At 64.4% G+C, this 56,466-nt stretch carries 49 protein-coding genes, 3 tRNA genes and 2 pseudogenes (1 of these 54 only partly in view); 30 read left to right on the forward strand and 24 right to left on the reverse strand.

Going from position 1 to position 56,466, the window contains the following annotated elements:
• Positions 1-177 precede the first annotated feature (177 nt).
• The 5 genes from MXC11_RS07630 to MXC11_RS12205 all read right to left on the reverse strand — a co-directional run bounded on the left by MXC11_RS07630 (position 178) and on the right by MXC11_RS12205 (position 5,038).
• Positions 178-558 (reverse strand): rhodanese-like domain-containing protein, encoded by a 381-nt coding sequence (locus MXC11_RS07630; protein WP_250007248.1) that lies wholly within the window; start codon positions 556-558, stop codon positions 178-180.
• A 9-nt stretch (positions 559-567) separates the two neighbouring features.
• On the reverse strand, positions 568-756 hold the full coding sequence (locus tag MXC11_RS07635; protein WP_250007250.1) for a YgaP family membrane protein: 189 nt from the start codon (positions 754-756) through the stop codon (positions 568-570).
• A 42-nt stretch (positions 757-798) separates the two neighbouring features.
• On the reverse strand, positions 799-1,338 hold the full coding sequence (locus tag MXC11_RS07640; RefSeq protein WP_250007253.1) for a rhodanese-like domain-containing protein: 540 nt from the start codon (positions 1,336-1,338) through the stop codon (positions 799-801).
• Between the two features lie 224 nt (positions 1,339-1,562).
• Positions 1,563-4,241: a cation-translocating P-type ATPase gene (locus tag MXC11_RS07645; RefSeq protein WP_250007254.1), complete on the reverse strand. Its 2,679-nt coding sequence runs from the start codon at positions 4,239-4,241 to the stop codon at positions 1,563-1,565.
• A 32-nt stretch (positions 4,242-4,273) separates the two neighbouring features.
• Positions 4,274-5,038, reverse strand: coding sequence for a 4-hydroxy-tetrahydrodipicolinate reductase (locus MXC11_RS12205; protein ID WP_250007256.1), 765 nt, complete (start codon positions 5,036-5,038; stop codon positions 4,274-4,276).
• A 548-nt stretch (positions 5,039-5,586) separates the two neighbouring features.
• Here MXC11_RS12205 and MXC11_RS07655 point away from each other — a divergent pair.
• A complete protein-coding gene (locus MXC11_RS07655) occupies positions 5,587-6,969 on the forward strand; it encodes an MltF family protein (RefSeq protein ID WP_250007258.1) in 1,383 nt (460 codons plus the stop codon).
• Between the two features lie 31 nt (positions 6,970-7,000).
• Here the strand turns inward: MXC11_RS07655 and greB are convergent, their stop codons facing one another.
• From greB to MXC11_RS07670, 3 genes are read right to left on the reverse strand one after another with little or no spacing between them, the layout of a single operon-like run.
• Positions 7,001-7,498 (reverse strand): transcription elongation factor GreB, encoded by a 498-nt coding sequence (greB, locus tag MXC11_RS07660; protein ID WP_250007260.1) that lies wholly within the window; start codon positions 7,496-7,498, stop codon positions 7,001-7,003.
• 18 nt (positions 7,499-7,516) lie between these two features.
• A complete protein-coding gene (locus tag MXC11_RS07665; RefSeq protein WP_250007262.1) occupies positions 7,517-10,039 on the reverse strand; it encodes an ABC transporter permease in 2,523 nt (840 codons plus the stop codon).
• Positions 10,036-10,713, reverse strand: a complete 678-nt coding sequence (locus MXC11_RS07670) for an ABC transporter ATP-binding protein (RefSeq protein ID WP_250007264.1) — start codon at positions 10,711-10,713, stop codon at positions 10,036-10,038. The genes MXC11_RS07665 and MXC11_RS07670 overlap by 4 nt, the downstream gene beginning before the upstream one ends.
• A gap of 10 nt (positions 10,714-10,723) precedes the next feature.
• On the opposite strand from MXC11_RS07670, the gene MXC11_RS07675 reads away from it, so the two are divergent.
• The 3 genes from MXC11_RS07675 to MXC11_RS07685 all read left to right on the forward strand — a co-directional run bounded on the left by MXC11_RS07675 (position 10,724) and on the right by MXC11_RS07685 (position 12,707).
• Entirely contained in the window at positions 10,724-11,329 is a 606-nt protein-coding gene (locus MXC11_RS07675) for an arylesterase (protein WP_250007266.1), read from the forward strand.
• Positions 11,330-11,391: 62 nt separating this feature from the next.
• Complete coding sequence (locus MXC11_RS07680) at positions 11,392-11,673, forward strand: hypothetical protein (RefSeq protein WP_250007269.1); 282 nt, start codon at positions 11,392-11,394, stop codon at positions 11,671-11,673.
• A gap of 74 nt (positions 11,674-11,747) precedes the next feature.
• A complete protein-coding gene (locus MXC11_RS07685; protein ID WP_250007271.1) occupies positions 11,748-12,707 on the forward strand; it encodes a L,D-transpeptidase family protein in 960 nt (319 codons plus the stop codon).
• Between the two features lie 113 nt (positions 12,708-12,820).
• Here MXC11_RS07685 and MXC11_RS07690 read toward each other — a convergent pair whose 3' ends face one another.
• The gene (locus MXC11_RS07690; RefSeq protein ID WP_250007273.1) at positions 12,821-13,072 is read right to left on the reverse strand and encodes an Lpp/OprI family alanine-zipper lipoprotein; all 252 of its coding nucleotides are present in this window, start codon (positions 13,070-13,072) and stop codon (positions 12,821-12,823) included.
• Positions 13,073-13,313: 241 nt separating this feature from the next.
• Here MXC11_RS07690 and MXC11_RS07695 point away from each other — a divergent pair, with 241 nt between their 5' ends.
• The gene (locus MXC11_RS07695; protein ID WP_250007275.1) at positions 13,314-13,607 is read left to right on the forward strand and encodes a GNAT family N-acetyltransferase; all 294 of its coding nucleotides are present in this window, start codon (positions 13,314-13,316) and stop codon (positions 13,605-13,607) included.
• 61 nt (positions 13,608-13,668) lie between these two features.
• On the opposite strand, the gene MXC11_RS07700 is transcribed toward MXC11_RS07695, so the two are convergent.
• The gene (locus MXC11_RS07700) at positions 13,669-14,745 is read right to left on the reverse strand and encodes a 3-deoxy-7-phosphoheptulonate synthase (RefSeq protein WP_250007277.1); all 1,077 of its coding nucleotides are present in this window, start codon (positions 14,743-14,745) and stop codon (positions 13,669-13,671) included.
• Between the two features lie 247 nt (positions 14,746-14,992).
• On the opposite strand from MXC11_RS07700, the pseudogene MXC11_RS07705 reads away from it, so the two are divergent.
• Together MXC11_RS07705 and cysB are read left to right on the forward strand one after the other, a co-directional pair.
• Positions 14,993-15,947: pseudogene (locus MXC11_RS07705) on the forward strand (putative 2-dehydropantoate 2-reductase).
• 116 nt (positions 15,948-16,063) lie between these two features.
• Positions 16,064-17,038: an HTH-type transcriptional regulator CysB gene (gene cysB / locus MXC11_RS07710; RefSeq protein WP_250007285.1), complete on the forward strand. Its 975-nt coding sequence runs from the start codon at positions 16,064-16,066 to the stop codon at positions 17,036-17,038.
• A gap of 68 nt (positions 17,039-17,106) precedes the next feature.
• Here the strand turns inward: cysB and MXC11_RS07715 are convergent, their stop codons facing one another.
• Complete coding sequence (locus MXC11_RS07715; RefSeq protein WP_250007287.1) at positions 17,107-17,841, reverse strand: phosphoadenylyl-sulfate reductase; 735 nt, start codon at positions 17,839-17,841, stop codon at positions 17,107-17,109.
• A 228-nt stretch (positions 17,842-18,069) separates the two neighbouring features.
• On the opposite strand from MXC11_RS07715, the gene thrH reads away from it, so the two are divergent.
• A complete protein-coding gene (gene thrH, locus MXC11_RS07720; RefSeq protein ID WP_250007289.1) occupies positions 18,070-18,687 on the forward strand; it encodes a bifunctional phosphoserine phosphatase/homoserine phosphotransferase ThrH in 618 nt (205 codons plus the stop codon).
• Positions 18,688-18,810: 123 nt separating this feature from the next.
• Here the strand turns inward: thrH and MXC11_RS07725 are convergent, their stop codons facing one another.
• The 9 genes from MXC11_RS07725 to MXC11_RS07765 form a co-directional block, all read right to left on the reverse strand.
• Entirely contained in the window at positions 18,811-19,626 is an 816-nt protein-coding gene (locus tag MXC11_RS07725) for an alpha/beta fold hydrolase (protein ID WP_250007291.1), read from the reverse strand.
• 66 nt (positions 19,627-19,692) lie between these two features.
• Positions 19,693-20,517, reverse strand: coding sequence for a DUF7281 domain-containing protein (locus MXC11_RS07730; RefSeq protein WP_250007293.1), 825 nt, complete (start codon positions 20,515-20,517; stop codon positions 19,693-19,695).
• Complete coding sequence (locus MXC11_RS07735; protein ID WP_250007295.1) at positions 20,514-21,734, reverse strand: phosphoenolpyruvate carboxylase; 1,221 nt, start codon at positions 21,732-21,734, stop codon at positions 20,514-20,516. Before MXC11_RS07735 ends, MXC11_RS07730 begins: the two co-directional genes overlap by 4 nt.
• A complete protein-coding gene (locus MXC11_RS07740; protein WP_250007297.1) occupies positions 21,731-22,372 on the reverse strand; it encodes a hypothetical protein in 642 nt (213 codons plus the stop codon). The genes MXC11_RS07735 and MXC11_RS07740 overlap by 4 nt, the downstream gene beginning before the upstream one ends.
• A 1-nt stretch (position 22,373) precedes the next feature.
• Positions 22,374-26,048, reverse strand: a complete 3,675-nt coding sequence (locus tag MXC11_RS07745) for an ATP-binding protein (protein WP_250007299.1) — start codon at positions 26,046-26,048, stop codon at positions 22,374-22,376.
• Positions 26,049-26,135: 87 nt separating this feature from the next.
• A complete protein-coding gene (gene pabB, locus MXC11_RS07750) occupies positions 26,136-27,485 on the reverse strand; it encodes an aminodeoxychorismate synthase component I (protein WP_250007301.1) in 1,350 nt (449 codons plus the stop codon).
• Positions 27,486-27,577: 92 nt separating this feature from the next.
• The gene (locus tag MXC11_RS07755; protein ID WP_250007303.1) at positions 27,578-28,564 is read right to left on the reverse strand and encodes an alpha-L-glutamate ligase-like protein; all 987 of its coding nucleotides are present in this window, start codon (positions 28,562-28,564) and stop codon (positions 27,578-27,580) included.
• Between the two features lie 4 nt (positions 28,565-28,568).
• Positions 28,569-30,095 carry an osmotic stress tolerance membrane protein RloB gene (rloB, locus tag MXC11_RS07760; RefSeq protein WP_250007305.1) on the reverse strand — a complete coding sequence of 509 codons (1,527 nt, stop codon included), beginning with the start codon at positions 30,093-30,095 and terminating at the stop codon, positions 28,569-28,571.
• Between the two features lie 5 nt (positions 30,096-30,100).
• Complete coding sequence (locus MXC11_RS07765) at positions 30,101-30,637, reverse strand: ATP-dependent zinc protease family protein (protein ID WP_250007307.1); 537 nt, start codon at positions 30,635-30,637, stop codon at positions 30,101-30,103.
• A gap of 247 nt (positions 30,638-30,884) precedes the next feature.
• On the opposite strand from MXC11_RS07765, the gene MXC11_RS07770 reads away from it, so the two are divergent.
• The 5 genes from MXC11_RS07770 (at position 30,885) to prpF (ending at position 37,680) form a co-directional block, all read left to right on the forward strand.
• Positions 30,885-31,607 (forward strand): GntR family transcriptional regulator, encoded by a 723-nt coding sequence (locus MXC11_RS07770; protein WP_250007310.1) that lies wholly within the window; start codon positions 30,885-30,887, stop codon positions 31,605-31,607.
• Complete coding sequence (gene prpB / locus MXC11_RS07775; RefSeq protein ID WP_250007312.1) at positions 31,604-32,494, forward strand: methylisocitrate lyase; 891 nt, start codon at positions 31,604-31,606, stop codon at positions 32,492-32,494. The genes MXC11_RS07770 and prpB overlap by 4 nt, the downstream gene beginning before the upstream one ends.
• 79 nt (positions 32,495-32,573) lie before the next feature.
• On the forward strand, positions 32,574-33,701 hold the full coding sequence (gene prpC / locus MXC11_RS07780; protein ID WP_250007315.1) for a bifunctional 2-methylcitrate synthase/citrate synthase: 1,128 nt from the start codon (positions 32,574-32,576) through the stop codon (positions 33,699-33,701).
• 90 nt (positions 33,702-33,791) lie between these two features.
• Positions 33,792-36,395, forward strand: coding sequence for a Fe/S-dependent 2-methylisocitrate dehydratase AcnD (acnD, locus tag MXC11_RS07785; protein ID WP_250007323.1), 2,604 nt, complete (start codon positions 33,792-33,794; stop codon positions 36,393-36,395).
• A gap of 106 nt (positions 36,396-36,501) precedes the next feature.
• A complete protein-coding gene (gene prpF, locus MXC11_RS07790; RefSeq protein WP_250007325.1) occupies positions 36,502-37,680 on the forward strand; it encodes a 2-methylaconitate cis-trans isomerase PrpF in 1,179 nt (392 codons plus the stop codon).
• A gap of 180 nt (positions 37,681-37,860) precedes the next feature.
• Here prpF and folD read toward each other — a convergent pair whose 3' ends face one another.
• Positions 37,861-38,715 (reverse strand): bifunctional methylenetetrahydrofolate dehydrogenase/methenyltetrahydrofolate cyclohydrolase FolD, encoded by an 855-nt coding sequence (gene folD / locus MXC11_RS07795; RefSeq protein WP_250007328.1) that lies wholly within the window; start codon positions 38,713-38,715, stop codon positions 37,861-37,863.
• Between the two features lie 267 nt (positions 38,716-38,982).
• Here folD and MXC11_RS07800 point away from each other — a divergent pair.
• From MXC11_RS07800 to MXC11_RS07870, 15 genes and pseudogenes are all read left to right on the forward strand, one after another.
• Positions 38,983-39,059: transfer RNA gene (locus MXC11_RS07800), tRNA-Arg, on the forward strand.
• A 32-nt stretch (positions 39,060-39,091) separates the two neighbouring features.
• Positions 39,092-39,167, forward strand: a tRNA-His gene (locus tag MXC11_RS07805).
• Between the two features lie 55 nt (positions 39,168-39,222).
• Positions 39,223-39,307 (forward strand) — tRNA-Leu (locus MXC11_RS07810).
• 209 nt (positions 39,308-39,516) lie between these two features.
• Positions 39,517-40,815: a trigger factor gene (gene tig / locus MXC11_RS07815; protein WP_250007339.1), complete on the forward strand. Its 1,299-nt coding sequence runs from the start codon at positions 39,517-39,519 to the stop codon at positions 40,813-40,815.
• A gap of 91 nt (positions 40,816-40,906) precedes the next feature.
• Positions 40,907-41,545 carry an ATP-dependent Clp endopeptidase proteolytic subunit ClpP gene (clpP, locus tag MXC11_RS07820; RefSeq protein ID WP_250007341.1) on the forward strand — a complete coding sequence of 213 codons (639 nt, stop codon included), beginning with the start codon at positions 40,907-40,909 and terminating at the stop codon, positions 41,543-41,545.
• A 103-nt stretch (positions 41,546-41,648) separates the two neighbouring features.
• Positions 41,649-42,929, forward strand: coding sequence for an ATP-dependent Clp protease ATP-binding subunit ClpX (gene clpX / locus MXC11_RS07825; protein WP_250007343.1), 1,281 nt, complete (start codon positions 41,649-41,651; stop codon positions 42,927-42,929).
• 134 nt (positions 42,930-43,063) lie between these two features.
• Positions 43,064-43,129: pseudogene (locus MXC11_RS07830) on the forward strand (helix-turn-helix domain-containing protein); the annotation flags it as partial.
• Between the two features lie 41 nt (positions 43,130-43,170).
• A complete protein-coding gene (locus MXC11_RS07835) occupies positions 43,171-44,196 on the forward strand; it encodes an RNA-guided endonuclease InsQ/TnpB family protein (protein WP_250007423.1) in 1,026 nt (341 codons plus the stop codon).
• 154 nt (positions 44,197-44,350) lie between these two features.
• A complete protein-coding gene (gene lon / locus MXC11_RS07840; RefSeq protein ID WP_250007345.1) occupies positions 44,351-46,747 on the forward strand; it encodes an endopeptidase La in 2,397 nt (798 codons plus the stop codon).
• 134 nt (positions 46,748-46,881) lie between these two features.
• On the forward strand, positions 46,882-47,154 hold the full coding sequence (locus MXC11_RS07845) for an HU family DNA-binding protein (RefSeq protein WP_250007347.1): 273 nt from the start codon (positions 46,882-46,884) through the stop codon (positions 47,152-47,154).
• A 208-nt stretch (positions 47,155-47,362) separates the two neighbouring features.
• Positions 47,363-49,225, forward strand: a complete 1,863-nt coding sequence (locus MXC11_RS07850) for a SurA N-terminal domain-containing protein (RefSeq protein ID WP_250007349.1) — start codon at positions 47,363-47,365, stop codon at positions 49,223-49,225.
• A 107-nt stretch (positions 49,226-49,332) separates the two neighbouring features.
• Complete coding sequence (gene rnd / locus MXC11_RS07855; RefSeq protein ID WP_250007351.1) at positions 49,333-50,457, forward strand: ribonuclease D; 1,125 nt, start codon at positions 49,333-49,335, stop codon at positions 50,455-50,457.
• 3 nt (positions 50,458-50,460) lie between these two features.
• Positions 50,461-50,754, forward strand: a complete 294-nt coding sequence (locus MXC11_RS07860; protein ID WP_250007353.1) for a YcgL domain-containing protein — start codon at positions 50,461-50,463, stop codon at positions 50,752-50,754.
• A 9-nt stretch (positions 50,755-50,763) separates the two neighbouring features.
• Positions 50,764-51,213, forward strand: a complete 450-nt coding sequence (locus tag MXC11_RS07865) for a YcgN family cysteine cluster protein (protein WP_250007355.1) — start codon at positions 50,764-50,766, stop codon at positions 51,211-51,213.
• 65 nt (positions 51,214-51,278) lie between these two features.
• Positions 51,279-52,502 (forward strand): M61 metallopeptidase family protein, encoded by a 1,224-nt coding sequence (locus MXC11_RS07870; protein WP_250007357.1) that lies wholly within the window; start codon positions 51,279-51,281, stop codon positions 52,500-52,502.
• Here the strand turns inward: MXC11_RS07870 and MXC11_RS07875 are convergent.
• Positions 52,495-54,567 (reverse strand): S9 family peptidase, encoded by a 2,073-nt coding sequence (locus MXC11_RS07875; RefSeq protein WP_250007359.1) that lies wholly within the window; start codon positions 54,565-54,567, stop codon positions 52,495-52,497. The genes MXC11_RS07870 and MXC11_RS07875 overlap by 8 nt on opposite strands.
• Before the next feature lie 83 nt (positions 54,568-54,650).
• Here MXC11_RS07875 and MXC11_RS07880 point away from each other — a divergent pair, with 83 nt between their 5' ends.
• Both MXC11_RS07880 and MXC11_RS07885 read left to right on the forward strand, forming a co-directional pair.
• The gene (locus MXC11_RS07880; RefSeq protein ID WP_250007361.1) at positions 54,651-55,085 is read left to right on the forward strand and encodes an MFS transporter; all 435 of its coding nucleotides are present in this window, start codon (positions 54,651-54,653) and stop codon (positions 55,083-55,085) included.
• Positions 55,086-55,097: 12 nt separating this feature from the next.
• Positions 55,098-55,880, forward strand: coding sequence for a class II glutamine amidotransferase (locus MXC11_RS07885; protein ID WP_250007363.1), 783 nt, complete (start codon positions 55,098-55,100; stop codon positions 55,878-55,880).
• Positions 55,881-55,983: 103 nt separating this feature from the next.
• On the opposite strand, the gene MXC11_RS07890 is transcribed toward MXC11_RS07885, so the two are convergent.
• On the reverse strand, positions 55,984-56,190 hold the full coding sequence (locus tag MXC11_RS07890) for a cold-shock protein (RefSeq protein WP_090348816.1): 207 nt from the start codon (positions 56,188-56,190) through the stop codon (positions 55,984-55,986).
• Between the two features lie 216 nt (positions 56,191-56,406).
• On the reverse strand, positions 56,407-56,466 hold the final stretch of the coding sequence (gene cysK / locus MXC11_RS07895) for a cysteine synthase A (RefSeq protein WP_250007365.1). The gene runs 915 nt beyond the window's last position; 60 of the gene's 975 nt are visible here — the last part of the coding sequence; the start codon falls outside the window, past its right edge — the gene reads right to left on this strand; it ends in the stop codon at positions 56,407-56,409.

Raw genomic sequence — 56,466 nt, forward strand, 5'->3', positions numbered from 1 at the left:
AAGGGCAGTGGCGCGCTTTTCGCGCTGTTCCAGGGGGCTGAGGCTGCGTGCATCGTTGGTCATTTTGAAAATACTGATTATGCTCTATCTTATTGCCGGATTAATATGTATAAAACTTTTAGCTATTAAGGCGATTAGGTGCAGGTATGGCCCCAAGGGGTCGGGGCCATCCCGCAATCACTCAAAGCTGGGCAGTTGCGGTTTGACCAACGGCTTGCCGGCAGCTTCCCAGGCATCGACACCGCCGCTGATCGAGCGCACCTGCAGGTAGCCCATCTCCAGCAGGCTGCAAGCGGCCAGAGCGGCGCGGCCGCTGGTCTTGCAGTAGAGGATGATCGACAGGTCGCGGGCGCTGAGCTCCGGCATGTTGCTCAGGCGAAACTCCAGCAAGCCGCGCGGGATATTGATTGCACCCGCCAGGTGGCCCGCCTGAAACTCGTCGGCTTCCCGCACATCGATCAGCACATCGGCCTGGCGGATCGCCTCGTCAGCCTCTTCCAGCGCGATTTCCGTGATACGGCTCTTGGCTGCTACAACCAGATCATGGGCATTTTTCATGATCGCCTCTCAGCGCTTGAGCTTGCAGGTCTTGAAGCCGAACAGGGTATAGGCCGGGCACCAGCCGAGTAGGCCGGTGGCCAGCGGCATGACGCCGATCCAGGCCCAGACCGGGCCGCCAGCCAATGCCCAGATGATCAGCACAAGGCCAATCAGGACGCGCGCGATCTTGTCGATACCACCAACATTCTTTTGCATGACGCTCTACCTCTATCGGGTGGACGGTGCAGTGCATGCCCTTCAGGGGCGATACATCTTCTGCGGATTCATTTTCGGGCTCCACGGCAAGTCGCTGTTCTGCCAGCCGTTTTGCAGACGCATGCCGGCCTGCGGCCCTTCCTTGAGGGCGGCGCCCTGGAAGCCGGCGATCACATAGCGGGCATTGGGGAAGCCATTGGCGCGCAGAAAGGCCGCGCTCGGCTCGCCACGCTCACTGCCGGAGCGGCACAGGGTGATGATTTCGGTGTTTTCATCCAGATCGCGCTTGTTCAGCTCGGCGCGGATCTCGTCAAGAAAGCGTGGATTCTGGTTGACCTGGTAAGTGCCGCGCTGCTCATCCCAGGCCCGGCGATCGACCAGCAGATAGGGCACATTGGTATGCACGGCATCGGTGAAGCCGACGAACATGATTTCGACCGGATCGCGCACATCAACGAACAGCACATTGCTGTCCTGCTGCGTGATGCGTGTGTGGACTTCCTCGGCGGTGACGGCAATCTCCACGGCCTGCGCCGTAAGGCTGCAGAGGCTCAGGGTGGCGGCGAGTAGCAGATGTTTCACGGCGAACGCTCCTTGCGGTGATCAAAGGCTGCCGGGCTCGGTCTGGATCGAGGCGGGGCATGCGCAGCCTTTATACGGGTGGGGGTATTTTCGCGCGTCTAGCCTATTGCGATTTTTGGAATATGTATAGACCAATTATTAATAAGAGGTGACGGCTAACCCCCATCGCCACCTCCTCCCGGTACAGGATAGGCGCTGCGGGGCATCAGGCGGTGTTCGGTGTGTCAGCGCTGGGCAGCGCGACTCAGCAGGCGCTTTTCCAGCTCGCCCAGCACCAACACCAGCAACCCGCAACCGGCGACCCAGCTCCAGCCCAGAAGATCCAGCGCCTGGGTGTTAAAGAGCGCCTGCAGCGGTGCCCAGTGGGTGAAGGCCAGTTGCAGGCACAGCACCAGCACGACCATACCCCAGACCAGCGGGTTGTCGCGCAGGCCAAAGGCGGCCGGAGCATTCAGACGCCTTGCACAGAACAGATAGCCGATCTCACCAGCGACCAGGGCATTGACTGCCAGGGTGCGGCACAACTCCAGCGGCAGGCCCTGGGCCTCGGCATACAGGAACAGGCCAAGGCTGACCGCCGTCAGCAGCAGTGAGACGAACAGGACCCGCCACAGCACCCAGGACGACAGCAGGGGGGCTGCTGGATCGCGGGGAGGCTGGCGCATCAGATCGCCTTCGGCCGGCTCGAAGGCCAGCGCCAGCGACAGGGTTACCGCCGTGAGCATGTTGACCCAGAGAATCTGCAGCGGGCTGATCGGCAGGGTCAGGCCCAGGGCAATGGCCATCAGCAGCACCAGCGCCTCACCGCCGTTGGTGGGCAGGATGAACAGAATCGATTTCTTCAGGTTGTCGTAGACCGCACGCCCCTCGGCCACGGCATGGGCGAGGGTGGCGAAGTTGTCGTCGGCCAGCACCATCTGCGCAGCTTCCTTGGCGGCTTCCGTGCCCTTGATGCCCATGGCGATGCCAATATCGGCGCGCTTGAGGGCCGGGGCATCATTGACCCCATCGCCGGTCATCGCCACCCGTGCGCCGCTAGCCTGCAGGCGTTCGACCAGGCGTAGCTTGTGCGCCGGACTGGTGCGGGCAAAGACCGAGGTGCTGGCCAGGCGGCTATCCAGTTCGGCATCACTCAGACGATCAAGGTCAGCACCGGTCAGCGCTGTACCAGCGGCTAACTCCAGGCGCTCGGCGATCACCTGGGCCGTGGCGGCATGGTCGCCCGTGATCATTTTTACGGCGATGCCCGCGCGGCGGCAGTCGCTAATCGCGCGGATCGCCTCCTCGCGCGGCGGGTCGAGCATGCCGACCAGACCGAGCAGGATGAAATCCCCCTGAAGGTCCGCGTAGTCGAGCAGGTTCTGCGGCGCTGCGAGGGGGCGCATTGCAACCCCGATCATGCGCAGGCCGTCACGGGCACCTTCCTCCAGCCGGCGGTGCCAGTGGCGCAGATCCAGCGGTTTGGCATGGCTATCCTCCCACTGGCGATTACACAGCTCGAGCAGTCGCTCCGGCGCACCAAACAGATAGATCAGCCCGTGCCCGGCGTGGTCGTGATGCAGGCTGGCCGTGAGGCGCAGCTCGGGGCTGAAGGGGATGGCATCCAGGCGCGGCAGGCGGGCCTGCTCATGGGCGGTATCAAAGCCGAGCTTGCCGGCCAGGGTCAGCAGTGCGGCTTCGGTCGGATCGCCACTGATCTGCCAGCCCTCGCTGCCCGGCAGCAGGCTGGCGTGGTTGGCCAGCAGTCCGGCGCGCGCCAGCTCCAACAGATCGGGATGCTGCTGCGGATCACACGCCGCTCCGTTCAGGCGCAGCGTGCCGCACGGTGCGTAACCGACGCCCTCAACGTGGTAATCGCCGTGGGTCGTGAAGACCCGCTGCACGGTCATCTCGTTGCGGGTCAGGGTGCCGGTCTTGTCCGAGCAGATCACCGTCACCGCCCCTAGGCTTTCCACCGCAGGCAGGCGCCGGATGATGGCGCGATGCCGGGCCATGCGCTGCGCGCCCAGTGCCAGCACGATGGTCAGCACCGCGGGCAGCCCCTCGGGAATCGCCGCCACGGCAAGGCCAACCGCGGCCATCAGCATCTCGTCCGGCGAGTAGCCGCGCCACAGCACGCCAACGGCGAAGGTCAAGAGGGCGAGGCCCAGAATGATCAGAGTCAACTGGCGGGCGAAGCGCTGCATGTCGGCCAGCAGCGGTGTCAGCAGGCTTTCCACCTGCCCAAGCAGGTGGCTGATTCGCCCGAGTTCAGTGGCGCTGCCGGTGGCTACCACCACGCCCGTGCCGCTGCCGGCACTGACCAGGGTGCCGGAATAGGCCATGCAGAGCCGGTCACCCAGGCTGGCCTCGGCCGGCACCGCGGCGCAGGATTTGCCGGCGGGCAGGGATTCGCCGGTCAGCATCGCCTCATCGATCCGCAGCTCGCGACACTCCAAAAGGCGCAGATCCGCTGGCACCCGATCGCCCGCTTCCAGCAGGATGATGTCCCCCGGCACCAGAGCTTCAGCCGGCAGGTTCTGCAGCAGGCCGTTACGACGCACCCGGCATTCGAGGCTGAGCAGACGCCGAATCGAGCGCATGGCCTGCTCGGCCTTGCCCTCTTGGATGAAGCCCACCCCGGCATTGATCAGCACCACGCCAAGGATCACCGCGCTGTCCAGCCATTCGCCGAGGGCGGCAACCAGTACCGCGCAGCCCAGCAGGACATAGATCAGCAGGTTATGGAACTGCAGCAGCAAGCGTTGCAGCCAGCCCTTGCCGGGCGCCTCGGGCAGACGATTGGCGCCGTGCTGTTGCAGGCGCTGCTCGGCCTGCTCGGCGCTGAGGCCACTGTAGTCGCTATCCAGTTGCGTCAGACAGTGCTGCGCCGCATGGGCATGCCAGGGGGTAGGGGTGGACATCCGGACACGACTCCGTGTGCCGAGCGAGGTGGCTACCCTGCGACGCTGCGCTCGAAGAAGTAGGGCTCCAGCAGATCCTGCATGCTGTAGAAACCATGGTCCTTTTGTAGCAGGTTTTGCGCCGCGAACAGCACGCCGTTGCCGAAGGCCTCACGGGCGATCGACTCATGGCTCAGGCGTACCGTCTGGTTGGGGAAGCCGAAGAGGATTTCGTGGCGCCCGACGATCCCGCCGGCGCGAATCGACTTGATTTCATCGCATGGCTTGTCGAGCGATTCGGCAATGACCTTGGCGGTGCCGGAGGTTTCCGGCTTGTTGGCAAAGTGTTCCTCGATAATTTCGATGTCCGCATCCGGGGCGATCTGCTTGAGGATCTTGGCCGCCAGGATCAGGAAGTTGATCCCCAGGGTGATGTTCGGGGACCAGAGAATACGGGTGTGTGCACCCAGGGCCTGTAGCTGCGCGATCCGCTCCTCGGGGTATTGGGAGATGGCGCTGATGATGGCGATGCCGCGCCGGGCGGCTTCCTCGGCATACAGCTCCAGTCCATCGCAGCAGGAGAAGTCGATGATCACATCGACCGGGTGGCGATCCAGCAGTTGTGTCATCGAAAGGTCGTGACGACCGAAGATGCGTGCCGGGTTGTTCGAGACGATGCCAAGGCATTCGGCGGCGGTTTTTTGCTCGGGGTTGGCTGAGCCGCGGATCACCCATTCCAGACGGGTGTCGCTGCTTTCGAGCAGGACGGAGGCGACCGATTTGCCGGTGCGCCCGAAGCCAATGAGTCCAACGTTCACTTTGTTACCCTCGGAGTTCTGGTTGTTGTAGTCCGAATGTGCAGGTTCTCCCGAATGGATGCAGGTGGCCGGGCGCTACCAGGATGGCCTGGCTTTGCCGGATGTTGCCTGCTTTATGTCGGTGGATGCCCTCCGGATCGCTCATCGGGCACAACACTCGCGGAGCGAACTTAACCCAGTGTTGATGACAGCGTCCATGCAGCAGGCGGCGGGTGTCCCCTTCTTTTAGTACCCCCTGGGGTACTGTGGAGAGGTCTCCAGCGCCCGTGAGCCGGGCGCTGTGGCGCTCTGAGCGGTCGGTAATATCCAGCAACAAAACCGATGCCGCGTACCGGCTGTACGCGGTGATTCACGGCCTTGCCGGTGACACAGACACGGGGTTTGCCGTGGTCAACTGGGCCACACAATCGCGTGGCCTCCATTGACGGGGCGAGGGGTGGGCTGCAAGGTAGCCGCCTTGTCGATCCCCCTGCGAGCGCTGGCCCCGGTACTGCATGCTGATTTTTTCCGCTCTTTTTCGCCGCCGATCACTGCTGAATCTTGCTGATATGCGGCGGTGCGGCCTTGTGCTGCTGGGGTTGTGGCTGGGCGTTCTGGCGGCGCCGCTGGAGGCCCGGTTGGCCGGGCCTTTGGAGGTGCGTCAGGCGGCAGCCGGGCGCGATCTGGCGGCGATTCGCGCCAGTGGCCAGCTGCGGGTGCTGATCAACCAGAGCCGCCACAGCGCCGGCGTGACCCGCGAGGGCATGCTGGGCAGCGAGTACCCCCGCCTGCGGGCGCTGGTGCAGCAGCTCAACCGTCAGTCCGCCGATGATCGGCAGATCCGTCTGGTGCTGGTGCCAAGACCCAAGGAGCAGTTGCTGGCGGCGCTGCTGCGGGGCGAAGGTGATCTGGTGGCCCCGGGAGAATTGCTGGCGGTGCGCCGCGATCAGCAGGTTGCCACCAGTCGGCCCGTGGAGCGCGAGGTGCCGCTGGTGATCGTCACCCGCCGGGGCGCACCGCGTCTGGCGCATCTGGAGCAACTGGCCGGCCGCAGCCTGGCCCTGCCCGCCGGCAGCGCGGCGCGCGGTGCGCTGCAGACACTCAACGCCACGCTGAAGCGCCCGCTGGTTGCCGACTGGCAGGACCCAAGCCTAGCGGTCGAGGATGTGCTGGAGCTGGTGCAGGCGGGTGTGCTGTCGATGACCGCCGTAGAGCTGCCGATTGCCCGGCGCTTTGCGCGCGTCTGGCCGCGCCTGCGCATCGACGAGCATCTGCGCCTGAGCGAGGGACAGGATCTCTACTGGTTCATGCACCGCAAGGCGCCGGCCCTGCGTGCGGCGGTCGATCAGTTTTTGCGCGGCTACCGGGCGAGTGCCGATCAGGAGGCAACGTTTTTGCGCACCTATCGGCGTCTGTACAAGGTGCATAACCCGCTGGGCCGCACCGAGCTGCAGCGTCTGCAGCGGGTGCGCGCCACGCTGCTACGCCACGCCAAGGCGCAGCAGCTGGACTGGCTGTGGCTGGCAGCGCTGGCCTACAAGGAATCGACCCTCAATCCGGCGGCCCGTGGCCGGGGTGGTGTCACCGGGCTGATGCAGGTCAGTCCGGCCACGGCGCGCAGCGTCGGGGTGAGTCATCCGGCCAGCCTTGAGGGCAATGTGCTGGCCGCCAGTCGCTATCTGGTCAGACTGCGCGAGCGCTTTTTCTCCGGCAGCCAGTTCAACGAGCGCGAGCGCATGGCTTTTATGCTGGCAGCCTACAACCTGGGGCCGCAGCGGGTGCAGCAGTTGCGCGCCGAGGCGCGTCGGCGCGGGCTTAACCCGTATCAGTGGTTCTTTCAGGTCGAGCGGGTGGCGGCGGAGCGGCACGGGATGGGGGTGGTCAGCTACGTCAGCAGCATCAACAAGTACCAGCTGATCTACAGCCGCGAGCGCTACCGTCTGGAGCCCTGACGCCGGCGCGCCCAGTACCGACGCGTGGGCGTCAGGGATACTCGATGGCGGTCAGGTACCAGAGCCGCTCACCGGCCGGCGTCTGCACCCGGACCTCGGCATCCAGCGGTTTGCCGAGCAGCGCGCGAGCCAGCGGGGAGTCGATGCTGATCAGGCCAGTCTTGAGATCCAGCTCATCGGTGCCGACCAGCCGGTAGCGCGCCTCCTCACCCTGTTCATCCTCCAGCGTGACCCAGGCGCCAAAGTAGACCCGCTGCGTATCGGCGGGGCGCTCATGCACCACCTTGAGCTGTTCAAGGCGCTTGCGCAGAAAGCGCACCCGGCTGTCGATTTCTCGCAGCATCTTCTTGCCGTAGGTGTACTCCGCATTCTCCGAGCGATCGCCCTGGGCTGCTGCTTCACTGACCGCCTGGGTCACCTGCGGGCGGCGCACCTGCCACAGCTCGCGCAGCTCGGCGCGCAGGCGGGCCTCGCCTTCGGGGGTGATCAGGGCGGTGCCGGCGGTGCGGGGTGGACGGTAGCGACTCATGCGCAGGATTCCTTGCACTCAGGATTCACGTAAGACACTCAGCGGACTGCTGCGCAGCACGCGGCGGGTGCCAAACAGCCCGGCCGCACCGACCAGCAGGGCGCCCAAAGGCAGCAGCAGGAGCAGTTCGGGGTGCGGTTGCCAGGGCAGATCCAGCACCCGGCGATAGAGCAGTGCGGTGACCAGCTCGCAGCCCAGCGCTGCCAGCAAGCCGCTGCTGGCGCCGAGCACGGTAAATTCACCGAGCCGCGCTTGCTGCAGCAGCCGGCGCTCTGCCCCCAGCGCGCGCAGCAGGGCGCCCTGACGCAGGCGCTCATCCAGGGTGGCCTGTAGCGCCGCGAACAGGACGGCCAGCCCGGCTGCCAGCACGAACAGCAGCACATACTCCACCGCCAGGCTCACTTGCGCCAGAATGCTGCGCAGCTGCTCCAGCAGCGCGCCAATCGGCAGCAGGGTGACGGTCGGGAACTGACGGGCCAGTGCCACCAGTGCGGCATCCTGGCCCTCGGGCAGGTGGAAGCTGGTCAGCCAGGTGACCGCAATTTCCTCGCGGCTGGCCGGGTTGAGGATCATGAAGAAGTTGGGCTGCAGGCTGTTCCAGTCGACGCTGCGCAGGCTGCTGACCCGCGCTTCCAGGCGCTGGCCGCCGATATCAAAGCCCAGCCGATCGCCGATCCCAACCCCGAGACTCGCCGCCAGCCCAGCCTCGACCGAGACCGCCGGGCCGTATCCGGCAGGCAGGGCCTCCCACCACTGACCCTCGATCACCCGGCTGGCGCTGCCCGGCTCTGCGCTCCAGGTCAGGTTGAGGTCACGGCGCAGCGCGCGCTGGCCACGAGAATCACCGGGCTCAACCGGGTCGTCAGGTTGGACATCGGCACCGTTGATGCTGATCAGGCGCCCCGGTGCCACCGGGTACAGCGGCGCACGGCTCACGCCAAGGGCCACCAGTTGTGTAGTGAAGGCCTCACGCTCGTCGCTGGCGATATTGAGGGCGAAGTGATTGGGCGCATCGCTGGCCAGCTGGGCCTGCCAGTCGTCCAGCAGCTCACTGCGCAGCAGCAGTACCACCGCCATGGCCAGCAGGATCAGGCCAAAGGCCAGCGACTGCCCAGCGGCGGCCAGCGGATGGCGCAGCAACTGGCCAAGACCCAGTCGCCAGGCCAGCCCGGCACCGGCCAGCAGCCGCCGCAGGCTGCGCAGCACTAAAAGCCACAGCCCGCCCAGCAGCAGCGCCGCCAGCAGGCCGCCGCCGAGCAGCGCCAGGGTCAGGGTCAGATCCAGACTCAGCCACCACATGATCGCCCCCAGCGCCAGCAGGGCAGCGCCCTGCACCAAGAGGCTGGAGAGAGGCAGCGGGGCCAGATCCCGACGCAGCACCCGCAGCGGGGAGACCCGCCCCAGCGCGGCGAGCGGCGGCAGGGCAAAGCCGCTCAGCGCCACCAGACCGACCGCGACGCCCAGCAGCGCCGGCCGCCAGCCCGGGGCGGGCAATTCGGCGGGCAACAGCTCGCCCAGCAGAGCGAACAGTCCCCACTGCGCCAGACCACCGAGCAGCACGCCGCTCAGGCTGGCCAGCAGGGCCAGCAGCAGGATCTGCAGGGTGAACAGTTGCAGCGCTGCACGGCGACTCAGGCCAAAGCAGCGCAGCATCGCGGCCAGATCGTAGCGCCGGGTGGCGAAGCGGTTGGCGGACAGCGCCACCGCCACCCCGGCCAGCAGCACGGCCGCCAGGCTGGCCAGGCCCAGATAGCGCTCGGCGCGCTGCAGGGCACCGCCGACCTGCTGATTGTCCTCCCGGGCATCGAGCAGGCGCTGCTGCGGGGCGAGCTGGTCACGCAGGGCCGCGCGATGGGCCGCCAGGGCGTTGCTGTCGCCGCGCCACAGGTCACGCCAGGTGACCCGGCTGCCCGGCTGCACCACGGCGGTGGCGGCCAGATCGTCGTAATGGATCAAAAGGCGCGGCGTGAAGCTGGCCAGGTTGCCGGCGCGGTCTGGCTCATAGGTCAGTACACGGGTCAGGCGGACACGGTGGCGGCCGACTTCCACCTGATCACCGATCGCAAGATTCAGGGCGATCAGCAGGCGGGCTTCGGCCCAGGCTTCACCGGGGGCCGGGCGCCCGCCGGGCTGTTCCTCGGCAAAGGGCGCGGCGGCGCTGCGCAGTTGTCCGCGCAGCGGGTAGGCGTCGTCGACGGCCTTGACGCTGGCCAGCTGCAGGCCGCTGTCGCTGGCGATCACGCTGGAGAACTCGACGCTGCGGGCATGCTGCAGGCCAAGGCGTTCGGCACTCTCCAGCTGTTCGGCCCGCGCCGGGGTGCTGCCGCGCAGCACCAGATCAGCAGCCAGAAACTCGCCGGCGCGCAGCAGCATCGCGCCGTTGAGGCGCTCGGTGAAATGCGCAATGGCGCTGCTGGCGGCCACCGCGATCAGCAGCGCGAAGAACAGGACCCGCAGCTCACCGGCGCGCGCCTCGCGGCGCAGCTGCCGCCCGGCCAGCGCCAGCAGCGCCCAGGCGGATAACCCCCGGCGCCCGTTCATGCCTCCACCACCCGGCGGCCCGATTCCAGACGCAGCTGTTGTGCGCAGCGCGCGGCCAGTCGGGCGTCATGGGTCACCAGCACCAGGGTGGTGCCTTGCTCGCGGTTGAGGCTGAACAGCAGTTCGGTGATGCGCTCGCCGGTCTGGCTGTCCAGGTTACCGGTCGGCTCGTCGGCAAACAGCAGCTGTGGCTCGCCGGCAAACGCCCGGGCGATGGCCACCCGCTGCTGCTCGCCACCGGAGAGCTGGCGCGGGTAGTGCCCGGTGCGCTGGCCCAAGCCGACCCGCTCCAGCAGCTCCTTGGCGCGTTGCCGGGCGTCACGCCGGCCCTCAAGCTCCAGCGGCAGCATGACGTTTTCCAGCGCGGTCAGGCTGTCGAGTAGTTGAAAGGACTGAAAGACAAAGCCGACCTGCTCGGCGCGCAGCCTGGCACGTTGATCCTCGTCCAGCCTCTCCAGCGCCTGGCCGGCCAGCTCGACCGAGCCACTGCTCGGGCTATCGAGCCCGGCCAAGAGGCCCAGCAGGGTGGATTTGCCCGAACCAGAGCGGCCGACGATGGCCAATGACTCGCCTTGCTGCAGTTCCAGGGACAGATCGTCAAGAATGGTCAGGGCGCCTTCCGGGGCCGGGACCACTTTGCTAAGGTTGCGCGCAACGAGAATGCTGGCTGGCATGGAGAATCCGATGGCTGTGAAGTGGCTGATGGCCGGACTGCTGTGGCTGCTGCTGGTGCCGCAGGCGCTGGCCGGGACCTTGCTGGTTGTCGGCGATAGTATCAGCGCGGCTTTCGGCCTGGAAACGCGCCAGGGCTGGGTGCATCTCCTTGAGCAGCGCCTGCGCGAACAGGCGCCGCACTGGCAGGTGGTGAATGCCTCGCGCAGCGGCGAGACCAGTGGTGGCGGGCGTTCGCGGCTGCCGGGGCTGCTCACGCGCCACGCCCCGCAGCTGGTGCTGATCGAGCTAGGCGGCAACGATGGCCTGCGTGGACAGCCGCTTGAGCAATTGCAACGAAATCTTGCCGGCATGGTGGAACAGGCGCGCACCGCGGGCGCGCAGGTGGTGCTGCTCGGCATGCAGTTGCCGCCCAATTACGGTCAGCGCTACACAGCGGGATTTGCCGCAGTGTTTGCCGAGGTGGCCCGCGCGCAGCAGGTGCCGCTGGTGCCGTTTTTCCTCGAGGGCGTGGGGGGGAATCCGGCCCTGATGCAGGCCGATGGCATCCATCCCAACGCCGCCGCCCAGCCTTACCTGCTGGAAAATGCCTGGCCGGTGCTGGCGCCGCTGCTGTGAGGCTTTTCCGCTTCGGGGCTTTCGGCTAAGGTTGCGCGCCGCTGCTCCGGAGCCCCTCCCTGATGTCTCGCCATGCCTGGTCGCTTTATGCCTATCGCCTGCTGATGCCCGGTGAGCAGCTGGATCTGTTCGCCTGTCAGGAGGTGCGCCTGCATCTGGTGGCCCGTCAGTTGGAGCTGGAGGATGCGGGCGATCATACGCTGTGCGGCAGTCTGCTCCCGGCGCGTCCTCACTGGCGCGATCTCGACCGGCAAATCCTCAAGGATCATCGCCTGTGTTCGGTGTGCCTGCAGCGTCTGCGCGCCGAGCGGCACGGCCTGCCGCGTGACTGGCCATTGCGCTGAGTCGCAGCGGCTGACCGCAGCTCGGCCGGCGGTGTACACTTTCTGACCAATTTCGACCCCCACAGGATGCCCTGATGCTACCGCGCACCTTTGTCGTTCGACCTTTGCTGGCCACCCTGGCTGCCCTGTCGCTGGCGGCGCCGGCGGCTGCGCTTACCCTGCCGCTGCCGCCACCGGGCGAGGATGTGGTGGGTGAGGTACGGGTGATCACGGCCAAGTACGAGGACACCTTTGCCGATATCGCCAGCGCCAACGATATGGGCTATCTGGAAATGGTGGCGGCCAATCCCGGTATCGATCCGTGGCTGCCGGGGGAGGGAGTGGAGATCACCTTGCCGACCCGCTACATCCTGCCGCCGGGGCCGCGCGAGGGCATCGTCATCAATCTGGCCGAGTACCGGCTCTATTACTTCCCGCCTGGGGAGAATGTGGTGCACACCTTCCCGCTGGGGATCGGCCGGGAGGGCTGGAACTCGCCGATTGCCAACACCACCATCACCGGCAAGTTCCCAAATCCGACCTGGACGCCGCCTAAGTCGATCCGCGAGGAGCACGCTGCTGAGGGCGATATCCTGCCGGCGGTCTTCCCGCCGGGCCCGGATAATCCGCTCGGGCCGTTCAAGTTTTCGCTGGGCACGCCGGGTTACCTGATCCACGGCTCCAACAAGAAGTTTGGCATCGGTATGCGCGTCAGCCACGGCTGCTTCCGCATGCTCAACCACAATGTGCTGGAGCTGGCGCGTCTGGCGCCGGTGGGTACCAAGGTGCGGATCATCAATGAGCCGTACAAGTTCGGGATCAGTCAGGGCAGCCTCTATTTCGAGGCCCATGCACCGCTGAGCGATACCGGCGAGCTGTCGATCGTCGATCGGCATGCCCAGGTGGTCAACACGCTGCTCAAGCATCAAGCGCTGCAGGAGCAGACGCTGCAACTGGACTGGGATGTGGTGCGCGAGGCGGCCGCCGCCGAATACGGCATGCCGGTGGAGATTGCCCAGCCGCGAGAGCTGGTAGCGGACGCCATACAGCCCTGAGCCGTTGGCGTGCGCAGCAACAGCCGGTCTGAAACACTGGCTGGCCAGAGTAGAGGCACAAAAAAACCGGCTCCCAAGGGAGCCGGTTTCGCAAATGCCAGATACGAGATCTGTTACTTGCGGCTGGCTTTTTCCAGCATGCGCAGGGCGCGCTCGTTGGCTTCGTCAGCGGTCTGCTGAGCCTTCTGGGCAGCAGTCAGCGCTTCGTCAGCCTTGCGGTAGGCTTCGTCAGCACGAGCCTGGGCGCGGGCAGCGGCGTCTTCGGTCGCGGTCAGGCGAGCTTCGGTTTCCTTGGAAACGCTGGAGCAGCCGACAGCCAGCAGGGCAGCCAGGGTCAGGGCGGAGGCTTTCAGGACAGTATTCATCGGATTCCCCTTTAAGGTCATTGATCCATTGCGGCAATCTCCCGAGTCGGGAAACTGACTGGCGCACATGGTACCTATAACTCTAGCCAAGTAAATCTGCCCAAGGTGGCAGAAGTGGGTTTTTTTGCAGATCGAGGCCGTTCTGCCCGCTGCCACGTGATTTTGGACAGGGCGGGGCCGGCTCTGTTAGCTTTCTGGACGACAGGCCCGCTGGGGCGGGTGCCAGTTTTTTAGGGGAGTGATGAAAGTGACCGCAGTCAGTGAAGTCCAGCACGATCCTGCGACCAAGCAGTTCACGCGGGTGGTCGATGGCCACCAGGCGTGTCTGTCGTATATGGATCTGGGGCGTCAGACCATCGATATCTACCGCACCTTTGTACCTGAAGCGCTGCGCGGGCGGGGCGTGGCGGCTGAGCTGGCTGAGGCGGCGCTGCTGTTTGCCGAGGCGCAGGGCTACACGGTGCTGGCCTCCTGCTCTTACGTCGAGCGCTACATGGAGCGTCGAGCGCGTCGCCCGGCCGCGCCTGCGCAGTAAGCGCTGCACACGAAAAGGCCGGGCAAATGGCTCGGCCTTCTTGTATCTGCGCGCTGTTGACTCAGCCGCGCTGGCGACGCGGCAGCACATCCTTGAGCTTGTCGCGCATGCCGCGGATCGACTTCTCGGTCGTCGCCCAGTCGATGCAGGCATCGGTGACCGACACGCCGTACTGCAGATCGCACAGGTTGCCCGGAATCGGCTGATTGCCCCAGTTCAGGTGGCTTTCCACCATCAGACCGATGATCGAGGTATTGCCTTCGAGGATCTGGTTGGCGACGTTATCCATCACCAGCGGCTGCAGGGCCGGATCCTTGTTGGAGTTGGCGTGGCTGCAGTCGACCATGATGTTGGCGGGGATCTTGGCCTTGGCCAGTTCCTGCTCGCACAGTGCCACGCTGACCGAATCATAGTTGGGCTTGCCGTTGCCGCCGCGCAGCACCACATGACCGTACTGGTTGCCTTTGGTGGTGACGATCGACACCTGGCCCAGCTGGTTGATGCCAAGGAAGCGGTGCGGACTGGATACCGACTGCAGCGCATTGATCGCCACGGTCAGGCTACCGTCGGTGCCATTCTTGAAGCCGACCGCCGAGGACAGGCCCGAGGCCATTTCGCGGTGGGTCTGGGATTCGGTGGTGCGCGCGCCGATCGCCGACCAGCTGATCAGATCCTGCAGGTACTGCGGGGAAATCGGGTCCAGCGCCTCGGTGGCGGTCGGCAGGCCCATCTCGGCCAGATCGCAGAGCAGCTGGCGGCCGATATGCAGGCCATCCTGGATCTTGAAGGAGTCATCCATGTACGGATCGTTGATCAGGCCTTTCCAGCCCACCGTGGTGCGCGGCTTCTCGAAGTACACACGCATCACCAGGAACAGCGTATCGGCGACTTCGGCCGCCAGCACCTTGAGGCGCTCGGCGTACTCGTGGGCTGCCTTGATGTCGTGAATCGAGCAGGGACCGATCACCACGAACAGGCGGTGATCCTTGCCGTCGAGGATGTCGCGTACCACCTGGCGACCATGACTGACCGTGTGCATGGCCGACTCGGTGAGCGGCATTTCCTGTTTCAGCTGCTCGGGCGTGATCAGCGCCTCGTTGGAGGCAATGTTGAGATCATTGATCGGTAAATCAGCCATCGTGTTACTCGCAGTTCCTTGAAGCCGGCCGCCAATCGGGCCCGTGGCGGTGCGCGGCAGGGGGATAACGGGATGGCGGAACCTTACCCTTTCCGCCTTGCCCTTCACAATAAAGACTTTCGATCACGGCCTTAGCCGACCGGTATCGGGTTGTTGTGCGATCAACGCACGCCGTGGCGGAGCAGTGCTTGCCGTTGCCCGGTCTGCGGTCGATAGTGCGCGCTGATTCATGACAGGAGCAGGTTGAATGAATTCTTCCTATCGTCCGCGCATCGGTGTCATCGGCACCGGCGCCATTGGTGGCTACTACGGTCTGATGCTGGCGCGTGCCGGTTTTGAGGTGCATTTTTTGCTGCGCAGCGAGTACGCCGCGGTGCGTGAGCAGGGCCTGACGGTGCGGCATGCTGAGCTCGGTGAGCTGCACCTGCCCAGCGTGCAGGCCTGGCAGGATGTGGCCGAGATGCCGCCCTGCGACTGGCTGCTGGTCGGTGCCAAGAGCACCTCCAACAGCGAGCTGGCTCCGCTGATCGTGCAGGCCGCTGCTCCGGGGGCCAAGGTGGTGCTACTGCAGAACGGGCTGGGAGTGGAGGATACGCTGCGCCCGCTGCTGCCGGAGAGTCTGCATCTTTTGGGGGGGGCTGTGCTTCATCTGCGCCCATCGCGAGGCACCGGGGGTAGTGGTGCACCAGTCCCAGGGTGTCTGCAACCTGGGTTATCACAGTGGCCCGGCCAGTGCGGCCGAGCGGCAGGCGCTGCTGGAGCAGGGCGTTGGCTGGCTGCGTGAGGCGGGCATCGACTCCAGTGTCCTCAACGACCTGAGCGCGGCGCGCTGGCAGAAGTTGGTGTGGAACATCCCCTACAACGGCGTCTCGGTTCTGCTCAATGCCAGCACCCGGCCGCTGATGCAGCAGGCCGAGAGCCGTGCCCTGCTGGAAGCGCTGATGGAAGAGGTGATCGTCGCTGCCCGGCAAGCCGGTGCCCGCCTGCCCGAGCATTATGCGCAGAAGCTGCTGGCCTACACCGACCGCATGCCCGACTACCTGCCCAGCATGTACCACGACTTTGCCCAGGGGCGGCCGGCGGAGCTGGAGTCCATCTACGCGGCACCGTTGGCGGCGGTCAGCGCGCTGGGCTGCGACATGCCGCGGGTGCGTCAGCTGTATCAGGCCCTGTGCTTCCTGCAGGCGCGCGGCGCTGCCTGAGATCCAGGGTTCGGCTTGGCGGTATTTATGGTCTAAGATGCGGGTGTGCTGCATTTTTCTGGTTATAAGTGACGCCGCTGCCACGGCGGGTCCGTGCGTCCGTCTTGAGGTGATCGATGAAACTTCAGCAACTGCGTTACATCTGGGAAGTGGCCCACCACGACCTCAACGTCTCGGCCACGGCGCAAAGTCTCTATACCTCGCAGCCTGGGATCAGCAAGCAGATCCGCCTGCTGGAGGATGAGCTGGGTGTCGAGGTCTTTGCCCGCAGTGGCAAGCACCTGACCCGTATCACGCCGGCCGGTGAGCGGATCATCCATACCGCCGGGGACATCCTGCGCAAGGTCGAGAGCATCAAGCAGATCGCCCAGGAGTTCTCCAACGAGAAAAAGGGCACCCTGTCGATCGCCACCACCCACACCCAGGCCCGCTACGCCTTGCCGCAGGTGATCGGTGACTTCATTCAGCAATACCCCGATGTGGCGCTGCACATGCATCAGGGGACACCGACCCAGATTGCCGAGATGGCCGCCGATGGCACCGTGGACTTTGCGATTGCTACCGAAGCCCTGGAGCGCCATGGTGATCTGGTGATGATGCCCTGCTATCGCTGGAATCGCTGCGTTGTGGTGCCGCAAGGTCATCCGCTGGCGCAGTTGCCCAAGCTCACGCTGGCGGCGCTGGCCGAGTATCCGATCGTCACCTATGTGTTCGGCTTTACCGGGCGCTCCAAACTCGATGAAGCCTTCGGGGAGCACGGGCTGGAGCCGCGGGTGGTGTTCACGGCCGCTGATGCCGACGTGATCAAGACCTATGTGCGCCTGGGGCTTGGGGTCGGGATAGTGGCGCGCATGGCGGTCGATGCGGAGCAGGACAAGGATCTGGTGGTGCTCGATGCCAGCGAGCTGTTCGAGTCGAGCGTCACGCGCATTGGTTTTCGGCGTGGCACCTTCCTGCGTGGCTTCATGCTCGATTTCATCGAGCGCTTCGCCCCGCACCTGACCCGCGAGCGGGTTCTCGATGCCGTGCAGTGTCGCAACAAGGCGGAGCTGGATGAGCTGTTTGCGGATGTCGAGCTGCCCGTCTGCTGAGGGCTGGCTGAGCGTTTGAGCGCACAAGGCCCGGCGATCATGCCGGGCTTTGTGCTTTACGGGGGTGGTCAGTTGCGGGCAATCAGGTTGCCGGCATGCAGGCCACACTCCTTGTGGGTGGCTTCCTCCCACCACCAGCGGCCCTCGCGCTCGTGCTGATTGGGCAGCACCGGGCGCGTGCAGGGCTCGCAGCCGATGCTGATATAGCCCTGCTCATGCAGCGGGTTGTAGGGGATCTCCAGCATGCGGATGTAGCCCCAGACTTCCGCGCTGCTCATGTTGGCCAGCGGGTTGAACTTGTACAGCGGCTTGTCGGGCGTCGAGAAGGCGCCGTCCAGCTCCAGCACCGCCACCTGGCTGCGCGTGCCGGGGCTCTGGTCGCGGCGCTGGCCGGTGGCCCAGGCGCTCACGGTGGCCAGCTTGCGCTTGAGCGGCTCGATCTTGCGGATGCCGCAGCATTCGCCGTGGCCGTCCTTGTAGAAGCTGAACAGGCCCTTCTCGCGCACCAGAGGCTCCAGCAGGCGCGAATCCGGCGACAGCACCTCGATGGCGATACCGTAGTGCTCGCGGACCTGCTCGATGAAGCGGTAGGTCTGCGCGTGCAGGCGGCCGGTGTCGAGGCTGAACACCCGGACGTTCTTGTTCAGCTTCCAGGCCATGTCCACCAGCACCACATCCTCGGCGCCGCTGAAGGAGATCCACAGGTCGTCGCCGAAGTGCTCGAAGGCGAGCTTGAGCACCTCCTGCGGGGACTTGTCGGCGTAGGCGGCCGCCAGGGCGGCAACATCGAAGGTCTGGGTCATCGGCAATTCCACAGGGTCAGGGCGGTGCCGTGATGGTAGCAGCAAGGCATTTATGCGTTGAAATAACGAAGTAGGCTCCCAAGGCACACATTCGGTTATATGGCCTGACCAGCGACTGGCAAGGCTCCGGTGCTTTTTCAGCCGCCACGCCACGCGCTGCGTTGCGCCCCGGCAGGCAAGCGGCTAGAGTGCCGCCTCGAATTTCGTCTGCTCATCGAGGAGTTTGCTGTGGAAATCGCCTGCCTTGATCTTGAAGGTGTACTGGTCCCGGAGATCTGGATTGCCTTCGCTGAAAAAACCGGGATCGACGCGCTCAAGGCGACCACCCGCGACATTCCCGACTATGACGTACTGATGAAGCAGCGCCTGCGCATCCTTGACGAGCACGGCCTCAAGCTCAAGGACATCCAGGACGTGATCGCCACCCTCAAGCCGCTGGATGGCGCGGTGGAGTTCATCGACTGGCTGCGCGAGCGCTTCCAGGTGGTGATCCTCTCCGACACCTTCTATGAGTTCTCCCAGCCGCTGATGCGCCAGCTCGGCTTCCCGACCCTGCTGTGCCACAAGCTGATCACCGACGAAACCGATCGCGTGATCGACTATCAGCTGCGCCAGAAGGATCCCAAGCGTCAGTCGGTGATCGCGCTGAAGAGCCTGTACTACCGCGTGATTGCCGCCGGTGACTCCTATAACGACACCACCATGCTCAGCGAGGCCCACGCCGGCATCCTGTTCCACGCGCCGGATAATGTGATTGCTGAGTTCCCGCAGTTCCCGGCGGTGCATACCTTCCAGGACCTCAAGCACGAGTTCCTCAAGGCATCGCTGCGCGATCTGCGCCCCTGATCGCTCGCGGCGTAAGCCGCCCGCACGCCTTGCAAAGCCCCTGCCGATTGGCCGGGGCTTTTTTGTATCGGTGGGCGGCAGGTTAGCGGGCAGTGTCAGGCGGCCGGTAAGGTCAGCCGCCTTTCAGGCCACCGGCGCGCCCGGCGGAGCCAGAAACACCCTGATGGCTTCCAGTACCTGCTCGGGATGCTCACGATGCGGGAAGTGCCCGCAGTCTGGCAGGATCAGGGTCTGACTGGCTGGGCCGGGCAGGGCGCTCAGGCGCTCGGCATGCCGGGGGGTGCCGTACTCGTCCTCGGCGCCATGCACGGCCAGCAGCGGGCAGGCCAGCGCCGCGGCCTGCTGCTCGATGCTCCAGTCGGCAAATGTGCTGTCCAGCCAGGTGTCGATCCAGGCGGCGAGCGTCCACGGGGCCTTGTCCGCGTGGTAGCGCTGCAGGCGCTCCTGCTGCGCCGCGTGCTGGAAGAACTGCTGCGCCTCACGTACCCCGGTCAGGGTCTGCGCTTCGACAAAGGTAATGGCTGAGAGGGTCACCAGCGCTTCGCAGCGCTCGTGATGCTGCGCCGCACAGGTAACGGCCATCGCCCCGCCGACGCTGTGGCCGATCACGACGAAGCGCTCGATCGCCAGCGCCTGGCACAGCAGCGGGAAGTAGCGCTCGATCTCCTCCTGCATGAAGTGCCGTGACCAGCCGCCAGGATGCGGGCAGGAGCGACCAAACCCCAGGCGGTCATAGGCAATCACCGCCCGCCCGGTGGCTGCGCACAGCCGCTCAGGGAAATCCCGCCATAACTCCACGCAGCCCAGCGAATCGTGAAACAGCACGATCGGTGCCGGCGCCAGCCGCTCGGCTGTTGTGTGCGGCTGCCAGTGCCGCACGAACAGACGCCCCTGCCCGCTGTCGAGCCAGTGATCGGTATGGACAATGCTCGAAGTCATGGAGATACCTCGCGAAGTGAACAGCTCTTTGAGATAGCAGGTCCGCGAGCAGACGTCGAGGCAGGATCAGCGCGTCAGCAGGCGTAACGGGCTGTGCAGGGCCAGCATGTGCTGCTGTTTGATGCTGACTTGGTGTGCCTTCATCGCGTCCCAGCCTGGTTGCCAGCCGCCCAGATCGAGATTGTCCAGATGCGCCGCTTGCCTCGACTGGCGAAGAAAATGCGCGCGGCTGCCCTGGGCCAGCAGCGGCTCGTCCAGCTCCGGCAGCAGCCACTGGCGGGCACCTAGCGCCGCAGCGATCGCCAGACCGGCAGGGTCGTAGTCGACAAAGGCTGTAATCAGCGTGCTGGCCGGCAGCGCGGTGAGTAGGCGCCGCGTGCCGCGGGCCAGACCGCTGTGACCGCGGTACAACACCAGGCCGCCGGAAAGCTCGACCGGGGCGGCGTAGTGCTGCCAGTCATCGAAGCTGTCGAGGTTCTCGATCACCAGCACCTGCTCGATAGCCGCGAGATTCAGGCTGGCCAGCGGCACGCGCAGGCTCAGTTCGGAGCTGAGGGTCGGCAGCGGCGTGGGCAGCTGGCCCTTAACCAGCACGAAGCCATCATCCGGGCGCTGAGGTGCGACCTTTTCGTCAATGAAGCCCTGCCGTGCCGCCTCAAGACGGCTGCCGCGCGGGCCGTCGGCCAGCAAGTCACGGCTGCCGCTGGCGCGCTCGGCCTCCTGGCGCAGGATGCGCAGCATCGTGTCGCTGAAGTAAAGGTGCTTGCCGCGGGGCTCGCCCACCTCCAGCTCTGCATGGATCTGCCGCCAGACTGGGCCGAGCGCCACGCTGTTATCGCGCTGACGCAGCAGGTTGTGGATCGCCTGCCAGTGGCGTGCGCCGAGCTTCACGCCAGTCCCAGGCGCACATCGCGGACGATGAAGTTGCCGGAGTACACCGGGTCCGGCGCACCGAGCGGGTCCAGCTCGAAGCAGCGCTTGTGCTCCTCGGGCAGGCCCTCATAGCCGCCGATTACCTGGTACAGCCAGCTTTCCGCATCCCAGGGCAGATTCTGCTGCGCCCGCCACTGCAGCGCCGAGAGCGGCTGGCTGTTGTCGATGACTGCGCAGAAGTAGGCCGACACCGCCTTACGGATCGGGTTGACCGCGATCTCGAAGTCTTCCACTGCACCGAGCAGCAGCTCGCCGGCGCTGCCGGGCGGGCTGGTCAGTGCGTCGGCTGGTGCCAGTGTGCGCAGCTGCGCCAGCAAGCCGAGCAGGTCGCTTTCGTGCTGCGGGTTGTGGATGTCCACCGTGGCTGGGGCGAGGCAGGGCGCCGCGAGGTTGAGGAGCGCCGGCAGCTTGGGCTGCGCGGCATGCTTGCCGACCTGATAATCCGGCTGCTGCTCAAGATGCAGCAGCCAGCCCTTGAGCAGCCGGGTGCGCCCGCGGATCTGGCGGAAGCGACCGAGCAGCTCGAGCAGGCGGGCCTGGACGATGCTTAGCTCCTGGGTGCAGGCGCTGACCGTGCGCTGCAGGTTGGCGACCAGCAGGCGGCGCAGTTCGCGCAGCTCGCCCGCGGCCTCGGCCAGCTCCTCGAAGCTGATCAGCTCAAGGCCTGCGAGCAGCTCGCTGACCTGCGCCTGCGCCAGCTCGTTCTCGCGGATCTTGGCGTTGAGGGTGCCGACGTAGCCGAACTCGTTGTTGATCCGGCTCCACAGCACGCGGATACCGTGGCCGAGACGCTCGCCGAAGGCATAGACGTGCTCACGCAGGTCGGTCAGGTAGGCGTCGGCCGCGGCGTAGTCACCCTGGTGGCGGGCTTCCCGATAGTGCGCGGCGAGGGTCTTGAAGGTGGCCAGAGCGCTGCCGGTGTTGGCGTCGATCTGCCGGTTGCGCTCATCGTGCAGCGCTTCCTCGAGCAATGCGCGCACCGCGCGGCGCAGGTGCAGATTCGCGCCCGGTTCGGGACGGTAGAGGATACCGTCCCTGACCAGCCGCTCCTGCAGCGCCGGCTCCAGTGCCTGCTCGGACAGCGAGCCGGCGAGATAAGCCGCCATGATCGCCTCGGCCTGGCGGCCCAGCTGGCGCAGGAAACGCACCCCGGCCTCATGCAGGTTGCCGCTCACAGCAGATTCCCCTGACTGGCCGCCTCGGCGCGCGCCTCCAGCGCCAGGCCCTCGCTTTCGTCGATGAAGCGGATCACCTCGTAGAGGTATTCCAGCTTGCCGGTGCCCAGATAAATCTGCTTCTCCGGGTTGGGGCGGATCAGGTAGCCCAGCTCGCAGAGGCGCTTGAACACCTGCTTGATCTGCCCGTCGACGCTGCTGCTGGTCGAGCCGAACAGCCGGTAGTGGCTGATCCGCGCCAGCTGCTCGCGGAACGCCGGGGTGTCCTCGACGATGCTCTGTAGTTCATTGAGGCGCAGCGCGCTGCCCTCGCTGAGCGGTGCGTCCTGGGCGCCGGCCTCCTGCACCAGCACCAGCCACTCGACCAGCGGGGCGAGGGCGCTGCAGACGTCGCGGAACTGCTGGCCGACCAGCTTGCGCTGCTCGTCGCCGAGCTGGCGCCAGGCGCAGAAGAACACCTCGCCCTCACCCATGGCGCCGACCGTGGCGACCTGGCGGTTGAGGGTGGCCAGATAGTCATCGACCTGCTCGCGGTTGGCCGCGGTGCGCAGAAAGCGCCAGCCATCCTCGTCACTGGTGCGGCAGATGAACTCGCCCTTGAGCAGGCGTTCGATCACGTGTCCCTTGCTCGACAGCATCTCAGGCCACCTCCGGGCGGTTGCGCTGCTTCAGGCGTTCGGCGATCGGATCGGGCTGTGGCCGGACCACCTGCAGCTGGCGGGTCTGCTTGTTGACGATGTAGCGGTTCTTGAACAGCGCCAGCACCTCGGAGTCCGGGTTGGGGAAGGCGCCGAGGATGCGGATGTCGTTGCTTGAGCAGGCGTCGAAGATCTTCTTCACGTTGGTGTGGTGCAGGGTACCCAGCTCGTCGATCGGCCAGTGGATGGTCGCCGGGGCGTTGCCGCGCAGCAGGCGGGTGAAGGCAAGCAGGAACTTGCAGAGGATCAGGTAGGCCATGCCGTGGCTGGATGATTCGTTGAGCTGGCGGTCGGTGCGGATCACCAGGTCGCTGTTGCCCTCGCGCAGGCGCAGCTCGATCTCCAGCAACGCGGCAATGCCGCCGCCCAGCGCCGAGCGGCCGATGATGTCGAGGGCGCGACGCATGCTGCGCGTGTAGTCCTCGCCGGGCAGTTCGCTGAAGCCGCTCTCGCGCCACTCGCGGAACGCCTGGATGAAGGCCTTAAGCTCCGGCCAGAACTCCAGCTCGCTGATCCGCGAGCGGATGCGCACCGCGGACTCCGACACGCCGTCGAGGAACAGCTCCTCGCTGACCTCGCGGGTGATCCGCGCGCTCTGCGTGGCGATGCGCCGGTCGATGTCGGCGAGCACCTCGTAGTAGGCGTTGAGGTCGATACCGAAGATCTTGCCCTGCTCGCGCAGCGCAGTGAGGCTCTGCGGCACCATGACGTTGAGCAGCTGCGCCAGGTGCGGCACCAAGCGGCGGTAGTCGAGGCTGGGGATGCCGCGCTCGCTGCTCTGGGTGCACTCCTCGCGGCTGCGCTCCCAGGTTTCCGCCAGGCTCGAGCCGGACTGGCTGGCGATCAGGCTGTCGAAGCGCTCGACGTGGGCCTTGATCGCCGTCAGACCCTGCTCGCGGGCCTGCAGCAGCTCCTCGCCGAGGCGCAGGCGCTCGTCCAGCTCGCCGGGTGCGGGCGCACCGCCTATGGACAACTTCAGCTCACTGATGCGGCGCAGCAGGCTTTTGAGGCGGGTGAGGGCGTCGTCGAGCCGGCCCTTACTCTGCAGGGCGCGGGCGCGCTGTGCTTCCAGCTCTGCACGCTCACCCTTGTAGGCGGCGCTGGCGGCCTTGAGCTGCTGGTCGAGGCTGTCCGCGCGGCGGCGGCTCTCGCTCAGCTCGGTCTGCAGGCGGGGCTTGCGCTGCAGCCAGCTGTGCCGGTACCAGTCGTCGTAGCGCAGCACCTCGGGGCGGCGCTGCTCGGTGCGCTGGATGCGCTCGGCCAGACCTTGGATCTGCCGCTTGAGGCCGACGATCACACTCTCGTCGACGCCGCGCGACTTCAGCTCGGCCTGGTACCAGCGCTCGCACTCGGCCAGCTCGCCCTGGGCTTTGTCGCGGCGCTCGGCGGCGGCGGCCTTGAGCTGGCGGATCTGCCCCTCGAGGCTGCCAAGCACCTGCTGCCAGTGCGCGGCCACTTCCATGCGCTCGGCGCTGTGCTGAGCCTTGAGCTCGTCCTGCCAGGCGTCGCGTTCGCCGGCCAGCCGCTTGAGCGCATGATCCTGCTCGACCAGCTGTCGGCGCGCCTGGCTGCGCCGCTCCTGCAGCGCGGCATCCAGTCGGTCCTTCTGGCTGCGCCGTTCCTCGCGCAGGCGCTGGCGATCGTCGCGGCGGCCCTGCGATTCGCTGCGGGCGATGACCAGCTGGCGCTGCAGCTCGTCGAGGGCGGCGCTGGTCTCGACCAAGCGCGCCTCGGCGTCCTGCTGCTGGTTCTGTGCATCCTGCAGGGCATCTTTGGCCAGTTGCTGGCGCTGGTACAGCGCTTGCTCGCTGGCCGCGTAGTCGGGGGTGTCGAGGGCGGCGAGGTCGAGCTGCAGGCCGAACAGGCTGTCGCCGGCCGCGTCGTCCAGCGCCGGCTTGAGGTCGCTGCGCTGCAGCAGCGCCGGGTGGATCACCTTGCCGAGCCGCGCCTCCCAGCCCGGCTGCTCGCGACGCAGGAACTCCAGCAGGGTGTGATGGCCGGGATGGAGTATGCGCTCCAGCTCGTCGAGCTGTTCCTGGCGCTCCAGCACGCGGCGGGCGCACAGGCCCAGCGCGCTGTTGGCCTCGTCACGCTGGCTGCGCCGCTGGCGTTCCTGACTCTCCAGCTGGCGCACCTGCGCCTCGGCGGCATCGACCCGCTCGTCGGCCTCCTCGAGGCGGCGGTCGAGGATCGCCAGGGCGAGGTTCTCCTCCTCGCGGTAGCCGACGCTGGCGATCTGCTGCTCAAGACGGCCGCGTTCGAGCTTCAGCGCGTACTCGCGCTGGCTGAACTCTTCGAGGCCCTGCTGGCGGCGCCCGGCGAACTGCCGCTCGATGCCGTTGAGCGCCTCGTCCTGGGCGCTCTTCTGCAGGTCGCGCTCCTCGCGCAGCGCGTCCTGCTGGGCCTGCAGCTGCTCCAGTGCCAGGCCGAGCTGGTCCTTGATCGCCTGCTGGCGCTCGAGCAGGGCGCGCTCGATGTCCTGGTGCTGTGCGGTGAGCAGGCGCTGGCGGGCCTGCAGGTTGCCCAGTTCGTCCTGCCAGGCGCCGAGCTGCTCGAGGTCGGCGCGGGCCTGGTCGATGTCAGCATCCAGGTAGCCTTGGTACTGCTGCTCGATCTGCTCCAGTTCGGCGTCGATCCGCGTGATGTCGCCGCGCGCCGCCGAAAGGCCCTGGTTGAGCTCGTCACGCTGGCTCCTCCAGCGCTCCTCCAGCTGATCGAGGGCAAAGCCGCTCTGCTCGATCAGCGCGGCATTCTCTTCCTGGCGCTGGTACAGACGCGATTCATCGCTGCGATAGCCTTGCAGCAGGCCGCCGAGCCGCGCCTCGCCGGTCAGCAGTTGCTGGTATTCGCCCTCGAGCTGCTCGAACTCCGGGCGGGTCGCGTTGAAGCCCTGGATCAGCCGGCTGTCGCGGATCCAGTCCTCGACCCGCTGCAGGTTGAGCTGGGTGGCCGGCGGGGTGACGCCGTCCTCCTCGAGGATCGCTGCGACCATCGATTTGATGGTCTCCATCTTGCCCTCGCGCGAGTGCACCGCACGGGCCAGCTTCTCGATGTGGCGCAGCGAGTGCTCGCTGTCGCACAGCGAGAACTGCCGCGCCCAGCTGCGCAGCTCGACGCGGTCGCTGTCGCCGGCCAGTAGGCTGCGGTCGTTCTGGATGATGGCGCGGAACTGGCGGGTGTTGAGCAGGCGGGTGACGGCGACGCCGGCCTGCTTGTAGCGGCGGCCGAGCTCCTCCATGGTCAGGCAGGTGATCGCCTCGCCCTGGCGGCTCTTCACGTAGTCGTCCAGCGCAAAGCCCTTGTGCACCAGGCGGTAGGCCACGCCCTTGCCGCCGCTGGCCGCGGCGAGCACCACCTGGCACAGCTGCTCGTCCATGCGCCGGTACTCGTAGATGATGAAGCTCTGCTCGGTGGGCAGGTACCAGCGCTCGAAGCTGTCGCGGGTGGCCGGCACCACGCGGCTCGGGTACTCGCCGTAGAACACCGGCACCAGGCGCTGCAGGGTGGTCTTGCCGGAGGCGTTGGTACCGCAGATGTTGGTGTGGTCATCGACCAGCAGCTCGACCACGCCCGCGAGGTGGGTGTTGATCAGGATGATGCGGTTGAGACTGGGCATGGGGGTCCTTTATAGGCAGCGGGGCGTGGGTGTAGTGTAGCGGCCGGGTGTGACGGGGAAGCTCGCGCTATGCGTGCCCTGCGGGACTCAGGCGAGCGTGCCTTCCAGGGTCTGCAGTAGCACTCGCACCTTGGTCTGCGATTCGGCATATTCGGCCTGCCACTCGGAGTCCATGACGATGCCGCCGCCGCCCCAGCAGCTGGCGCGGCCGCCCTGCACCAGCAGGGTGCGGATGCAGATCGAGCTGTCCAGCTCGCCGCGGCAGTCGAGGTAGAGCAGCGAGCCGCAGTAGATGGCGCGGCGGGTCGGCTCCAGCTCGTCGATGATCTGCATGGCGCGGATCTTCGGCGCGCCGGTGATCGAACCGCCGGGGAAGCTGCCGGCCAAGAGGTCGAAGGCATCCAGCCCATCGGCCAGCTCGCCGGTCACCGCGCTGACCAGATGATGCACGTTGGGATAGCTCTCCAGGGCGAACAGCTCGGGCACCCGCACCGAGCCGGTGCGGCAGCTGCGGCCGATGTCGTTGCGCAGCAGGTCGACGATCATCAGGTTCTCGGCGCGGTCCTTGTGGCTGGCGGCAAGCTCCGCGGCGAAGGCGCGGTCTGTCTCCTGGGTGGCGCCGCGCGGGCGGGTGCCCTTGATTGGCCGCGTCTCCACCCGACCCTCATGCACGCTGAGAAAGCGCTCCGGCGACAGGCTGAGGATCGCGCCGTCATCCAGCGCCAGGTAGCCGGCGAAGGGCGTCGGGCAGGCCGCGCGCAGCAAGCCGTAGGCGCTCCACGGCTCGCCCTGGCAGGGCGCCTGGAAGCGCTGGGCGAAGTTGACCTGGTAGCAGTCGCCGGCGCGGATGTAGGCCTGGATGCGCTCAATGGCAGCTTGGTACTGCGCAGCGTCAAGGTCGGCAGCGAAGGGTGCCAGCAGGCGGAACTCGGCGTCGGCCGGTGTGTGCTCTGCGGCCTCGAACAGGGCGATCAGCGCGGCGCGCCGCTCGCTCGCCAGGCACGAGTGGAACACCAGCTGCGAGGTCTGGCACTGGTGGTCGCTGATCAGTGCCCAGGCGTACAGGCCAAGGCGGGCGTCGGGCAGGGCGAGGTCGTCCGTGGCCTGTTCAGGCATGCGCTCCAGGCGGCGGCCGAAGTCGTAGCCGAGATAGCCGAGCAGGCCACCGGTGAACGGCAGCTCGACACCTTCGGGCGCTTCGGCACGGCCAAGCTCGGCCAGCGCGGCGCGGCAGCGGGCCAGAAAGGCGCGACCGTCTTCGCCTTCGGCCGGGCTCAGGAGCGCGTCGGGCCAGGCGCTGAACAGGTCGAAGCGACTGCGGGTACTGAGCGGCCGCCCGCCATCCAGCAGGCAGGCCCCGGGCGCGGCATGTACACGGGCAAAGCGCGCGCGCGGGTCGGCGTGATAGGGCAGGGAGTGGATCAGGCAGCAGGACATAAGCAGGCTCAGGCGAGGGCGAGCGGCGATTCTAGTGCGCTGACTCGCCTGAGCCTAGGGGCGGGCGGCGGTTGCCGGCGCCCGCCCGCGTTTCAGTGCTCGACCGGGGTGACGTGGCCAAACATCTGCTGGGAGAAGCGCACGCGCTCCTCGACACTTTCGCTCACGCCGCGGGCCTTGAGTTCAGCCAGATGCGCTTCAATGGCGGTGGTGCGCAGCGCGAGGCCACAGTCGTTGGCGATCTGAATGTTCAGGCCGGGACGGGCGTTGAGCTCCAGAATCAACGGACCCTTGTCGACATCCAGCACCATGTCCACGCCGATATAGCCGAGGCCGCACAGCTCATAGCAGCCGGCGGCCAGCTTCATGAAGCCGTCCCAGTCCGGCAGCTGCACGCCATCCACCGGGTTGCCGGTGTCCGGGTGCTTGGCGATGCGGTTGTTCAGCCAGGTGCCGCGCAGGGTCAGGCCGGTGGCCAGATCCACACCGACGCCGATAGCGCCCTGGTGCAGGTTGGCCTTGCCGTTGGACTGGCGGGTCGGCAGGCGCAGCATGGCCATCACCGGGTAGCCCATCAGCACGATGATGCGGATGTCCGGCACCCCTTCGTAGCTGATGCTCTTGAAGATCGGATCCGGGGTGACCCGGTATTCGATCAGCGCCCGGTCGCGGTGACCACCCAGCGAGTAGAGCCCGGAGAGGATGCTGGAGAGCTGCTGCTCGATCTCGCTGTGGCTGATGATCTTACCGGAAACACTCTTGAAGCGTCCCTCGAAGCGGTCGGCGATGACGATGATGCCGTCGCCGCCCGCGCCCTGCGCCGGCTTGATCACGAAGTCGTTGTGCCCTTCGATGATCCTGTCGAGATTGTCGATCTCCTTTTCGGTGGAGATGATCCCGTACAGCTCCGGCACATGGATGCCGGCGGCGATGGCGCGTTCCTTGGTGAGGATCTTGTCGTCCACCACCGGGTAGAGGCTGCGCTTGTTGTACTTCAGTACATAGTCCGCATTGCGCCGGTTGATGCCCATGATGCCTTTGGCACTCAGCGCTTTCCACGTCTTGATCAGGCCGAACATGGCATCAGTCCTTGAGGAAGGCTTTGAAGCGGAACAGCTCGGTCAGGCGGTAGCCGCGGTAACGGCCCATCGCCAGCATGAAGCCGACCAGAATCAGCAGCACCGCCGGGAAGGTGAACACGAAGTAGGTCAGCTCCGGGATGCTCATCAGGAAATGCGCCAGCGAGGCTGCAATCAGGGTGCCGATGGCCACCTTGAAGGCATGGCTGCCGCCGCGCTCTTCCCAGGTGATCGACAGGCGCTCGATGGTCATGGTCAGGATCACCATCGGGAACAGCGCCACCGACAGGCCACGCTCAAGCCCCAGCTTGTGGCTGAACAGGCTGATCACCGCAATCAGCACCACCACAAAGGTCAGTACCACCGACAGGCGCGGCAGCATCTGCAGCTTGAGATGCTCAAGGTAGGAGCGCAGCGACAGGCCCAGTGCGGTGATGATGGCGAACAGCACGATGCCAAAGCCAAGCTGCGTCTCGCGGAAGGCCAGGGCGATCAGTACCGGGGTGAAGGTGCCGAGGGTCTGCAGGCCACCGAGGTTACGCAGGATCAGGATCACCAGCACGCCGATCGGGATCATGATCATGATCTGGTAGGTCTGCTGGGTCTGCAGTGGCAGCCCGTACAGCGAGTATTCGAGCATGCCGGCATTAGAGGCCGCATCGCTCTGCTCGGCCAGACGCAGGGCGTTGAGCTCGTTGGTGTTGAGGGTGAAGCTGACCTTGGCCTGGCGCGCGCCTTCCAGCTCGATCAGCTCGCCATTGCCCAGCCACCAGATCAACCGATCACTCGGCAGGCCTTGCTGGCCATTTTCCGGGTTGAAGTACAGCCATTTCTCACCATCGAAACTGCGCAGCCAGAGCTCCGGGGTCTGCGGCTGATCGGCCACCAGACGGATGGTGTGCACCTGCTCGAGCGGCACGCGGGCCTGGGAGAGCAGCAGGTCAGCGACTTCGGCGCGGCGGCGGACCGAGAAGTCACTCCCCAGCAGCAGCTTGACGTTGTCGTCGCCCACATTGTTGACGCGCTTGATGGTTTCGCTGACGAAGGTCTCGATATCCGCCGAGTGCTGGCGAATCGGTGCGAGCAGCGCTTCGGCGGCCACCTTTTCGGCCCCTTCGATCGGCAGGCTTTCGCGGTAGGTCGCGCCCTTGTCGGCGCTGCGCTCACCGGCAAAGCGCTGGGTCAGCACCATCCGGTAGTAGAGGCTCTGTTTGCCGCTGGCGCGGCGCGCCGACCAGGTGACCCGGCGGTTACCGTCCACCGTGTTGACGTTCACCCCGTAGTTGTTGGAGATGAAGCTCTCGTTGAGGCTGACGAAATTCTGCCCCAGTGGCGGAATGTACATCTGCACTTTGACCGGGCTGCGCGAATTGGCCTGGAACTCGACCTTGGCGTCGATGTTCCAGACGTTGTCCGTTTCGGCCTCGGTGACCGGGATGCCGAGCACGAAGATCTGATAAGCGGTGATCAGTGCCCCCAGGCTCACCAGGATGATGATGAGAACCTTCAGGTGCAGGTTGAGGGAACGCATGGTGTTTACTCGTCAGCAGGAGCGGCGGGGTTGCAGCTGGGCTGGCCAGCCGTTTTGGAAATACTGGGATCGACCAATGCATCGAACACGGTCAGCGCCTCTGAGCCTAGCAGCAGCGGATAGGCGAAGGCGCTGCGATCGGTCAGATTGACCTCGATCGTGCGGGATTGTTCACCCATGCAGACCTCAAGGTGAATGACCGGGCGCGGGGTGTAGGTCTTGCCGTCCTCGCTGTCGATATCACCGGCTCGGCGCTTGATGCGGCTGATGCGCGCCAGGGGCTTTTCGAACACCCGGTGCTGGTGCCCGTCGATGCCCAGATTGAAGCGCACCCAGCTTGTGCCATTGCGCCGAAAGCGCTCGATGTTCAGGGCGCTCAAGGAGGCCGTTTCGGCGCCGGTATCGAGTTTGGCCATCACGGTGACATCAAGCTCGTGTAGATAAACGGATTCGGTCAGGCCGTGAATGAGTTTTTCAGCGGCGTGCAACGTGCCGCCGGGCAGCAGCAGGGCGAGCAGCAGGAGCAGGAACGGGCGTTTCATCGGGGGGATATCCAGGCCTGGCGGATGGGCGGGACGAGGTGCCTTGCGTCCGGTCTGACCGGCGCGAGAGGCCGTGGATTCTAGCATGCGGCTTCTGCGCCCTGCGACAGCGCGGGCCGTTCGTCGGCATACGCTCGGTAGGCGTGGATAAGCTCGGGTATTGTCGACAATCGTCTAATGGGTTTGACGATCTTTTGCGCATAGCTTAGCTTCAAGCTCTATCCAAGGTGGCTATGTGTCGACAATCATGCGTGAAGCCCTCGAAGAAATATCCCTCGCTGAGCCGGAATCGGCCACGCTGGCCGAGCATGTGTTTCGCAGCATTCAGTCGGCCATCGTGCGCGGCGAGATTGCGCCGGGCAGCAAGATCTCCGAACCGGAGCTGGCGCGGGCCTATGGCATCAGTCGCGGACCGCTGCGCGAGGCCATCCATCGCCTTGAGGGGCAGCGCCTGCTGGTGCGCGTGCCGCATGCCGGCGCGCGGGTGGTATCCCTGAGCACCCAGGAGCTTCTGGAGCTCTACGAGATCCGCGAATCGCTCGAGGGGCTGGCCTGTCGGCTGGCGGCCGAGCGCATGAGTCTGGCTGAAATCGATGAGCTGCGCCGGGTGCTGGATACCCATGAGCGTGATGAGGCCTTCAAGGCCGGGCGCGGCTACTACCAGCAGGAGGGGGACTTCGACTTCCACTACCGGATCATCCAGGGCAGTGGCAATCGCACCCTCAGCAACCTGCTGTGCAACGAGCTGTACCAGCTGGTGCGCATGTACCGCATCCAGTTCTCGAGCCTGCCCAACCGGCCGCGGCAGGCCTTCAACGAGCACCACCGTATTCTGGATGCCATCGCCGAGCGTGACGGCGAACTGGCCGAGCTGCTGATGCGCCGGCATATCGCTGCCTCCAAACGCAACATCGAACGTCATTACCAGGACGTTTCCCCGAAGAACGCCAAGCAACGAGGTAAGTCATGAGCAACAAAACCCCCGGTCAGAAGTTCCGTGAGGCCATCGCCAGCGAGTCGCCGCTGCAGGTGATCGGTGCCATCAATGCCAACCACGCACTGCTGGCCAAGCGTGCCGGTTTCAAGGCGCTCTATCTTTCCGGTGGCGGCGTGGCGGCCGGTTCGCTAGGGCTGCCGGATCTTGGCATCAACACCCTGGATGACGTGCTGACCGATGTGCGCCGCATCACCGATGTCTGTGACCTGCCGCTGCTGGTCGATATCGATACCGGCTTTGGCCCCAGCGCCTTCAACATCGAGCGCACCGTCAAGAGCCTGATCAAGGCCGGTGCGGCGGCCGCCCATATCGAGGATCAGGTCGGTGCCAAGCGCTGCGGCCATCGTCCGGGCAAGGAAATTGTCTCCACCGAGGAAATGGTCGATCGCGTGCGTGCGGCGGCCGATGCCAAGACCGATCCGAACTTCTTCCTGATCGCCCGTACCGATGCCATCCAGGCCGAGGGTGTGGATGCGGCCATCGAGCGCTGCCTGCGTTACGTTGAGGCCGGTGCCGATGGCATCTTCGCCGAGGCGGCCTACGACCTGCCGACCTACCAGCGCTTTGTCGAGGCGCTCAAGGTGCCGGTGCTGGCCAATATCACCGAATTTGGTGCGACGCCGCTGTTCTCCCGTGACGAGCTGGCCTCGGTCGGCGTGGCGATCCAGCTGTATCCGCTGTCGGCCTTCCGTGCTGCCAACAAGGCGGCCGAGGCGGTCTACACCGCGATCCGTCGTGATGGTCACCAGAAAGAAGTCATCGACCTGATGCAGACGCGCGTCGAGCTGTATGACCGCATCGGCTATCACGCCTTTGAACAGAAGCTCGATGCCCTGTTCGCCCAGAAGAAGCAGGGCTGATGTTTTGCGGTCGCCCGGCCTGTCGGGCGACCGCCACTGCTGTATCCGTGAAGAAATCCAATAAATGAGGAACGATGCAATGGCTGAAGGTAAAGTTCTCACTGGTGCCGGTCTGCGTGGCCAGATTGCTGGCCAGACGGCCCTGTCCACCGTCGGCAAGGCCGGTGCCGGCCTGACCTACCGCGGCTATGACGTCCGTGAACTGGCCAAGGACTGCCTGTTCGAGGAAGTCGCCTATCTGCTGTTCTACGGCGAGCTGCCCACCCAGGCGCAGCTGGACGCCTACCTGGCCCAGCTCAAGACCCAGCGCGACCTGCCCCAGGCCCTGAAGGAAGTGCTCGAGCGCATCCCGGCCAGCGCCCACCCGATGGATGTGATGCGCACCGGCTGTTCGATGCTCGGCAACCTCGAGCCCGAGGAGAGCTTCGAGCAGCAGCTGGAGAAGGCCAACCGCCTGATGGCCGCCTTCCCGGCGATCATGTGCTACTGGTACCGCTACAGCCACGAAGGCGTGCGTATCGACTGCACCAGCGATGAAGCGGACCTGGGCGGTCATTTCCTGGCCCTGCTGCACGGCAAGAAGCCCAGCGAGCTGCACCGCAAGGTGATGAACGTCTCGCTGATCCTTTACGCTGAGCACGAGTTCAACGCCTCGACCTTCACCGCGCGTGTCTGCGCCTCGACCCTCTCCGATCTGTTCTCCTGCATCACCGGGGCGATCGGCTCGCTGCGCGGCCCGCTGCACGGCGGTGCCAACGAGGCGGCGATGGAGATGATCGAGAAGTTCGCCACCGCTGAGGAAGCCACCGAAGGCACCCTGGCCATGCTGGCGCGCAAGGACAAGATCATGGGCTTTGGCCATGCGATCTACAGCGTCTCCGACCCGCGCAATGAGGTGATCAAGGGCTGGTCCAAGCTGCTGGCCGAGGAGGTAGGTGACACCGTGCTGTTCCCGGTTTCCGAAGCGATCGACAAGGTCATGTGGGAGCAGAAGAAGCTGTTCCCGAACGCTGACTTCTACCATGCGTCCGCCTACAACTTCATGGGCATTCCGACCAAGCTGTTTACCCCGATCTTCGTCTGCTCGCGGGTGACTGGCTGGGCGTCCCATGTGTTCGAGCAGCGCTCCAACAACCGCATCATCCGTCCGAGCGCCGAGTACATCGGCGTCGAGCAGCGCCCGGTTCCGCCGATCGCCGCACGCTGATCTGCCGCCAGGAGGCTCCTGACCCGGGAGCCTCCCCGGCACGTCTCTTGAAGACACCCTCCGATCGCCACCCGATTGAGTTTCTGCCTGATGAATACTGAATATCGCAAAGCCCTGGCCGGCACCGCCCTGGATTACTTCGACACCCGCGCGGCGGTCGAGGCCATCCAGCCCGGCGCCTACGACAAGCTGCCCTACACCTCGCGCGTACTGGCCGAGCAGCTGGTGCGCCGCTGCGAGCCGGCCATGCTGACCGACTCGCTCAAGCAGATCATCGAGCGCAAGCGCGACCTGGACTTCCCTTGGTACCCGGCCCGCGTGGTCTGCCACGACATCCTCGGCCAGACCGCGCTGGTCGACCTGGCCGGCCTGCGTGACGCGATTGCCGAGCAGGGCGGGGATCCGGCCAAGGTCAACCCGGTGGTGCCGACCCAGCTGATCGTCGACCACTCGCTGGCCGTCGAGTACGCCGGTTTCGATCCGGAGGCCTTCGAGAAGAACCGTGCCGTTGAAGAGCGCCGCAACGAGGACCGCTTCCACTTCATCGAGTGGACCAAGACCGCATTCAAGAATGTCGACGTGATCCCGGCCGGCAACGGCATCATGCACCAGATTAACCTGGAGAAGATGTCACCGGTGATCCAGGCCCGCGAGGGCGTGGCCTTCCCGGACACCTGCGTCGGTACCGACTCGCACACCCCGCACGTCGACGCCCTCGGTGTGATCGCCATCGGCGTCGGTGGTCTGGAAGCTGAGACCGTGATGCTCGGCCTGCCGTCGATGATGCGCCTGCCCGATATCGTCGGCGTCAAGCTCACCGGAAAGCGTCAGAGCGGCATCACCGCCACCGACATCGTGCTGGCGCTGACCGAGTTCCTGCGCAAGGAGCGCGTGGTGGGGGCCTACGTCGAGTTCTTCGGCGAGGGTGCCGACAGCCTGTCGATCGGCGACCGTGCGACCATCTCCAACATGTGCCCGGAATACGGCGCTACGGCGGCGATGTTCTACATCGACCAGCAGACCATCGACTACCTCAAGCTGACCGGCCGCGAGCCGGAGCAGGTCGCCCTGGTCGAGCAGTACGCCAAGGAAACCGGCCTGTGGGCCTCCGCGCTGGAAGCGGCCGAGTACGAGCGCGTGCTCGAGTTCGACCTGTCCAGCGTGGTGCGCAACATGGCCGGCCCGAGCAACCCGCACAAGCGCCTGCCGACCTCCGCCCTGCACGAGCGCGGCATTGCCGACGAGGCCAAGCTGGCTGCCGCCAAGGCCGAAGAGGCCGAAGGCCTGCTGCCGGATGGCGCGGTGATCATCGCCGCGATCACCAGCTGCACCAACACCTCCAACCCGCGCAACGTGGTGGCCGCCGGCCTGCTGGCGAAGAAGGCCAACGAGCTCGGCCTGGTGCGCAAGCCGTGGGTGAAGAGCTCCTTCGCCCCGGGCTCCAAGGTCGCCAAGCTGTACCTCGAAGAGGCCGGCCTGCTGAGCGAGCTGGAAAAGCTCGGCTTCGGCATCGTCGCCTACGCCTGCACCACCTGCAACGGCATGTCCGGTGCGCTGGATCCGCAGATCCAGCAGGAAATCATCGACCGCGACCTGTACGCCACCGCCGTGCTGTCCGGCAACCGCAACTTCGACGGCCGCATCCACCCGTATGCCAAGCAGGCCTTCCTCGCCTCGCCGCCGCTGGTGGTCGCCTACGCCATCGCCGGCACCGTGCGCTTCGACATCGAGCAGGACGTGCTGGGCACTGATAAAGATGGCAACCCCATCACCCTCAAGGATCTGTGGCCGTCTGACGAGGAAATCGACGCCATCGTCGCGGCCTCGGTGAAGCCGGAGCAGTTCAAGCAGATCTACATCCCGATGTTTGACCTCGGCACCATCGAGCCGGCCAAGAGCCCGCTGTACGACTGGCGGCCGATGTCCACCTACATCCGCCGTCCGCCGTACTGGGAAGGCGCGCTGGCCGGTGAGCGCACCCTCAAGGGCATGCGTCCGCTGGCGATCCTGCCGGACAATATCACCACCGACCATCTGTCGCCGTCCAACGCCATCCTGCTGGATTCGGCCGCCGGTGAGTACCTGGCGAAGATGGGCCTGCCGGAGGAGGACTTCAACTCTTACGCCACCCACCGCGGCGACCACCTGACCGCCCAGCGCGCCACTTTCGCCAATCCGCAGCTGGTCAACGAGATGGCGGTGGTCGATGGCAAGGTGCAGAAGGGTTCGCTGGCGCGCGTCGAGCCGGAAGGCCAGGTGATGCGCATGTGGGAAGCCATCGAAACCTACATGAACCGCAAGCAGAACCTGATCATCATCGCCGGTGCCGACTACGGTCAGGGCAGCTCGCGTGACTGGGCGGCCAAGGGCGTACGCCTGGCTGGCGTGGAAGTGATCGTCGCCGAAGGCTTCGAGCGCATCCACCGCACCAATCTGGTAGGCATGGGCGTGCTGCCGGTCGAGTTCAAGCCGGGCACCACCCGCCTGACCCTCGGCCTCGACGGCACCGAGACCTACGACATCGAAGGCGAGCTGTCGCCGCGCTGCGACCTGACCCTGGTCATCCGCCAGCGTAATGGCGAGGAAACCCGCGTGCCGGTCACCTGCCGCCTCGACACCGCTGCCGAAGTCAGCGTCTACCAGGCGGGCGGCGTGCTGCAGCGCTTCGCCAAGGACTTCCTCGGTCAGGCCTGATCGGGCGTGCCGGCCCGCTCCGCGTGAGGCGAACGGGCCGGCAGTCCGCGCATTTCCATCCCCGCGCCGCCATCCGGCGGCGCGGTCTCATGAGGACGAGATTCCCATGGCTCAGCAACCCCAGATCAAGATTCCCGCCACCTACATGCGTGGCGGCACCAGCAAGGGCGTGTTCTTCCGCCTGCAGGATTTGCCCGAGCGCTGTCAGGTACCGGGCGAGGCCCGCGACAAGCTGCTGATGCGCGTGATCGGCAGCCCGGATCCGTACGGCCAGCAGATCGACGGCATGGGCGGCGCGACTTCCAGCACCTCGAAGACCGTGATCGTCGCCAAGAGCGAGCAGCCGGAGCACGACGTCGACTACCTGTTCGGCCAGGTAGCGATCAACAAGGCGTTCGTCGACTGGTCGGGCAACTGCGGCAACCTGACTGCAGCGGTCGGTGCCTTCGCCATCAGCGGCGGTCTGGTCGATGCCGAGCGCATCCCTCAGAACGGCATCTGCACCGTGCGCATCTGGCAGAAGAACATCGGCAAGACCATCATCGCCCATGTGCCGATCACCGAGGGTCAGGTGCAGGAAACCGGCGACTTCGAGCTGGACGGGGTGACCTTCCCAGCCGCTGAGGTGGTGATCGAGTTCATGGACCCGGCCGACGGCGAAGGCTCGATGTTCCCCACCGGCAACGTGGTCGATGATCTGGAAGTGCCAGGCATCGGCACCTTCAAGGCGACCATGATCAACTCCGGCATCCCGACCATCTTCGTCAATGCCGCCGACATCGGCTACACCGGCATCGAGCTGCAAAAGGATCTCAACGCCGATGCCGAGGCGCTGGCACGCTTCGAGACCATGCGTGCCTACGGCGCGCTGAAGATGGGGCTGATCGCAGATATCGCCGAGGCCGCCGCTCGCCAGCACACGCCGAAGATTGCCTTCGTCGCGCCGGCCACCGAATACGTCTCTTCCAGCGGCAAGACCGTGGCGGCCAGCGAGATCGACTGCTGCGTGCGTGCGCTGTCGATGGGCAAGCTACACCATGCAATGATGGGTACCGCCTCGGTAGCCATCGCCACCGCGGCTGCGGTGCCGGGTACTCTGGTCAACCTGGCCGCTGGTGGCGGCGAGCGCGAGGCGGTGACCTTCGGTCATCCCTCCGGCACCCTGCGCGTCGGCGCGGCGGCGGCACTGGTCGATGGCGAGTGGACCGCGACCAAGGCGGTGATGAGCCGCAGCGCGCGCGTGCTGATGGAAGGCTGGGTGCGCGTGCCCGGCGACGCTTTCTGACGGCCGCTGCCGTCAGCCGTGGCGTGGCGGCGCTGGCCGCTCGCCACTGCAGCGAACGTGATTGCGACGGGACAGACAGGGAAGGGCGCACGTCGCCCGCCGGCCGCGATCACCCCCAATGAAAGAGCCCCCGGCATGCCTAGCATGTCGGGGGCTCTTTTTGTGGCCGGTAGCAGTGACTCAGTCGTGCAGCTTCTCGGCGGCGTACAGGGTATTTTCCAGCAGGCAGGCGCGGGTCATCGGGCCAACACCACCGGGTACTGGAGTGATCCATCTGGCGCGTTGGGCGGCGGCCTCAAAATCAACGTCGCCAACCAGTTTGCCATCTGCCTGACGATTGATGCCCACATCGATCACGATCGCCCCTTCCTTGATCCACTCGCCCTTGACCAGCCCCGGCTTGCCGACCGCTACCACGACGATATCTGCCTGACGTACATGGCTGGCCAGATCCTTGGTGAAGCGGTGGGTCACGGTGGTGGTGCAGCCAGCCAGCAGCAGTTCAAGGGCCATCGGCCGACCGACGATGTTGGAGGCACCCACCACTACCGCGTGCAGGCCGTGCAGATCGACCCCCGTGCTTTTCAGCAGAGTCATGATGCCTTTGGGAGTGCAGGGTTGCAGCACCGGCATACGTTGAGCCAGGCGGCCAATGTTGAAGGGGTGGAAGCCGTCCACATCCTTGTCCGGCGCAATGCGCTCCAGCAGCTGCGAGGCATCAAGATGTGCCGGTAGTGGCAGCTGTACCAAGATGCCGTCGATGGCTGGATCCTGATTGAGCTCGTCGATCAGGCTGAGCAGGTGAGTCTGAGTGGTATCGGCGGGCAGATCATAAGCACGGGACGCAAAGCCGACTTCTTCGCAGTCTTTGCGCTTGTGCGCCACATACACTTGGGAAGCAGGATCGCTGCCGACCAGAATGACGGCAAGACCTGGCGCGCGCAGGTCTTGCTGCTGTCGTTCATTCACGCGCTGGGCAATCTGCTGGCGCAGGCTGGAGGCAATGGCTTTGCCGTCGATCAATTGTGCGGTCATGACGCTTGAGGAACCGTGGCTGTCTGGGGAAATAATGGTCGCTATTCTCGCACGCAGCGGCAATGAGGCAAAAGGCGCCTGCTACGGAAAACGGCCTTTGTATGCTAGGTGATTGAATTTTTTCAAAAAAAACCATTGACGCCTGCCGAAGTGATGCTTAAGATTCGCACCACTCGAGCGGTGCCAAGCTGCTAACAGCGTTAGCCCTCGAGGCTTGGCCAGATCAGGGCCTGAACCTGACTAGGCTGGTCGGTCGCAGCCACAAGTGCGCCCGTAGCTCAGCTGGATAGAGCATCCGCCTTCTAAGCGGATGGTCGCAGGTTCGAGTCCTGCCGGGCGCGCCAGCGTGCGGTTGTGGATTCAAGAAAGCAATATGGTGGGCGTAGCTCAGTTGGTAGAGCACAGGATTGTGGCTCCTGGTGTCGTGGGTTCGATTCCCATCGTCCACCCCATATTCTGAAAATGCCAGGCACAACAGCCTGGCGTTTTCATTTGCAAGGCAGCCACGCGGACGTGGTGAAATTGGTAGACACACCAGATTTAGGTTCTGGCGCCGCAAGGTGTGAGAGTTCGAGTCTCTCCGTCCGCACCATCTTCTGCTGTTTCAGTTGCCGCTCCCGCCGCAAAGGCGGTTGGCCTGAGCGGTATCCTCCCGGTAAGACTTGCCGCGCTTCAGTCGCCTCGTACTTCACTGCCTTCGTGTTTGCTGCAGGTGACTTCTTTATCCTCTGCCTCTAGAATGCCTCGCTTATTTTTATGGGGCCGGCTGTGTCGGCTTTGTCTGTGCAACGAGGATCATCCATGCAAGTTTCCGTCGAAACCACCTCCTCCATCGAGCGCCGCATGACCGTCGGCGTACCCGCCGAGCGCGTCGAGAGCGAAGTCACCAAGCGTCTGCAGCAGACTGCCCGTCGCGCCAAGGTTCCGGGCTTCCGTCCGGGCAAGGTGCCGATGAACATCATCCGTCAGCGCTATGAGGAGGCTGCTCGTCAGGAGGCCTTGGGTGACCTGATCCAGTCTTCCTTCTATGAAGCGGTGGTACAGGAAAAACTCAATCCCGCCGGCTCTCCCTCGGTCGATGCCAAGGTTTTCGAGAAGGGTCAGCCGTTTGAGTACGTCGCGACCTTTGAGGTGTTCCCGGAGTTCGAAGTTGCCGGTATCGAGGCGCTGAACATCGAGCGCCTGCAGGCTGACGTGGCTGACAGCGACGTGGATGGCATGCTGGATATCCTGCGCAAGCAGAATACCCGCTACGAAGCAGTTGAGCGCGCAGCTCAGAATGACGATCAGCTGAACATCGACTTCGTGGGCAAGGTCGATGGCGAAGCGTTCGCCGGCGGCAGTGCTCAGGGCACCCTGCTGGTACTGGGTTCTGGCCGCATGATTCCGGGCTTCGAAGAAGGCCTGGTGGGTGCCACTGCCGGTGAGGAGCGCGTCCTGAACGTGACCTTCCCGGAGGACTACCAGAACCTCGATCTGGCCGGTAAAGCAGCGGAGTTCACCGTCACCGTCAACAGCGTGGCTGCTCCGCAGCTGCCGGAGCTGAACGACGAATTCTTTGCGCTGTTTGGCGTCAAGGAAGGCGGCCTGGAAGGTTTCCGCGCAGAAGTTCGCAAGAATATGGAGCGTGAACTGCGCCAGGCCATCAAGTCCAAGGTCAAGAGCCAGGTAATGGATGGCCTGCTGGCCGCCAACGAAGTGGCCGTGCCCAAGTCGCTGATTGCCAGCGAAGTCAATCGTCTGCGTGTGCAGGCCGTTCAGCAGTTCGGTGGCAGCATTGACCCGCAGCAGCTGCCGGCTGAGCTGTTCGAAGAGCAGGCCCGTCGCCGTGTGCAGCTGGGGTTGGTCGTGGCTGAGGTGGTCAAGCAGTTCGAGCTCAAGGCGGATGAAGAGCGCGTGCGTACCCTGATCGAGGAAATGGCTTCGGCTTACCAGGAGCCGGCTCAGGTCATCGCTTGGTACTATAAGAATCCGCAGCAGCTCGACGAAGTCCGTTCGGTTGTTCTGGAAGAACAAGTCGTAGATACTGTTCTGCAGAAGGCCAATGTGACCGACAAGCAGGTTTCTTACGAGGATGCCGTGAAGCCGCAACAGGCCTGACGGAAAGCCCACTGGTAAGAAACCCCATAAGCCAGCCAACGTGCTGGCTTATGTGTCTGTACGAGATGACAATCCAGGAGTGAGCGCAGGTATGTTCCGCAATTCTTTCGAGTCGCCGTTCGACGTGCAGGCCGCCGGTGGTCTGGTCCCCATGGTGATCGAGCAGTCGGCTCGCGGTGAGCGCGCCTACGATATCTACTCGCGACTGCTCAAGGAGCGGGTGATCTTCCTGGTTGGGCCGGTCGAGGATTACATGGCCAACCTGGTGGTAGCCCAGCTGTTGTTCCTTGAAGCCGAGAATCCTGACAAGGACATCCACCTCTATATCAACTCGCCGGGCGGCTCGGTGACTGCGGGCATGTCGATCTACGACACCATGCAGTTCATCAAGCCGGATGTCTCGACCATCTGTGTCGGGCAGGCCTGCAGCATGGGTGCCCTGCTGCTCACGGCGGGCGCTGCGGGCAAGCGCTATTGCCTGCCGCATTCTCGCGTGATGATTCATCAACCTCTGGGTGGTTTCCAGGGGCAGGCCTCGGATATTGAGATCCACGCCCGTGAGATTCTCACCATCCGTGATCGCCTCAATCACATCCTGGCGCACCACACGGGGCAGCCCCTTGATGTGGTGGCCCGCGACACCGATCGCGACAACTTCATGAGTGCTGAAGAGGCCATGAAGTACGGTCTGATCGATCAGGTGCTGAGCAAGCGTCAGCTGCCGGCCTGATTCACCTACCTGCAAGTGGCCGGCATTGCCGGTTGGCGCAGGCTTGAAAAAGCCTGCGTCGCTCCCCATCTTGTGTTCGTGCTTACCGGACTGGATTGAATGAATGACTGACACCCGCAACGGTGAGGATAACGGCAAGCTGCTGTATTGCTCCTTCTGTGGCAAAAGCCAGCATGAAGTGCGCAAGCTGATCGCCGGTCCTTCCGTCTATATCTGTGACGAGTGCGTCGACCTGTGCAATGACATCATCCGTGAGGAGGTGCAGGATGCCCAGGCCGAGAGCAAAGCCAGCAAGCTGCCGGCGCCCAAGGAGATCAGCACGATCCTCGATCAATACGTGATCGGCCAGGAGCGTGCGAAAAAGGTGCTGGCAGTGGCGGTGTACAACCACTACAAGCGTCTGGCCCAGAAAGACAAGAAGGGTGATGTCGAGCTTGGCAAGAGCAATATCCTGCTGATCGGCCCGACCGGCTCGGGCAAGACCCTGCTGGCCGAAACCCTGGCGCGCCTGCTGAACGTGCCCTTTACCATGGCTGATGCCACCACGCTGACCGAAGCCGGTTACGTCGGGGAAGATGTCGAGAACATCATCCAGAAGCTACTGCAAAAGTGTGATTACGATGTCGAGAAGGCCCAGATGGGTATTGTCTACATCGATGAGATCGACAAGATTTCCCGCAAGTCGGATAACCCCTCGATCACCCGCGATGTATCCGGTGAGGGCGTGCAGCAGGCGCTACTCAAACTGATTGAGGGGACCGTCGCGTCGGTGCCGCCGCAGGGCGGGCGCAAGCATCCGCAACAGGAGTTCCTGCAGGTGGATACCCGCAATATCCTGTTCATCTGCGGTGGTGCGTTTGCTGGTCTTGAGAAAGTCATCCAGAACCGCTCGACCAAAGGCGGTATCGGCTTCAATGCCGAGGTGCGCAGCAAGGAAGAGGGCAAGAAGGTCGGCGACTCCTTGCGCGAGGTGGAGCCGGATGATCTGGTCAAATTCGGCCTGATTCCGGAGTTCGTCGGTCGTCTGCCGGTGATCGCCACCCTCGAGGAGCTGGATGAAGCGGCACTGATGCAGATCCTCACCGAGCCCAAGAATGCGCTGACCAAGCAGTATGCGCGTCTGTTCGAGATGGAAGGTGTGGAGCTGGAGTTCCGGGCCGATGCGCTGCGCGCAGTGGCGCGCAAGGCGCTGGAGCGCAAGACTGGGGCGCGCGGCCTGCGCTCGATCCTTGAGGGCATTCTGCTCGACACCATGTATGAGATCCCCTCCAGCGATCACGTACAGAAAGTAGTGATCGATGAGAGTGTCATTGAAGGGCGATCCGCGCCGTTGCTCGTGCATGCGTCCGATGAGGAGCCAGCGGTCAGCGCACCGCAGGCGTAAGGACTCAAGGGGGCCGCAATGGCCCCCTTGTCATCAAATTTACGCGAGAACATGGGCGTTCGCAGAACGCCCATGTTCTCGCTGCCTCCTTTAGTGGTTGCCATCTTCACATTGGGTTGGTTATTTTGTGACGCATGACGAAACGCGCCTATAAATTCCGCTTCTACCCGACGCCCGAGCAGGCCGACCTGCTGGCGCGGACGTTCGGCTGCGTGCGCTTCGTCTACAACACGGTGCTGCGCTGGCGCACCGATGCCTTCTTCAAGGAACAGCAGAAGATCAGCTACACCCAGGCCAGCGCACGCCTGACCGCGATCAAGAAGGGGCCGGATCTGGCCTTCACGAAGTCTCGTGTGTTCCGCTTCAGCAGTGCCTTCGTCACCAGCAGGCCGCCTTCAAGCACTTCTTTGAAGGTCGGGCCAAGTACCCGGCGTTCAAGAAGAAACGCCATCGGCAGTCGGCTGAGTTCACGACTTCAGCCTTCAAATACCGCGACGGTCAGTTGTTCCTGGCCAAGTGTGCCGAGCCACTGGCAATCCGCTGGAGTCGGGCGCTTCCTTCTGACCCTTCCATCGTTACCGTATCTCGGGATGCCGCCGGTCGCTACTTTGTGTCCTGCCTGTGCGAGTTCAAACCCGAAACCCTGCCCGTCACGCCGAAGATGATCGGCCTTGATCTGGGCCTGAAAGACCTGTTCGTCACCAGCGAGGGTGAACGGATCGGCAATCCCCGCCATACTGCGAAATACGCCGCCAAGCTGGCTCTGGCGCAGCGCCGGCTGAGCAAGAAAACGCTCGGCTCCGTCAACCGCGCCAAGGCCCGGCAGAAGGTGGCCCGTATTCACGCCAAAATCTCCGATTGCCGCATGGACAGCTTGCACAAGCTGTCCCGCAGACTGATTAACGAGAACCAAGTGGTCTGCACCGAATCCCTCGCCGTGAAAAACCTGATCTGCAACCCGACGCTGAGCAAGGCGATTGCCGACGCCGGCTGGGGCGAACTGACGCGCCAGCTGGCGTACAAGGGTGCCTGGGCTGGGAGGCAGGTGGTCGCCATCGACCGCTGGTATCCCAGCTCCAAACGCTGCTTCTGTTGCGGGTACACGCTGGACGTTTTGCCGCTCAACCTTCGCGCCTGGGCTTGCCCGGAGTGCGGAGCCGAGCATGACCGCGACGTGAATGCTGCGCTCAATATCAAAGCCGCCGGGCTGGCGGTGTTAGCCCTTGGAGAGAACGTAAGCGGCATCGGTCCAGTACCGTTGTCCTGATCTCGTTGAATTGGGAATCTCAGCCCTTCAGGGCGGAGAGCAGTCAATTCTGCATATGTATTGCGCTTGTTTTTTACCAAGCCGACCCCCATCTTCAAGCCTGTGTTCAACGCCCGCTTCGCTGCGTCGCCGGGCTCATCAAAGAGTCGAAATCATGAAGACAGCCCTCAAGTTGCCCCTGTTGCCGCTGCGCGATGTCGTGGTCTACCCGCACATGGTTATTCCGCTGTTTGTCGGGCGCGAGAAGTCCATCGAGGCACTCGAGGCTGCCATGAACGCCGACAAGCAGATTCTGCTGGTCGCTCAGCGCAACCCCGCTGACGATGATCCGGCAGCCGACGGTCTGTATGCCATGGGTACCCTGGCGACGGTGCTGCAGATGCTCAAGCTGCCGGATGGCACCGTGAAGGTGCTGGTCGAGGGTGAGCAGCGGGGCGAGATCGAGCAGATCCGCAGCGAGGAAAATCACCTGGTCGCAGAGGTGCGGCTGCTGGACGAGCAGGCTGTCGATGAGCGCGAGGTGGAGGTGTTCTGCCGCAGCCTGTACGAGCAGTTCGAGCAGTACGTGCAGCTGGGCAAGAAGGTGCCAGCCGAAGTTCTGACCTCCCTTAAGGGCGTCGAAGACCCGGCGCAGCTCGCCGATACCATCGCTGCACACATGGCGCTGCGTATCGAGCAGAAGCAGGAAATCCTCGAGGTGGTCGATCTGACCGCGCGTATTGAGCATGTGCTGGCGCTTCTGGATGCTGAACTGGACCTGCTGCAGGTCGAAAAGCGCATTCGTGGCCGCGTCAAGAAGCAGATGGAGCGCAGTCAGCGCGAGTACTATCTGAACGAGCAGATGAAGGCGATCCAGAAGGAGCTGGGCGAGGGTGAGGATGGTCACAATGAAATCGATGAGCTGAAAAAGCGCATCGACAAGGCGGGCATGACCGCCGAGGCCCTGGCCAAGGCTAACGCCGAGCTGAACAAGCTCAAGCAGATGTCGCCGATGTCGGCTGAAGCCACCGTGGTGCGCTCCTACATCGAGTGGCTGACCAATGTGCCGTGGCAGGCCGAGAGCAAGGTGCGTCTGGATCTCAAGCGTGCCGAGGAAATCCTCGACGCCGACCATTACGGCCTTGATGAAGTCAAGGAGCGCATCCTGGAGTTTCTCGCTGTGCAGAAGCGGGTCAAGAAGCTCAAGGGTCCGGTGCTCTGCCTGGTTGGCCCGCCGGGGGTCGGCAAGACCTCGCTGGCCGAGTCGATCGCCCGCTCGACCAACCGCAAGTATGTACGCATGGCGCTGGGCGGCGTGCGTGACGAGGCAGAAATTCGTGGTCATCGCCGCACCTATATCGGTTCGATGCCGGGCCGGCTGATCCAGCGCATGACCAAGGTCGGGGTGCGCAACCCGCTGTTCCTGCTCGATGAAATCGACAAACTTTCCAGTGACATGCGCGGTGATCCTGCCTCCGCGCTGCTGGAAGTGCTCGACCCGGAGCAGAATCACAATTTCAACGACCATTACCTGGAAGTCGATTACGACCTCTCCAATGTGATGTTCATCTGCACCGCCAACTCGATGAATATCCCGCCGGCCCTGCTGGATCGTATGGAGGTGATCCGTCTGCCGGGTTACACCGAGGACGAGAAGGTCAATATCGCCATCCGTTACCTGGTGCCCAAGCAGGCCGACGCCAACGGGGTGAAGAAGGGCGAGCTGAGCTTTGAAGAAGCCGCGCTGCGCGACATCATCCGCTACTACACCCGTGAAGCCGGTGTGCGTGGTCTGGAGCGGCAGATTGCCAAGGTTTGCCGCAAGGTGGTCAAGGAGCATGGCGGCCAGAAGCGCTTCAATGAGGTGGTCACGGTCGAGCGCCTGGAGCATTACCTGGGCGTGAAGAAGTTCCGTTACGGCCTGGCCGAGGAGCAGGATCAGATCGGTCAGGTCACCGGGCTGGCCTGGACTCAGGTAGGCGGTGAGCTGCTGACCATCGAGGCGGTGACCATGCCGGGCAAGGGGCGTTTGATCAAGACCGGCTCGCTGGGCGATGTGATGGGCGAGTCGATCAGTGCGGCGCTGACGGTGGTGCGCAGCCGTGCGGCGAGTCTCGGTCTCAAGGATGATTTCCATGAGAAGCTCGACGTACACATCCATGTGCCCGAAGGCGCCACCCCCAAGGACGGCCCGAGTGCCGGCATTGGCATGTGCACGGCGCTTGTATCGGCGTTCACCGGCATTGCTGTGAAAGCTGATGTGGCGATGACTGGTGAAATCACCCTGCGCGGTCAGGTGCTGGCCATTGGCGGGCTCAAGGAAAAACTGCTGGCGGCGCACCGGGGCGGCATTCGCACCGTGATCATTCCAGAGGAAAACGTGCGTGACCTGCGCGATATCCCGGAAAACATCAAGTGCGAGCTGCAGATCAAGCCCGTCAAGTGGATTGATGAAGTCCTGGAAATCGCCCTGCAGCGCGCGCCGCAGCCTTTGGTTGAACTGGAAGGGGCCGGCGTGGTGCAGGATGAAAAGCGCGAGGCCGAAAGCCCGGATCGCCCCAGCACGCATTGAGCCGGATGCTTTCTTGACACTCTTTTCGGGCCCTTGTTATAAAGCGGCCCTTCGAGTGTCGGCAGGCTCTAGCAGCCAGTGGTTGCCAACGACCGAGCAAGATACGAATCCAACAGGAACCAAGGGGACTTAGAGTGAACAAGTCGGAACTGATCGATGCCATCGCCGCATCTGCTGATATCCCGAAAGCTGTTGCCGGCCGCGCGCTGGATGCAGTAATCGACTCCATCACCGACGCCCTGAAAGAGGGAGACTCTGTCGTCCTGGTCGGTTTCGGCACTTTCGCCGTCAAAGAGCGTGCCGCTCGCACTGGCCGTAATCCGCAGACCGGTACGCCGATCGAGATCGAAGCGGCGCGCATTCCTGGCTTCAAGCCGGGCAAGGCCCTGAAGGATGCGGTCAACTGAGCGTCATGCTGAGCTGATTATCCCGGCCGCCGCGCGTGGCCGGAGCGCGCCGGTACGCAGATCGTAGGCAGCTATCTCGGATAGCTGTCTCGTCAGTCAAGGGTCTGCAAGGTATCGCGTATCGAGAAGGCGCATCCATGGATGCGCCTTTTTTCTGTGCCAGTACTCCATCCCCGTCCGCGGCTGGAGTGGCGAGAGTGGGGGCTGCATGCTTCAAAATATCAGGGACAACTCCCAGGGCTGGATTGCCAAGACCATCATCGGCTTGATCGTGGTGCTGATGGCGCTGACCGGCGTGGATGCTATCGTTAACGTCAGCAGTGATCGCAACAAGGCGGCGGAAGTGAACGGGCAGGTGATCGGGATTGATGAACTGGCCCGTGCGGTCGATCTGCAGCGCCGTCAGTTGCAGCAGCAGCTGGGCGAGCAGTTCGATGCCTCGCAGCTGGATGAGAACCTGCTGCGCAGCAGCGCCCTGGACGGTCTGATCGAACGTACCCTGCTGCTGCAGGGGGCTGAGCAGGCGGGGATGCGCTTCTCCGATACCGCGCTCGATCAATTGCTGCTGATAACGCCTGAGTTCCAGCAGGATGGCCGTTTCTCGCCCGAGCGCTTCGATCAGATGATTCGCCAGATGGGCTACAGCCGTCTGCAGTTTCGTCAGTTGATGCAGCAGGAAATGCTCATGGGTCAGCTGCAGGCAGGCCTTGCCGGCAGCCACTTTGTGACCGATGAGGAAGTCGCGGCCTTTGCCGCACTCGAGCGCCAGACCCGCAGCTTCGACTATCTGACGCTGAAAGCTGATGCCTCGAATATCCAGATCAGCGAGCAGCAGCTGGCCGATTATTACGCGGCCAACAGTGCTGAGTTCATGTCGCCCGAGCAGGTGGTGATCGAATACCTCGAGCTGAAGAAAGACGCCTTCTTCGATCAGGTTGAGATCAGTGATGACGAGTTGCAGCCGCTCTACGAGCAGGAAATCGCCAACCTGGGCGAGCAGCGCCGTGCGGCGCATATCCTGCTCGAGTTCAGCTCGCGCAGTGATGAAGAGCTGCGTACACAGCTGGAGGCACTGCGCGAGCGCGTCATGGCTGGCGAAGATTTTGCAGCACTGGCCCGCGAGTTCTCCGAGGATACGGGTTCGGCGCGTGAGGGCGGTGATCTGGGCTTTGCCGGGCAGGGCGTCTATGACCCGGCCTTTGAAGAGTCACTGTTCGCTCTGCAGGTTGGTGAGGTTTCTGCCCCGGTCAAGACAGAATTTGGCTGGCACCTGATCCGTCTGCAGGATGTGCAAGCGGCAGAAGTCCCGACGCTGGAAGCGCTGCGCCCGCAGCTGGAGCGCGAACTCAAGGCGCAGAAGGTTGAACAGCGCTTTGTCGAGGTCACCAAGCAGCTTGAGGATGCCGCTTTTGAGTCGGCCGATCTGCAGCAGCCCGCTCAGGAGCTGGGGCTGAGCGTCCAGGAGAGCGAAGCCTTTGGCCGTGACGGCGGGCAGGGCATCACCGCCAACCGTCAGGTGATCCAGGCGGCGTTCAGTGATGAAGTGCTGCTGGAGGCTGCCAACAGCGCACCGCTGGAGCTGGATCCGGATACCGTTGTGGTGCTGCGCGTCAAGGAGCACCGCAAGTCGAGTGTCCGTCCTCTGGAGGCGGTTGCGGAGGCACTGCGCAGCCAACTTACCCAGCAGCAAGCCGCTGAGCGTGCTCGCGAGCAGGGCGATGCATTGCTGCAGGCGCTGCGCCGCGGCGAGACGCCGGCGCTGCCGGCCGGCAGTACGGCTTGGGCGTCGGTCGAGGGTGCGACCCGTGACCAGCAACTGCTGGAGCCTGCGGTGATCGATAGCGTGTTCCGCATGCCGCATCCGCAGGGTGAGACGCCCAGTCTGCTCGGGATGACGCTGGCCAGTGGCGATTACCTGCTGCTGCGCCTGTCGGCCGTGGCAGAGGGCGCTGCAGCGAGCGAGGAGGAGCTGGGCCTGTATCGCCGCTTCCTCGCCAACCGTGGCAGTCAGCTGGACTTCCAGAGTTATCAGCGTCAGCTGCGCACCCAGGCGGATATCGAGCGTTTCTGATTGGCTATTGAGCACGGCGCCATCCCTTCCCGGGGATGGCGCCGTTGTCGTTCCCGGCGCAAGGCCGTCGTGAGCCTTGTGCCCTGATCTTGTTCGGGAGAACCCTTGTGGCCGATGTTGCCATCCATTGGATCCTTGATGACGCCAGCCTGGCCGCGCAGTGCCAGAAGTGGCGTCAGCGTCCTTTCCTGGCGCTGGATACCGAATTCATGCGGGTCGACACTTTTTACCCGATTGCGGCACTGGTGCAGGTGGGCGACGGGCAACAGGCCTGGCTGATCGATCCGCTGCGCATTAGCGACTGGCGTCCCTTTGCGGTGCTGCTTGAGGACCCGGCGGTGATCAAGGTGCTGCACTCCTGCAGCGAGGATCTGGAGGTCTTCCAGCGTCTGACCGGCAGCTGCCCGCAGCCCCTGTTCGATACACAGATTGCCGCCGGCTATCTGAATATCGGGTTCTCGATGGGCTACTCGCGGCTGGTCAAGGAGATCCTGGACATCGAACTGTCCAAGGATGAGACTCGCTCCGACTGGTTGCAGCGTCCACTCAGCGCCCTGCAGATACGCTACGCGGCCGACGATGTGCTGCACCTTAGCGAGGTCTACCAGCGTCTGGATGCCCGTCTGGAGCCGTGGCGGCGCGCCTGGTTGCTGGAAGACGGCGCTGAGCTGGTGGCCGCTCAAGGCGAGAGCACCGAGCCTCTGGAGGCCTGGCGCGAGGTCAAGCTGGCCTGGCGCCTCAATCGCCAGCAACTGGCGGTGCTGCGTGCGCTATGCGCCTGGCGAGAGGCGCAAGCCCGCCAGCGTGATCAGCCGCGTAACCGCATCCTGCGTGAGCGCTCGCTCTGGCCACTGGCGCGTTTCCAGCCGCAGGATACGGCCGCGCTGGCACGCATTGAGGACATGCACCCGCGCACTGTGCGTCAGGACGGTGAAACCGTGCTGCGACTGATCGCCGAGGCGGCGGCCCTGCCGGACGCTCAGTGGCCTGAACTGCTGCCGGAGCCACTGCCGCTGGAGGCGACGGCGCTGCTCAAGCGCCTGCGTGCGGTCGGCCAGCGTGAGGCCGAGCGTTTGGGCATCGTCCCGGAACTGATGCTGCGCAAGAAAACCCTCGAAGCACTGCTGAAAAGCGGTTATCCCCAAGGCCCCTACCAGCTCCCCGATAGCCTGCGTGGCTGGCGTCGTGAGCTGATGGGCCAGATGCTGCTCGATACCCTGGCGCGAGACTGACTGATGAAACGGATCTGCTCCATCTACAAAAGCCCGCGCAAGCGGGAAATGTATCTTTACGTCGACAAGCGCGAGGCGCTGAGTCGGGTGCCCGAGGGGCTGTTGAGCGTCTTCGGCCCGCCCCAGCATGTCTTTGATCTGTTGCTGACCCCGGAGCGCACCCTGGCCCGTGAGGACATCCACAAGGTGCTGGCTAACCTTGAGCAGCAGGGCTATCACCTGCAGATGCCGCCGCCCGAGGAGGAATACATCGAGCATCTGCCCGATGAGCTGCTGCGCCGCAATGATCCGGTGTGAGGCGCGAACATGACTGCAAAGCAGGTGCCGTTCTGGGAGCGCAAGATGCTGGCCGAGATGAGCGAGGCCGAATGGGAGTCGCTGTGCGATGGCTGCGGGCTGTGCTGCCTGCACAAGCTGGAGGACGAGGAGGATGGCAGCGTCTATTACACGCGGATTGCCTGCAAGCTGCTGGATCTGCAGAGCTGCCGCTGCAGTGACTATGCTGAGCGGCATCGTCAGGTGCCGGACTGCATTCGCCTGACACCCGCCCAGGCCGATCAGTTCAACTGGCTGCCGGCGACCTGCGCCTATCGTCTATTGGCTCAGGGGCAGCCATTGCCGGATTGGCATCATCTGGTCTGTGGCGACCCTGATGCCGTGCATGCTGCGCGGATTTCCCAGGCCGGGCGCATGCTGCGTGAGGGGGCGGTCGCTGAAGAAGACTGGGAAGAGCATCTGATCTTCCGCGCCGGCTGAACCTTGTGCGTGAACCAGGGCCTGCTGCCGGGCAGCGGGTCGAATATCTGATCAGGAGGGGCGTCATGTTGTTGCGAGTGATCCGAGGGAGCATCGCTGTGCTCTGCCTGTTGCCCCTGCTGGCAACGGCGGCGCAGCGCGTCAAGCTGGACTATGAGGTGCGCTTTGTACCGGATAGCGATCTGGCCGAAGTCAGCCTGACCCTGGCGCGCGGCCAGGCGGTGCGTTACATCGATTTCAATCTGGGACTGGCGGACGATTACCGCGATTTTCAGGCCGACGGCCAGTGGCTGGAAGACCAGCCCGGGCGTGGCCTGTGGCGTCCTGCCGAGGGGCGTGCCCAGTTGCGTTATCGGGTCAGGGTCAGCCGCGAGCGCAGCAATGGCCGCTTTGATGCGCGCATGACGCCGGAGTGGGCCCTGCTGCGTGGCGATGATCTGGTGCCGCCGGCCCGGGTGGACGTCGAGCCGAATGTCGAGCTGGTCAGCCGCCTGCAGTTCGATCTGCCCGAGGGCTGGACGGCGGTGGAAACCGGCTGGCCGCGCATTGGCAAGCAGCGTTTTCGCATCGATAACCCGGCCCAGCGCTTTGACCGGCCGACCGGCTGGATTCTGGCCGGCAAGCTGGGCGTGCGCCGCGCGACCCTGGGCTCGACCGAGGTCACCGTGGCTGCGCCAGTCGGGGAGGGCATGCGGCGCATGGATATCCTGACCCTGCTGACCTTCGTCTGGCCGCATGCCCAGAGCCTGTTCCCCCGCGAGCCGGGCAAGCTCCTGATCGTCGGCGCAGGTAATCCGATGTGGCGCGGCGGGCTGTCGGCGCCCAATTCGCTGTTCATGCATGCCGATCGCCCGTTGGTCAGCGAGAACGGCACCAGTTCGCTGCTGCACGAGCTGGTGCATGTCTTCTCCCGCATCCGTGACAGCGAACGCAGCGACTGGATCAGCGAGGGTCTGGCCGAGTATTACGCCATCGAGCTGATGCGCCGTGCCGGTGGCATGAGCGAGGCGCGCTATCGCAAGGTGCGTGAGCAGCTCAGCCGCTGGGGGCGCAAGGTCACTTCGCTACGCGGTGAGCGGGTCAGTGGTCCGGTCACCGCGCGTGCGGTGATCCTGCTGCAGGATCTGGACAGCGAGATCCGCCGGGTGACCGCCAATGCGCGCTCGCTGGATGACGTGACCCGCGGCCTGATGCGCCTGGAGCAGGTCACTACCCGCGACTTCGTGCAGATCAGCGAGAATGTGCTGGGCCGCTCATCGCGGGTGCTGGAAGGGCGTCTGCTCAAGTAGCCGCTGAGCGCTGCAGTGCGTCCGTGGCGGACCACTGCAGCGCCTTGAATAGAAAGGCATATTCAAGGGCTGCATCGCGCAGAGCCTGATAGCGCCCGCTCATGCCGCCGTGCCCGGCGCTGAAATCGGTCTTGAGCAGCAGCAAACGATTACCGCGCTGGCACTCGCGCAGCCGTGCCACCCACTTGGCCGCCTCCCAGTATTGCACCCGGCTGTCGTGGTAGCCGGCGATGGCCAGAATCGCCGGGTAGGCTTGGGGGCGGACATTCTCATAGGGTGCGTAAGCGGCGATCCGGGCGTGAACTTCAGGGTCGGTCGGGTCGCCCCATTCGTCGTATTCGGTGATGGTCAGCGGCAGCTCGGGGTGCTGCATGGTGTTGAGGATATCGACAAAGGGCACCTCGGCGATTGCTGCGGCAAACAGCTCAGGGCGCTGGTTGAGGACCGCACCGATCAGCAAGCCGCCAGCGCTGCCGCCGCTGATTGCCAGTTGGTGCGGTGTGGTATAGCCCTGTTGAATCAGTGATTCGGCGCAGGCGATGAAATCGTCAAAGCTGTTCTGCTTGTGCGCCAGTTTGCCCGCGCGGTACCAGGCCTCGCCCAGTTCTCCGCCACCGCGTACATGGGCGATGGCAAACAGAAATCCCCGCTCCAGCAGGCTCAGGCGGGCATGGGAGAACCAGGGATCAAGGCTCTCACCGTAGGCACCGTAGCCGTACAGATAAAGTGGGGCGCTCTGGCGCTGCTCAAGGATCTCACGGCGGCCCACCAGACTGATCGGCACCTGCGTGCCATCGGCGGCGGTGGCCCAGAGCCGCAGGCTCAGGTAGGCGTCGGCCTCGAAGGGGCCTTCTACCGGCATTTCCTTGAGGACCTGCTGCAGGCCGCTGGCCAGCTGCAGCTGGCGGATCTGCGCCGGACGATTGAGTGCCTCGTAGCGCAGGCGGATCACCGTGCTGGTGAACTCCAGCCCATCGTCGATCTCCAGGCTATACGCTGCATCGGGCAGCTGTACCCGGTAGCTGGCGCCGCCTTGAGGATGCACCTCGATCACCGGCAAACCGGCCTCACGGCGCTCAAGACAAAAGGCGCCCGCGTTGAGGCTGACGCTTTCCAGCATGCTGTCGTCGCGGTGGCCAATGAGGGGCTGCCAGTGGGCGCGCTCCGGCTGCGTCTCGCTGGCGCGGTACAGGGCGAAGTTGATCCCGGCCTGGTTGCTGCGGATCAGCCAGCTGTACTGGCCCTCGAGCAGGCCGTGGTCGGGGTAGTATTCGTGACCCTCCTCGCGGGGCGCCAGGCAGGTAAACGTACCGAGGGGCTGCTCGGCATCGAGCACCCAGGCTTCGCTGGTGGTCTTGCTGCTCAGCAACAGGATCAGTTGCCGCTCGGAGCTGGCGCGGTGGCAATCGAGGAAGAAGCGTCCATCGCTTTCCTCAAAGACGCAGCAGGCCTGCGCCTCTCCCAGCCGGTAGCGCTGCAGGCGGTACGGGCGATGGGTGTCGTCGAGGGTGGCAAAGAATAGCGTCTGGCTGTCATTGGCCCAGACCAGACTGCCATCGCAGTCACTGAATGGCAGCGTCTGCAGGGCGCCGGTTTCCAGATCCTTCACATGCAGGGTGAAGATCTCGTCACCGCAGGTGTCTAGGCTGTAGGCCAGGTAGCGGTGGTCAGGGCTGATCACGAAGCCGCCCAGCGCGATATACCCCTCACCGGCCAGGGCATTCAGATCCAGCAGCAGGGTCTCGCTGGCGCTGTCAATGGCCAGTGAGTCATCTGCCGGACGCGCACAGCGGTAATGACGCGGATACTCCTCGCCGGCGCAGGTACGCTGGTAATACAGCCACGGCCCCCAGGGGACAGGTAGGGAGAGATCGGTTTCGCGGATACGGCTGCGAATTTCCTCGAACAGCTGTTCGCGCAGGGCGGCGCTGTCGGCCATGCAGTGGTCGAGCCAGGCGTTTTCTGCCTGCAGATGGGCAAGAACCTCGGGAGCATCGCGCTGCTCCAGCCAGGCGTAAGGGTCGCTACCGGGCTGGCGATGAGCGCGTGGGGCAGTGCTGGACATCAGTGTCTCCGGCCGCGCAGTCGGCGCGGCTGTGGGCAAAAATCGTTATCATAGGCGCCTACGTCCTGCGGCGACACGAACTGATGAGCGAATACGATTACCTTCTTGCCTGGAACCTCTATGTGCTGGCAGCTCTCGGCTGCCTGCTGGTGGGCTTTCAGCTGACCAGCTGGCTATGGCGCTGGCTGCGCGAGCCGCTGTGGGTGGTGATGGCGGTGCTGCTGTTCACGCCGACGCTGATTGATCCTGCTCACGGCCTGTATGCGCCGTCGATTGCGGTCGCCGCGCTGGATCTGCTGTTCAGAACCGGCAACAACCTGTGGATGGCGGCCACCGATCTGGCCTCCTTTGCGTTGATCGGTGCAGCGCTGTATCTGGTATTTGTTGCGATACGCTGGCCGCTGGAGCGCCGCCGCGCCGCGCAGAAGGCCGAGCATGATGCCCAGCTGCAGCAGCGCCTTGAGCGGATCGAGGCGGAAAGCTCGCTCGTGCCGCATCGCCGCGAACCGCGTATCTGAGCAGGGGGTGATATGTGTGAGTTGCTGGGCATGAGTGCCAATGTGCCGACCGATATTGTCTTCAGCTTCACGGGGTTGATGCAGCGTGGTGGGCGTACCGGTCCGCACCGCGATGGCTGGGGGATCGGCTTCTATGAGGGGCGTGGTCTGCGCATCTTCCAGGATCCGCGGGCCAGCAGTGAGTCGGAAGTGGCGCAGCTGGTGCAGCGTTATCCGATCAAGAGCGAGGTGGTGATCGGGCATATCCGCCAGGCGAATGTCGGGCAGGTCGAGCTGGCCAATACCCATCCGTTCGTGCGTGAGCTGTGGGGGCAGAACTGGTGCTTTGCGCATAACGGTCAACTGGCAGGATTTACACCCGCTGCAGGCTTTTATCACCCGGTCGGCGACACTGATAGTGAAGCGGCCTTTTGCGATCTGCTCAATCGGGTGCGCTCGACCTTCCGCGAGCCGCCCTTGATCGGGCAGCTGTTGCCGGTATTGATCGCCGCGTGCACCGATTACCGGCGTCTGGGTGTATTCAATGCCCTGCTCAGCAATGGCGAATGGCTGTTCAGCTTCTGCTCAACCAAGCTGGCTCACATCACGCGCCGCGCGCCCTTTGGCCCGGCGCAGCTCAAGGATGCGGAGGTGTGCGTGGACTTTCAGGCCGAGACAACTCCTAACGATGTGGTCACGGTGATTGCCACCGAACCGCTGACCGCCAATGAGCAGTGGACGACTTACACCTCGGGGGAGTGGAAGCTGTGGCGCGGTGGAGAGCTACAGGCGGCTGGCCGCGCCCTGGACTGCTGAGGCGTAGACGTAAGATCGTCGTATTTCCCAGCAGGGAATTTTGACCAGCTAGAAACGAAAAACCCGGCAAAGATGCCGGGTTTTTCACATTCGGGTCAGCGAATCAGCCGATGACCTGGATGTTGGAGGCTTGCTTGCCCTTCGGACCGGTGGTCACTTCGAAGGACACCTTCTGGTTTTCGGCCAGGGTCTTGAAGCCCTGAACGCGAATTTCCGAGAAGTGGGCGAACAGATCGTCACCGCCATCGTCCGGCTTGATGAAACCGAAGCCCTTGGTGTCGTTGAACCACTTAACAGTGCCAGTTGCCATTTCGTGCAATTCCTAGGTGTTGATGTGTAGCTGGGCCGAAACCCTTGAGTGTGGAACCAAGACATCGAGAATGACGGCACTGACCTGACGATACAGTGCGCTTAACGCTGACGTATTCCGCCTTGACCAACGGCTTCACTTTGCCCGTTCCGCTCGGGCATGGCAAACACTTTTTTGAGCCGCCGCCGCGGTTCGCCATGCCCCCTTTGTCACCGCTTATTGCTGCAGTTCCTGCTCACCGAACAGGCCATCGAACAGCATGGTGGACAGATAGCG

This window comes from Pseudomonas eutrophicaquae (genome assembly GCF_023544715.1).
In the GTDB taxonomy this organism is placed as follows: Bacteria; Pseudomonadota; Gammaproteobacteria; order Pseudomonadales; family Pseudomonadaceae; genus Geopseudomonas.

Excerpts from the sequence above, each read along its gene's own strand:
- MXC11_RS07875 (WP_250007359.1), bottom strand. The coding sequence starts at position 54,567 with ATGTCCAGCACTGCCCCACGCGCTCATCGCCAGCCCGGTAGCGACCCT.
- MXC11_RS07655 (WP_250007258.1), top strand. The coding sequence starts at position 5,587 with ATGCGGCGGTGCGGCCTTGTGCTGCTGGGGTTGTGGCTGGGCGTTCTG.
- prpC (WP_250007315.1), top strand. The coding sequence starts at position 32,574 with ATGGCTGAAGGTAAAGTTCTCACTGGTGCCGGTCTGCGTGGCCAGATT.
- MXC11_RS07860 (WP_250007353.1), top strand. The coding sequence starts at position 50,461 with ATGAAACGGATCTGCTCCATCTACAAAAGCCCGCGCAAGCGGGAAATG.
- greB (WP_250007260.1), bottom strand. The coding sequence starts at position 7,498 with ATGAGTCGCTACCGTCCACCCCGCACCGCCGGCACCGCCCTGATCACC.
- prpB (WP_250007312.1), top strand. The coding sequence starts at position 31,604 with ATGAGCAACAAAACCCCCGGTCAGAAGTTCCGTGAGGCCATCGCCAGC.
- MXC11_RS07665 (WP_250007262.1), bottom strand. The coding sequence starts at position 10,039 with ATGAACGGGCGCCGGGGGTTATCCGCCTGGGCGCTGCTGGCGCTGGCC.
- clpX (WP_250007343.1), top strand. The coding sequence starts at position 41,649 with ATGACTGACACCCGCAACGGTGAGGATAACGGCAAGCTGCTGTATTGC.
- MXC11_RS07630 (WP_250007248.1), bottom strand. The coding sequence starts at position 558 with ATGAAAAATGCCCATGATCTGGTTGTAGCAGCCAAGAGCCGTATCACG.
- clpP (WP_250007341.1), top strand. The coding sequence starts at position 40,907 with ATGTTCCGCAATTCTTTCGAGTCGCCGTTCGACGTGCAGGCCGCCGGT.
- prpF (WP_250007325.1), top strand. The coding sequence starts at position 36,502 with ATGGCTCAGCAACCCCAGATCAAGATTCCCGCCACCTACATGCGTGGC.
- MXC11_RS07880 (WP_250007361.1), top strand. The coding sequence starts at position 54,651 with ATGAGCGAATACGATTACCTTCTTGCCTGGAACCTCTATGTGCTGGCA.
- MXC11_RS07725 (WP_250007291.1), bottom strand. The coding sequence starts at position 19,626 with ATGACTTCGAGCATTGTCCATACCGATCACTGGCTCGACAGCGGGCAG.
- pabB (WP_250007301.1), bottom strand. The coding sequence starts at position 27,485 with ATGTCCTGCTGCCTGATCCACTCCCTGCCCTATCACGCCGACCCGCGC.
- cysB (WP_250007285.1), top strand. The coding sequence starts at position 16,064 with ATGAAACTTCAGCAACTGCGTTACATCTGGGAAGTGGCCCACCACGAC.
- MXC11_RS07715 (WP_250007287.1), bottom strand. The coding sequence starts at position 17,841 with ATGACCCAGACCTTCGATGTTGCCGCCCTGGCGGCCGCCTACGCCGAC.
- MXC11_RS07645 (WP_250007254.1), bottom strand. The coding sequence starts at position 4,241 with ATGTCCACCCCTACCCCCTGGCATGCCCATGCGGCGCAGCACTGTCTG.
- MXC11_RS07675 (WP_250007266.1), top strand. The coding sequence starts at position 10,724 with ATGGCTGTGAAGTGGCTGATGGCCGGACTGCTGTGGCTGCTGCTGGTG.
- MXC11_RS07885 (WP_250007363.1), top strand. The coding sequence starts at position 55,098 with ATGTGTGAGTTGCTGGGCATGAGTGCCAATGTGCCGACCGATATTGTC.
- rloB (WP_250007305.1), bottom strand. The coding sequence starts at position 30,095 with ATGCGTTCCCTCAACCTGCACCTGAAGGTTCTCATCATCATCCTGGTG.
- MXC11_RS07850 (WP_250007349.1), top strand. The coding sequence starts at position 47,363 with ATGCTTCAAAATATCAGGGACAACTCCCAGGGCTGGATTGCCAAGACC.
- MXC11_RS07685 (WP_250007271.1), top strand. The coding sequence starts at position 11,748 with ATGCTACCGCGCACCTTTGTCGTTCGACCTTTGCTGGCCACCCTGGCT.
- MXC11_RS07870 (WP_250007357.1), top strand. The coding sequence starts at position 51,279 with ATGTTGTTGCGAGTGATCCGAGGGAGCATCGCTGTGCTCTGCCTGTTG.
- acnD (WP_250007323.1), top strand. The coding sequence starts at position 33,792 with ATGAATACTGAATATCGCAAAGCCCTGGCCGGCACCGCCCTGGATTAC.
- MXC11_RS07755 (WP_250007303.1), bottom strand. The coding sequence starts at position 28,564 with ATGTTCGGCCTGATCAAGACGTGGAAAGCGCTGAGTGCCAAAGGCATC.
- MXC11_RS07700 (WP_250007277.1), bottom strand. The coding sequence starts at position 14,745 with ATGGCTGATTTACCGATCAATGATCTCAACATTGCCTCCAACGAGGCG.
- MXC11_RS07890 (WP_090348816.1), bottom strand. The coding sequence starts at position 56,190 with ATGGCAACTGGCACTGTTAAGTGGTTCAACGACACCAAGGGCTTCGGT.
- MXC11_RS07635 (WP_250007250.1), bottom strand. The coding sequence starts at position 756 with ATGCAAAAGAATGTTGGTGGTATCGACAAGATCGCGCGCGTCCTGATT.
- MXC11_RS07695 (WP_250007275.1), top strand. The coding sequence starts at position 13,314 with ATGAAAGTGACCGCAGTCAGTGAAGTCCAGCACGATCCTGCGACCAAG.
- MXC11_RS07770 (WP_250007310.1), top strand. The coding sequence starts at position 30,885 with ATGCGTGAAGCCCTCGAAGAAATATCCCTCGCTGAGCCGGAATCGGCC.
- MXC11_RS07745 (WP_250007299.1), bottom strand. The coding sequence starts at position 26,048 with ATGCCCAGTCTCAACCGCATCATCCTGATCAACACCCACCTCGCGGGC.
- MXC11_RS07680 (WP_250007269.1), top strand. The coding sequence starts at position 11,392 with ATGTCTCGCCATGCCTGGTCGCTTTATGCCTATCGCCTGCTGATGCCC.
- MXC11_RS07765 (WP_250007307.1), bottom strand. The coding sequence starts at position 30,637 with ATGAAACGCCCGTTCCTGCTCCTGCTGCTCGCCCTGCTGCTGCCCGGC.
- MXC11_RS07740 (WP_250007297.1), bottom strand. The coding sequence starts at position 22,372 with ATGCTGTCGAGCAAGGGACACGTGATCGAACGCCTGCTCAAGGGCGAG.
- MXC11_RS07670 (WP_250007264.1), bottom strand. The coding sequence starts at position 10,713 with ATGCCAGCCAGCATTCTCGTTGCGCGCAACCTTAGCAAAGTGGTCCCG.
- tig (WP_250007339.1), top strand. The coding sequence starts at position 39,517 with ATGCAAGTTTCCGTCGAAACCACCTCCTCCATCGAGCGCCGCATGACC.
- lon (WP_250007345.1), top strand. The coding sequence starts at position 44,351 with ATGAAGACAGCCCTCAAGTTGCCCCTGTTGCCGCTGCGCGATGTCGTG.
- MXC11_RS07690 (WP_250007273.1), bottom strand. The coding sequence starts at position 13,072 with ATGAATACTGTCCTGAAAGCCTCCGCCCTGACCCTGGCTGCCCTGCTG.
- folD (WP_250007328.1), bottom strand. The coding sequence starts at position 38,715 with ATGACCGCACAATTGATCGACGGCAAAGCCATTGCCTCCAGCCTGCGC.
- MXC11_RS07865 (WP_250007355.1), top strand. The coding sequence starts at position 50,764 with ATGACTGCAAAGCAGGTGCCGTTCTGGGAGCGCAAGATGCTGGCCGAG.